The 57,058-nt window shown below is 64.1% G+C and carries 44 protein-coding genes; 16 read left to right on the forward strand and 28 right to left on the reverse strand.

Features of this window, described 5'->3' with window-relative positions:
• Positions 1-259: 259 nt before the first annotated feature.
• From VGH98_23550 to VGH98_23565, 4 genes are all read right to left on the reverse strand, one after another.
• Entirely contained in the window at positions 260-616 is a 357-nt protein-coding gene (locus VGH98_23550; GenBank protein ID HEY2378975.1) for a plastocyanin/azurin family copper-binding protein, read from the reverse strand.
• A gap of 129 nt (positions 617-745) precedes the next feature.
• The gene (locus VGH98_23555) at positions 746-1,495 is read right to left on the reverse strand and encodes a PQQ-dependent sugar dehydrogenase (GenBank protein HEY2378976.1); all 750 of its coding nucleotides are present in this window, start codon (positions 1,493-1,495) and stop codon (positions 746-748) included.
• 271 nt (positions 1,496-1,766) lie between these two features.
• Positions 1,767-1,904 (reverse strand): hypothetical protein, encoded by a 138-nt coding sequence (locus tag VGH98_23560; protein ID HEY2378977.1) that lies wholly within the window; start codon positions 1,902-1,904, stop codon positions 1,767-1,769.
• 218 nt (positions 1,905-2,122) lie between these two features.
• The gene (locus VGH98_23565; protein HEY2378978.1) at positions 2,123-3,109 is read right to left on the reverse strand and encodes an alpha/beta hydrolase; all 987 of its coding nucleotides are present in this window, start codon (positions 3,107-3,109) and stop codon (positions 2,123-2,125) included.
• 159 nt (positions 3,110-3,268) lie between these two features.
• On the opposite strand from VGH98_23565, the gene VGH98_23570 reads away from it, so the two are divergent.
• On the forward strand, positions 3,269-4,075 hold the full coding sequence (locus VGH98_23570; protein HEY2378979.1) for a LuxR C-terminal-related transcriptional regulator: 807 nt from the start codon (positions 3,269-3,271) through the stop codon (positions 4,073-4,075).
• 56 nt (positions 4,076-4,131) lie between these two features.
• Here the strand turns inward: VGH98_23570 and VGH98_23575 are convergent, their stop codons facing one another.
• Positions 4,132-4,536 (reverse strand): response regulator, encoded by a 405-nt coding sequence (locus tag VGH98_23575; protein ID HEY2378980.1) that lies wholly within the window; start codon positions 4,534-4,536, stop codon positions 4,132-4,134.
• A gap of 272 nt (positions 4,537-4,808) precedes the next feature.
• Here VGH98_23575 and VGH98_23580 point away from each other — a divergent pair, with 272 nt between their 5' ends.
• The 3 genes from VGH98_23580 to VGH98_23590 all read left to right on the forward strand — a co-directional run bounded on the left by VGH98_23580 (position 4,809) and on the right by VGH98_23590 (position 8,315).
• A complete protein-coding gene (locus tag VGH98_23580) occupies positions 4,809-6,569 on the forward strand; it encodes a chloride channel protein (GenBank protein HEY2378981.1) in 1,761 nt (586 codons plus the stop codon).
• Positions 6,570-6,798: 229 nt separating this feature from the next.
• On the forward strand, positions 6,799-7,086 hold the full coding sequence (locus VGH98_23585) for a lysozyme inhibitor LprI family protein (GenBank protein ID HEY2378982.1): 288 nt from the start codon (positions 6,799-6,801) through the stop codon (positions 7,084-7,086).
• Positions 7,083-8,315 carry an MFS transporter gene (locus VGH98_23590; GenBank protein ID HEY2378983.1) on the forward strand — a complete coding sequence of 411 codons (1,233 nt, stop codon included), beginning with the start codon at positions 7,083-7,085 and terminating at the stop codon, positions 8,313-8,315. Before VGH98_23585 ends, VGH98_23590 begins: the two co-directional genes overlap by 4 nt.
• A gap of 875 nt (positions 8,316-9,190) precedes the next feature.
• On the opposite strand, the gene VGH98_23595 is transcribed toward VGH98_23590, so the two are convergent.
• Positions 9,191-10,519: a peroxidase family protein gene (locus VGH98_23595; protein HEY2378984.1), complete on the reverse strand. Its 1,329-nt coding sequence runs from the start codon at positions 10,517-10,519 to the stop codon at positions 9,191-9,193.
• A gap of 240 nt (positions 10,520-10,759) precedes the next feature.
• Between VGH98_23595 and VGH98_23600 the strand changes: the two genes are divergently transcribed.
• Positions 10,760-10,930, forward strand: coding sequence for a hypothetical protein (locus VGH98_23600; GenBank protein HEY2378985.1), 171 nt, complete (start codon positions 10,760-10,762; stop codon positions 10,928-10,930).
• A 137-nt stretch (positions 10,931-11,067) separates the two neighbouring features.
• Here the strand turns inward: VGH98_23600 and VGH98_23605 are convergent, their stop codons facing one another.
• Genes VGH98_23605 through VGH98_23615 form a run of 3 tightly spaced genes read right to left on the reverse strand, consistent with a single transcriptional unit; the run spans position 11,068 to position 16,942 of the window.
• Positions 11,068-12,534, reverse strand: a complete 1,467-nt coding sequence (locus tag VGH98_23605; protein ID HEY2378986.1) for an efflux transporter outer membrane subunit — start codon at positions 12,532-12,534, stop codon at positions 11,068-11,070.
• Positions 12,527-15,736: an efflux RND transporter permease subunit gene (locus tag VGH98_23610; protein HEY2378987.1), complete on the reverse strand. Its 3,210-nt coding sequence runs from the start codon at positions 15,734-15,736 to the stop codon at positions 12,527-12,529. Before VGH98_23610 ends, VGH98_23605 begins: the two co-directional genes overlap by 8 nt.
• Positions 15,737-15,760: 24 nt before the next feature.
• Entirely contained in the window at positions 15,761-16,942 is a 1,182-nt protein-coding gene (locus VGH98_23615) for an efflux RND transporter periplasmic adaptor subunit (GenBank protein ID HEY2378988.1), read from the reverse strand.
• Between the two features lie 244 nt (positions 16,943-17,186).
• Here VGH98_23615 and VGH98_23620 point away from each other — a divergent pair, with 244 nt between their 5' ends.
• Positions 17,187-17,786 (forward strand): helix-turn-helix domain-containing protein, encoded by a 600-nt coding sequence (locus VGH98_23620; protein ID HEY2378989.1) that lies wholly within the window; start codon positions 17,187-17,189, stop codon positions 17,784-17,786.
• A 735-nt stretch (positions 17,787-18,521) separates the two neighbouring features.
• On the opposite strand, the gene VGH98_23625 is transcribed toward VGH98_23620, so the two are convergent.
• Positions 18,522-18,746, reverse strand: coding sequence for a DUF1569 domain-containing protein (locus VGH98_23625; GenBank protein ID HEY2378990.1), 225 nt, complete (start codon positions 18,744-18,746; stop codon positions 18,522-18,524).
• 129 nt (positions 18,747-18,875) lie between these two features.
• Here VGH98_23625 and VGH98_23630 point away from each other — a divergent pair, with 129 nt between their 5' ends.
• Positions 18,876-19,520: a hypothetical protein gene (locus tag VGH98_23630; protein HEY2378991.1), complete on the forward strand. Its 645-nt coding sequence runs from the start codon at positions 18,876-18,878 to the stop codon at positions 19,518-19,520.
• Positions 19,521-19,631: 111 nt separating this feature from the next.
• Here the strand turns inward: VGH98_23630 and VGH98_23635 are convergent, their stop codons facing one another.
• A complete protein-coding gene (locus tag VGH98_23635) occupies positions 19,632-20,594 on the reverse strand; it encodes a YncE family protein (protein HEY2378992.1) in 963 nt (320 codons plus the stop codon).
• Between the two features lie 444 nt (positions 20,595-21,038).
• Here VGH98_23635 and VGH98_23640 point away from each other — a divergent pair, with 444 nt between their 5' ends.
• Positions 21,039-21,959, forward strand: coding sequence for a hypothetical protein (locus tag VGH98_23640; GenBank protein HEY2378993.1), 921 nt, complete (start codon positions 21,039-21,041; stop codon positions 21,957-21,959).
• 77 nt (positions 21,960-22,036) lie between these two features.
• Here the strand turns inward: VGH98_23640 and VGH98_23645 are convergent, their stop codons facing one another.
• Positions 22,037-22,609, reverse strand: coding sequence for an SRPBCC domain-containing protein (locus tag VGH98_23645; protein ID HEY2378994.1), 573 nt, complete (start codon positions 22,607-22,609; stop codon positions 22,037-22,039).
• Positions 22,610-22,643: 34 nt separating this feature from the next.
• Positions 22,644-23,630, reverse strand: coding sequence for a hypothetical protein (locus VGH98_23650; protein HEY2378995.1), 987 nt, complete (start codon positions 23,628-23,630; stop codon positions 22,644-22,646).
• A 348-nt stretch (positions 23,631-23,978) separates the two neighbouring features.
• Between VGH98_23650 and VGH98_23655 the strand changes: the two genes are divergently transcribed.
• The 5 genes from VGH98_23655 (at position 23,979) to VGH98_23675 (ending at position 30,469) form a co-directional block, all read left to right on the forward strand.
• Positions 23,979-24,248 carry a hypothetical protein gene (locus VGH98_23655; GenBank protein ID HEY2378996.1) on the forward strand — a complete coding sequence of 90 codons (270 nt, stop codon included), beginning with the start codon at positions 23,979-23,981 and terminating at the stop codon, positions 24,246-24,248.
• A gap of 113 nt (positions 24,249-24,361) precedes the next feature.
• Positions 24,362-24,691, forward strand: a complete 330-nt coding sequence (locus VGH98_23660) for a PadR family transcriptional regulator (GenBank protein ID HEY2378997.1) — start codon at positions 24,362-24,364, stop codon at positions 24,689-24,691.
• Entirely contained in the window at positions 24,688-27,288 is a 2,601-nt protein-coding gene (locus tag VGH98_23665) for an ABC transporter permease (GenBank protein ID HEY2378998.1), read from the forward strand. The genes VGH98_23660 and VGH98_23665 overlap by 4 nt, the downstream gene beginning before the upstream one ends.
• Before the next feature lie 95 nt (positions 27,289-27,383).
• Positions 27,384-27,725, forward strand: a complete 342-nt coding sequence (locus VGH98_23670; protein ID HEY2378999.1) for a PadR family transcriptional regulator — start codon at positions 27,384-27,386, stop codon at positions 27,723-27,725.
• A 2-nt stretch (positions 27,726-27,727) separates the two neighbouring features.
• Positions 27,728-30,469 carry an ADOP family duplicated permease gene (locus VGH98_23675; protein ID HEY2379000.1) on the forward strand — a complete coding sequence of 914 codons (2,742 nt, stop codon included), beginning with the start codon at positions 27,728-27,730 and terminating at the stop codon, positions 30,467-30,469.
• 29 nt (positions 30,470-30,498) lie between these two features.
• Here VGH98_23675 and VGH98_23680 read toward each other — a convergent pair whose 3' ends face one another.
• Both VGH98_23680 and VGH98_23685 read right to left on the reverse strand, forming a co-directional pair.
• Positions 30,499-32,649, reverse strand: a complete 2,151-nt coding sequence (locus VGH98_23680; protein HEY2379001.1) for a molybdopterin cofactor-binding domain-containing protein — start codon at positions 32,647-32,649, stop codon at positions 30,499-30,501.
• Positions 32,646-33,137, reverse strand: a complete 492-nt coding sequence (locus VGH98_23685) for a (2Fe-2S)-binding protein (GenBank protein HEY2379002.1) — start codon at positions 33,135-33,137, stop codon at positions 32,646-32,648. The genes VGH98_23680 and VGH98_23685 overlap by 4 nt, the downstream gene beginning before the upstream one ends.
• 214 nt (positions 33,138-33,351) lie before the next feature.
• On the opposite strand from VGH98_23685, the gene VGH98_23690 reads away from it, so the two are divergent.
• Genes VGH98_23690 through VGH98_23700 form a run of 3 tightly spaced genes read left to right on the forward strand, consistent with a single transcriptional unit; the run spans position 33,352 to position 36,291 of the window.
• Positions 33,352-34,686, forward strand: a complete 1,335-nt coding sequence (locus tag VGH98_23690; GenBank protein ID HEY2379003.1) for a cytochrome ubiquinol oxidase subunit I — start codon at positions 33,352-33,354, stop codon at positions 34,684-34,686.
• Positions 34,687-34,688: 2 nt separating this feature from the next.
• The gene (locus VGH98_23695) at positions 34,689-35,717 is read left to right on the forward strand and encodes a cytochrome d ubiquinol oxidase subunit II (GenBank protein ID HEY2379004.1); all 1,029 of its coding nucleotides are present in this window, start codon (positions 34,689-34,691) and stop codon (positions 35,715-35,717) included.
• A 37-nt stretch (positions 35,718-35,754) separates the two neighbouring features.
• Positions 35,755-36,291, forward strand: coding sequence for a DNA starvation/stationary phase protection protein (locus VGH98_23700; protein HEY2379005.1), 537 nt, complete (start codon positions 35,755-35,757; stop codon positions 36,289-36,291).
• Between the two features lie 63 nt (positions 36,292-36,354).
• On the opposite strand, the gene VGH98_23705 is transcribed toward VGH98_23700, so the two are convergent.
• From VGH98_23705 to VGH98_23765, 13 genes are all read right to left on the reverse strand, one after another.
• Positions 36,355-37,356 carry an NADP-dependent oxidoreductase gene (locus VGH98_23705; GenBank protein ID HEY2379006.1) on the reverse strand — a complete coding sequence of 334 codons (1,002 nt, stop codon included), beginning with the start codon at positions 37,354-37,356 and terminating at the stop codon, positions 36,355-36,357.
• Between the two features lie 201 nt (positions 37,357-37,557).
• Positions 37,558-38,994 carry a methyl-accepting chemotaxis protein gene (locus VGH98_23710; GenBank protein HEY2379007.1) on the reverse strand — a complete coding sequence of 479 codons (1,437 nt, stop codon included), beginning with the start codon at positions 38,992-38,994 and terminating at the stop codon, positions 37,558-37,560.
• On the reverse strand, positions 38,991-39,419 hold the full coding sequence (locus tag VGH98_23715; GenBank protein HEY2379008.1) for a DUF4383 domain-containing protein: 429 nt from the start codon (positions 39,417-39,419) through the stop codon (positions 38,991-38,993). Before VGH98_23715 ends, VGH98_23710 begins: the two co-directional genes overlap by 4 nt.
• A 392-nt stretch (positions 39,420-39,811) precedes the next feature.
• The gene (locus VGH98_23720) at positions 39,812-41,188 is read right to left on the reverse strand and encodes an FAD-binding oxidoreductase (GenBank protein ID HEY2379009.1); all 1,377 of its coding nucleotides are present in this window, start codon (positions 41,186-41,188) and stop codon (positions 39,812-39,814) included.
• 173 nt (positions 41,189-41,361) lie between these two features.
• On the reverse strand, positions 41,362-42,501 hold the full coding sequence (locus VGH98_23725; protein ID HEY2379010.1) for a TPM domain-containing protein: 1,140 nt from the start codon (positions 42,499-42,501) through the stop codon (positions 41,362-41,364).
• Complete coding sequence (locus VGH98_23730) at positions 42,498-44,198, reverse strand: SulP family inorganic anion transporter (protein ID HEY2379011.1); 1,701 nt, start codon at positions 44,196-44,198, stop codon at positions 42,498-42,500. Before VGH98_23730 ends, VGH98_23725 begins: the two co-directional genes overlap by 4 nt.
• A 171-nt stretch (positions 44,199-44,369) precedes the next feature.
• Positions 44,370-45,035, reverse strand: a complete 666-nt coding sequence (locus tag VGH98_23735) for a DUF4386 domain-containing protein (GenBank protein HEY2379012.1) — start codon at positions 45,033-45,035, stop codon at positions 44,370-44,372.
• A gap of 50 nt (positions 45,036-45,085) precedes the next feature.
• A complete protein-coding gene (locus VGH98_23740; GenBank protein ID HEY2379013.1) occupies positions 45,086-45,709 on the reverse strand; it encodes a class I SAM-dependent methyltransferase in 624 nt (207 codons plus the stop codon).
• 12 nt (positions 45,710-45,721) lie between these two features.
• Positions 45,722-48,100, reverse strand: a complete 2,379-nt coding sequence (locus tag VGH98_23745) for a protein kinase (protein HEY2379014.1) — start codon at positions 48,098-48,100, stop codon at positions 45,722-45,724.
• Between the two features lie 251 nt (positions 48,101-48,351).
• Positions 48,352-49,644 carry an SGNH/GDSL hydrolase family protein gene (locus VGH98_23750; protein ID HEY2379015.1) on the reverse strand — a complete coding sequence of 431 codons (1,293 nt, stop codon included), beginning with the start codon at positions 49,642-49,644 and terminating at the stop codon, positions 48,352-48,354.
• 713 nt (positions 49,645-50,357) lie between these two features.
• Positions 50,358-51,824: a M20/M25/M40 family metallo-hydrolase gene (locus VGH98_23755; GenBank protein ID HEY2379016.1), complete on the reverse strand. Its 1,467-nt coding sequence runs from the start codon at positions 51,822-51,824 to the stop codon at positions 50,358-50,360.
• Positions 51,825-52,208: 384 nt separating this feature from the next.
• A complete protein-coding gene (locus VGH98_23760) occupies positions 52,209-54,935 on the reverse strand; it encodes an ABC transporter permease (GenBank protein HEY2379017.1) in 2,727 nt (908 codons plus the stop codon).
• Positions 54,936-55,013: 78 nt separating this feature from the next.
• Positions 55,014-56,702 carry a hypothetical protein gene (locus tag VGH98_23765; protein HEY2379018.1) on the reverse strand — a complete coding sequence of 563 codons (1,689 nt, stop codon included), beginning with the start codon at positions 56,700-56,702 and terminating at the stop codon, positions 55,014-55,016.
• Between the last annotated feature and the right edge of the window lie 356 nt (positions 56,703-57,058).

Raw genomic sequence — 57,058 nt, forward strand, 5'->3', positions numbered from 1 at the left:
ATCGCAGCGGACGATCTCGTCCGCCAAGCAACCATCAGGGCTGATTGCACGGGAAAAAACGCCCACGCAATCCGCACGGACGAAGTCCGCCCTTGACAATCGCTCTCATAGAACCGCTGACACGGCCCTGAAACCGCTGACCGGCTCCGTGTGCAGAGACAGCTCCGCGCCCAGTGATGTTCTGAATTTGTGAATGCGTCAGGAGGTTCCCTGACGGTTGGAGGCTTCTCGAGGCATTAGCGGGCGAGCTCCGTCTGTCTCACTTCACCGTGACTGTACCGCTCATCGCTGCCCCGTGGATGGTGCAGTGGTACGAATAGGTCCCCGCAGCGCTGAAGTGCCTCGAGTACGTTCCCGTCGCTTGCGTCGGCGAGGCGATCCCGTCATCGAAGGTGACGTTGTGGCTGCTGCTCCCGGCCCACGTCCACGTGACTGCGCCGACGGCGACGGTCGTTGCGGCCGGGGAGAAATAATTATCGCTGACCGTCACATCGTTGCCCGTGCCAGACCCGTTTGTGCGCGAGCCGCCGGGGCCGGTGTTTCCTGAGCTACCGCTTCCGCAGCTCGCGTCGCCCAACAAAAACATCGCGCCAATGGCAATCGACAAAGAACGCACCGCAACGACCCCTGCGAGAGGATTCACTAACCTCTGCGGAACGCGCCAGGAGTCAACATGGCCCGATGCGTCATCACCTGCGCCGGAGGAGCGATGCGCTCCTCCGGCGGAGGCACGGCGTCGCCTCGATCAGTCGTCCTGGTCTCGCTGGCCCATGAAGACGATGCGGTAGATCCGCCCGCCCTGGTCGTCAGAGACGTAGAGTGATCCGTCGGGTCCTTGTGTCACGCCGACAGGCCGATGCTTCGCGGTGGCCGGAAGCGGACCGGTCGAACCCGCAAAGCCGTCGGCGAACGTCTCGGCGGGCCACGACGCCGTGCCGGTACGCGCAAACGGGACGAACTGCACCTGGCAGCCCTCGTTAGGCGGCGGTGCTCGATTGAAACCGCCGTCGAACGCGATGAATGCACCACCGCGATAGCGCGCCGGGAACTGATCACCGGTGTAGAAGAGCATACCATCCGGTGACCAGTGCGCGCCGAACGTCGCGAGTGGCTGATTATAACTTGCGCAATCGATTCCCTGGGGACCACGCACGCGCTGTCCGTCGCCGCCATATTCGGGCGCCAGCACTTTCTTGTGCTCGGTAATGGCGTCGAAGTAACAGTACGGCCAGCCATTGTTGCTGCCTCGTGTCACGCGCGCCATCTCCTCCGCCGGGAGGTTTGCCCCCTGATCTTGCGTGTAGAACTGGGGCCAGTTCTCGAAGAGCATGTCCCTGCCCTGCTGCACGGTGTAGAGCTCACCATTGGAGGGGCCGATCGCCAGCGCGACCAGATTACGATATCCGGTCGGTAGTGCGTTCCAGACGACTCCGTCTGATTCGTGCCGCGCGCGTCGAAGAGCCAGACGCTCGCGCGAATCGGCAGTTCCGGACACGGAAACACACCGGGCGATTGGAGCGCACGGTTCGCGACCTGGCAGGAGTTCGAGGCCGAGCCGATGTTGAGGAAGAGCTGTCGGTGGTCTCGTAGAACGATCGTCTTGCTGATGTGGTCACCCGTGTTCGGCAGACCCATCGCGACGACCTCGGGATTGTCGATTGGCGTTAGGCGGCCCGCCGGCAATTGGAAGCGCAGCACGCGATCGTTCGCGCCGAAGAAGAGACGGCCGTTGTCCCAGGCGATGCCGCTCCCGCCCAGCCCGGGACTCAATTGCGATTGTTCGTCCGCGTGACCATCGCCGTCGCGGCCGGTACGCTCGACGGCCCGGTTGGCCGCTCGGTGCACGCTCCAATCAGAGCGAGCAGAATGAGGGTGACGCGAATCACGTACGAGTGCGACTGCATGATTTCCTCCCAGCAGACTCGTGAGCCGCGGCCGCCTTGCGAGCGGGCATGCTTCCCTGCGGCCCTTCCGCAGCGGAGGAATGCGCGGCGGCCCACGAATCCAGGGACGAGCGATTTGATTCACCTATCGTGACGCTGACACGAGACGTTGCAAGCTCGGGCGTGCGACGCGTCCAACGTCGTTAGGCAAGAGGCAACCGCGAGCGAAGAAGTGCACGCTATTTCCGAGTGCGTCGCGTGCCGCGCACAAACTCGGCAAGGTCGCGGTCGAGCCGCTGTGGAGCATCGAGCTGCACCGCGTGACCGACGCCGTCGTACACGAGCAGCTTCGCACCAGGGACTGTCGCGGCGATGTGGCTCGCCGCGCTGACCCGCACCACACGGTCGGCACTACCGTGAATGACGAGCGTGGGCACGCGGATGGCCGCGAGCACGTCGTCGTTGTCGAGCACGCGATTGAACATCGCGGCCCGAACCGCCGGCGGCACCATCATCGCGCTTCCGTACGATCGCTCCCACAACTCGCCGCGCAGCGGATTGGCGAACAGCCGGGTGAGCGCGCGTGTCCCGTCGATACTCTTTTGCACGTCTGGGGAGAGTGCGTCTCCGAACACCGCCAGCACGTCGTCGGTGAGATAACCCGTCGCTTCCGGTGTGCCGTTCTTCGTGACGGCAGCGAGGAACACAACTCCGCCGATCGCCGCGTCGCCGTAGCGACGGAGGTAGTCCGAGATCACGTAGCCGCCGTACGACCAGCCGACCAGTACGGGACGTTCGAGGTGCCTTTCGCGAATCAGCGCGTCCAAGTCATCCGCCCACAGCGTTCCATCGGTATACTTGGCGGCTTCCAGGGGCTTGTCGGACGCGCCATGCCCCCGAAGATCGTACATCACCAGTCGAAACTCCGTGGCCAGCGGACCGGCGAGCTGACGCTCCCATGACAAGTAACTTCCGGTGAAGCCGTGGATGAACACGATGGATGGTCCGCCGGCGTTGCCTCCCTCGTAGAAGCTGAGATTCAGTCCACCTCCGCCGGCGATCGTCCCGGATATCAGCGCCGGCAGCAACGGAAGCTCGGCGTCGGCGGATGCGGACGGCGGTCCGTCGGCCACAGTGTCGACCAGCTCACCGTCGCGACACGCGAACGAGAAGAGCAGCGGGATCAGGAAATGGTGGTAGCGGGTCCGCGAGCGGCGGCTGTTCATAATCACCTCTGAGGTTCGAGAGGCGCGATCGAGTGGCGCCTTGCCGCGGAATGTCGAACGGCTCACGGCGGATCGAATCGGATGAATCATCCGATGCGTGGCGTCGGCGATGAGGCTATACTCTCACCGCACAGATCGCCCGGATGTGGTGTCGCACCCATGGACCTCGCGCTGCGGCAGGTGGATCTCGCGCGACTCGAGCACGCGCTGACGACGATCCTGTCACCGCTGGCGCACGAGCGCTGCGACGACTGGCGACTCGCCGTCGAGTCGTCGGTCGCTGAGTTGCTCGACGGCGATCACGTCGTCTTTGGCATCCCTCGCGCCGGGCTCGCGATGCATGTCCACTCGACGAACGTGGCGGCGCGGCCGCAGCTCGCGATCCAGACTCTCTTCGGACAGCTACCGGACCTGCCGGCGGATCCGTGGCTACAGGAGGCCGAGCGCGAGCGGCTGCGCTCAGGTGCCGAGGTGTGGAGCAGGCTGCGTGCGTTCTGGCGGGCCGCCGCCGGCCGGCCGGCGGCATTGAAGGGCTCGCCCTTCCTCGGCGAAGTCCTCACTCCCGGTCGCATCCAAGACAGCGAGAACATCGATTGGTCCGTAGCTGGTGGGCACGTCGCGTTGTGCGTCTCGTACAGCAACGCGGAGTCGTCAGTGCGGTCGCGGCGCTCGAGCCCGAGAGGAACGGCGGGCGCGTTGCTCCGCCTGCTGCTTCCCGCGCTCAAGGCCGGAGTGAGCATGCGGCTCGCGCAGGATCAGGAGGTCGCGTCGGCGCCGAGCCTCGCGCGTCTCGGTCTCACCCGGCGCGAGGCGCAGGTGGCGCGCCTTCTCGCGCGGCGCGCCACGAACCGGGAGATCGCCGAGCAGCTTGGGATGAGTCCGCACACGGTGCGGCATCACGTGGAGAATGTCTTCGCGAAGCTCGGTGTGCATTCGCGCCGAGCTATCACATTCCTGTCATCCTGACCGCGCGAAGGATTTACTTGAGCTTGTTATTGGCAGGCTTGACAACGAACTCGCCGTCAGTTCCCCAGTAGCGGCTTCACGAGAGCAAGGAGAGCGTCGATCTCGAACGGCTTTCTGAGACGGCCGTGCGCGACGCAACAGCCGTCGAGCGACGCCAGCAGGTCTTCATGCGCCGTGATGAAAATCGTCGGGGGCAGCGGCGGACGCTCGCGCTCGAGGTAGTGCGTCAGTTCATGACCTCGCATTCCCGGCAATTGCATGTCGAGCACGAGGCAGCATGGCGCGGTCGGTATGGCGCGATTGAGAAACGCCTCCGCTGACGCGAAAATCTCGGCGCGGATTCCCTCGAACCGAAACGCGCGAGCGAGGGACGATCGCATCGACTCGTGGTCGTCGATGATCGCCACCCATTCGTCCGTCGCTGGCCCGAGCGACGCTTGCGCACTGATTGGTATCGGCACCGCCTGCCCTCGTTGGCGCGGCACAACATGGCTAGCCATGAAACGTACCCTCAGCGGTCAACCGGCTTTATTGGACCTTCGGCCAATGGCGGCGATGACCCGAGCAAGGTGCGCGTTGACCAAAAAACACTCAGGTGGACACTCCCGCCGACACGCTCGGGCGGCGCTTGGCATGGCCCAGAAAGATGCTGAATTGCATTGACGTCAACATACAGCGATCTTCCTATAGTCGTCACTAATCGCAGTCGGAGCCGCATGAGCATTGGGGTTTTGTGAGCACGACTACGAACGGTGGATCTGGAAGCGCGAACGGTGACGGCCACAGCGGCTCGCTCGCCCGTGTCCGCCAGCGCGCCTCGATGCTGTTGCGTTCGGAGCGCCGCCGCCTCCTCTTCGATACCGTGCTCCTCGGCGTCGCCGGTGTCGCCGCTGCACAACTGTTCAACTTCCTCCTGGGCCTGTCGCGCAGGCTCTTCCTGACGGCGATCGCGGGTTACCGTCCGCCAGGGCTACCGAGCGAAGGCGCATCCCCACTTGAAGTGATCGGTCCGCACGGGCTGTGGCTCGTACCCGTCGCCATAACGATCGGCGGACTGCTGGTGGGTATCCTCACAACCTGGCTCGCGCCCGAAGCGGAAGGCCACGGCACGGACGCAGTGGTGCGCGCCTTTCACCACTCTGGTGGAGCACTTCGCACGCGCGTCGCTCCGGTGAAGCTGCTCGCTTCAGCCCTGACGATTGGCTCTGGCGGCGCAGCGGGACGCGAAGGGCCCATCGCGCTGATCGCCGCCGCCATTGGGTCGTGGTACGCGACGATTACGAACCGCGGCGACGCGGAACGACGACTCCTTCTGCTCGTCGGCGCCGCGGCCGGACTCTCTGCGATTTTTCGCTCGCCGATTGGTGCGGCGTTGTTCGTGATCGAGGTGCTGTACGCAGACATGGAATTCGAGGCGAGCGCGCTCCTGTACGCGACGCTGGCAGCCATTATCGCGTACGCAATCAACGGACTGTTCGTCGGCTGGGGCGCGCTGTTCCGCGTTCCGCCCATCACTACGTTTTCATCACCACTGTCATATGGGTGGTATGCGCTGCTCGGCGTGGCCGCCGGGCTCTTCGCCACGGCTCTCCCGGTCGTCTTCTACCGCACGCGCGATGCGTTCCGCCGGCTTCCTGTTCCGCCTTTCCTCAAGCCCGCGATCGGTGCCCTTCTGACTGGGCTGCTCATTCTTGCCTTCCCGCAGGTGATCGCGGGTGGATACGGCTGGATTCAGCAAGCGATCGACGGCCACATGGCGTTAGGCACGATGGCCGCGCTCGCGGTGGCAGAAATCGTGGCGCTCAGCTTGACCGTGAGCTCGGGCGGCTCCGGCGGCGTCTTCGCACCCAGTCTGTTCATCGGCGCCATGCTCGGCGGGGCGTGCGCCGCTCTTGGTCACCAGCCTGTTGCGCCATTCGTCGTGGTCGGCATGGCGGCCGTCTTCGCCGGCGCGGCACACGTGCCGATCGCGACGATGATGATGGTGACGGAGATGACCGGCGGTTACACCCTGCTCGTGCCCGCCGCGCTCGCCGTGCTGTTGAGTTATCTCGTACAGACTCGTCTCTCGGGTCGCTTCAAGTATCGGAGCATCTACGAGGCCCAGGTGTCGTCGCGCGCCGATTCACCGGCCCACTATGCTCAGCATCTCGAGATCGCCTTGCGCATCCTCCGCGAAGAGCAGCTGTCGAATCTCAATCTCGGAGAATTGGATCTCGTGTCACTCGTACGGTCGGGAATCCGTGTCGAGCTGTCGAATGACCGGCGCCTTTTCGTCGGCACGCTCCGCGCCGAGAGTCCGTTCGTCGGCACGACCATTGGCACGAGCGGACGCAAGCTCGCGGGAAGCGACACGAACATCATCGGTGTTCTGCGCGGAGAGAAGATGCTTCCGCCGCGCGCCGATCTCGCGCTGGAAGCCGGCGATCGATTAATTCTCATTGGCGACGTGGCGAGCGTCGACCGGCTCCGCGACCAGTTCGATCCTTGGTAAGTCGTTCGCGCCAACACGTACACCCTACGCCATGCGACACCTCACGCGCTCGCTTCTCCCTATTTGTTCGCTCGCGATTTTGGCGGCCAGCGCACCAGTCCCGAAGGGCATGAACATGACTACGCTGAACGCGCGTCAGCCGCGTTGCAGCACGGCCATTGCATGTCAAAAGGCTGCGAACGCAGCCTTTGCTGCAGAGATGGCCAGAAGTGGTACCGAGTGCCGCGAAGTGTCGAATCAACGCGAAGAGACCGCGTGCGTGGGCGCCGCCCTGGACACGACCGAGCGGAATTTCGGCGCGTTCTACGGCGCTCTCGAGAACTTTGTCGGCGGCGATGCAGTGCGTGGCGCGCAGACGATGTGGTTGGATTACCGAAAGAAGCAATGTGAGGGGATTTTCAATTTCTTCCGTCGCGGCACCATCGCGCCGTCGGCACGGATCCGATGCGAAATCGCATTGACGCGCAGCCGGATGCGAGATCTCGACGCACTATTCGACGTCCAACTGCATCATTGACTGACCGCTCGCGATCCGCACCCGCGGTGCGCGTCGGCGCGTCCGCCGCGTTCGCGTTCGTGTTCACGATGGGTATCGTGAACCTCTTCGGTGACACGACCTATGAAGGCGGCGCAAGCATCAATGGTCAGTTCCTCAGCACGCTCGGCGCGAGTGCTGCCGCGATCAGCATCATCGCTGGTGCGGGCGAGTTTCTCGGCTACAGTCTGCGATCTGTCGCGGGTTGGACCGCAGACAAGACCGGAAAATACTGGCCCATCACCTTCATTGGATTTGCGATCAATCTGTTCGCCGTTCCGGCGATGGCGCTCGCGGGAAATTGGCAGGTGGCCGCGCTGCTCATACTCGCGGAGCGCACTGGACGCGCGATTCGCAAGCCAACCGTCGAAGCGATGCTGTCGTACTCGACGGGACAGCTGGGCACGGGGTGGGTGTATGCGCTGAATACCACACTCGATGAAACCGGCGCGACGATCGGCCCGCTGCTCATTGCATTTGCACTCTATCGACATGCCAGCTATCGCGCCGGCTTCTCGCTTCTTCTCATCTCGGCGGCGCTGGCATTTGTCGCGCTGATCGTGGCGCGAATTCTCTTTCCCGTTCCTGCGAGGCTCGAGCAAGGCGAACCGGCGGCCAAGGCCCAACAATTCACACCGGCGTTCTGGCTCTACATGGTAGCCGCCGCGTGCTTCGGTGCCGGTTTAATGAGTTTTGAATTCATCTCGTTCCATCTCGCGAGTCATCACACCGCGACGCTGCAGTGGATTCCAATCTTCCTGGGCATCTCGACCGGCTTCGGGGTGCTCGCGAATCTGGCGCTCGGTCGACTGTACGATCGCGCCGGAATCAGCACGGTCGTTGGCGCGGTATTGGTGAGCGCGCTCTTTTCACCCTTCGTCTTTCTCGGCGGCTTCGGTGTGGCGCTCTTCGGGATGCTGCTCTGGGGCGTCGGTTATGCGACTCAGGACACTTTGTTCAAGGCCATCGTTGCCGATCGCCTGCCCGAAGGGCGGCGCAACTTCGCGTTCGGCATCTTCTACACAGGGTATGGTGGCGGATGGCTCATTGGGAGCGTCGCTACCGGTTTGCTCTATCAGGTCTCGGTCGGGGCCGTCATCGCGTTCTCGATGGCAGTGCAACTCGGCTCGATTCCCGTCTTCCTCTTCGCGCGGCGCAAGGAGTCACGGGCTACTGCGCGCGCCGGAGGTCGAACGCGGAGGCGCGTCTAGCACCCCGGATAGGGGACGTGCTCGCCTACCGCGATTCGCACCCTCGTAATCGTACGTGCGCCGGCGGCCCGAGTAGTGTGACCGCGACGGTCTTCTCCACGTAGTCCGTCGCGTGCGCGCCAACCGACCAATTGTGGCCGTCCGCGCTGACCTCCGCGTTGACGAAAAACCGATCGAAGATGCCAAAGCGCTCGGCCAGTCCGGGGCGATCTCCGCCGCGCGTGCGAGCACGTCCTCTGCCGCCGGGAAATCACGAAGGTCGCTGACGCGCGTGTCCGACAACATCGGCGCGCGCGTGCCCTAGGCTTCGTTGGAGGTCCTCCATCGAGACGCTGAATGAGGTGCGCCATGTTGATCAGACACTCAAGCCACGGAATTCACGTTCGCCCATCTCGGTCTGGTTTCGTCGCGGGCGTCGTCCTGCTCGCACTGAGCGCGGCCTGCCGAAGCAGCAACGTCGACACCCGGGATTCGCGACGCAGCGCGAATCCTGAAGAGGGTGCCGTCGGTATCCGAGTTCCTCGGAGGGTCGCGCAGCCCGCAATTCTCCTGCCGTCCTCTTGGTCTACGTCAGCCTGTGCCTGATTTTCATCCGTGCGATCGGAAACGCTCACGGAGGGATGAGGCGCTGCTCAAGTCTCACCAGTGAAGCCATTCGTCGGTGTCGGACCATGCGCACGAGAAGGTACTGGATTTCCCGACACCCTGTCCAACGCCCTCGCCACCGAGCCGGCCTGCCGCGAGCCTAACGAATTTAGCAGCCTGATATGGCGGCTGTCGCTGCGCACCGTCTTGTGGCCGCGGATTTGCGTTGTTCGCGTCACTCCGGTCGAACGTAGTCGAGATGGCAAACCCCATACCGCCCGGGTGGCCACCTAGACGCCAGCTATTGATTGCGTGAGGAGCTCGACGAGCGTCGCGATTGGTCGCCAATCGTTAGGTGCGAATCGCACGGAGGTTGGATCGCGATCGAGCAGTCCGACGAGCACCTCGCCGACGATGCGGCCACCGACGGGGCCGAGGCCATTTCCGGAGCTTTTCACGTCGGCCTCGCGCAGGATGTAATACCAGAGCGGTGTCTCCCCTCTCCAGCCCGCGTTCGCCGCTCCGATCTCGTCGCCGGAGAGCGGCGTCTCGCCGAGCCGGCGCGCGACGGCCTCTCCCGATGGAAGTCCCACGCCCTGCCCTCGCTGCAGATCACGCACCGCGAGCGAGTGATACTCCTCCACTTCACACTCGCCGGTGAGCGCAACCGGCAGCTCGATCAAGGCTCGCACCAATCGGCCGTCGATGCGCTTCGCGCGCTGTGCGGTGCTCTTCCCTCGCTCGTCGAAGAAACAGCTCCAGTCGACATTTCGCTCGGGCGGCACGGGGCGGAAGCCAATCAAATCCGGAAAGATGGCGAACGACTCGCCTCGCGCGTTGAGCACGTAGCGATGCCGAATCTGCGAATGGCCGTAGCGATACGCGGCGTCGGCGAATTCCAATGGTATGAAGATCTCCGGCCCGGGACGGAAATACCGACAGCCCTCGCGGAGGAGCTCGTCCGTCATGCGTTGACCGATGAGCGAAGGCAGAAACTCGTCCACGATCGCCGTCTGATAGTGCCATCGCAGCTCGCGCGCCGCATTCGAGAAGAGGTCCGGCTCCGCGATGCCGGCCGAGCGTGCCCGGTCGACGAACGCGTTGTGCGCGCGCACGAAGGCGAGGTGCATCTGCGATATGAGCAGATGTGAATCATCGCGCGGATCGCCGATGATCGCCGTGCCCTCGACGTTGCGAAGAACGTCTCCGCCGTCCGGACTCGTCAGCAGCTTGGCGGGATCGTTTCGCTGGTACAGAAATGGATGCCCTACCGGACCGTCGCCATACAAACATTGGAGATCGAGCCGGGGCGACCGCGCGTTGTGGAGCTGTGAAGGGTCGACCTGCGGTTTTGGTGCCGACCGATCCGCGGTGATGTCGTGGGCGACGAACTGCCCGAACAGCGGCCAGCCTGCGGCGACGCGCCCGAGTGATTCCGCCGCATCGCCAGTATCGCCACAGTCGCAGAGTCCGCCAGCCCTCCCGAGTGCGAACAGAAACTCCTGATCGGCGGAGAACGACCGCAGGTCGGGAAAGAGCCTTCCGTACGACGCGGGCACCAGTGGCGCGTCGATCTTTGCTCGCGCGCGCATCGGAGCAAGGCAGTGTGTGTGCTGCATGACTGGTATTTACGGGTCGCGGTGATGCTCGTCTATGGGACCGTCATACCCGTTAGGTTGGATTTCTCTCTTTACACCGAGGAATGACACTGTCCGTCGCGTCGTCAGCGTGGGGGTTGTTCGCGGCGCTGGTAGTCGCGATGCTCGCGGTCGATCTCGCGTCGGACGCGCGCGAGCGTCGCCTCGAGCTGCGATTTGCGCGCCTGCTTAACAAAACTGCTCACCCCAATCCAGCAGGAGATGATTCAGCGTCTGCGTATCTCGGGACATACGGCGCTGGCCGACGAAGCACTCGAATCGTGGCTCGTCGGACGGCCACTCGACGGCGTCTACCTCGGTGGGGATCAGGATCGCCGCGCCGATTTCGATCGCGTCAACAAGCAGGCGGCAACACAATCGCCATCCAAATAGGCGGATGGCGATTGTGGGTTCTTCCGGGCATTCAGGAGAGAACACGATCGGATTCGCTTAGTTTGCGTGATTCGCGTCTCAAGAACCCTGGACTCTCCTGGCGTCGCAGGCATGGAGATCTGTCGGGGCACCAGAGTTCACTGCGACGGCCAAGTCCCTCCGATTGCCTTATAGACGGCGACGAGTGCGGTCGCGGCCGACGTCTGGCCTAACGCGAGCTGATTCTCGGCGTCGAGCAGGGTGCGCTCCGCGTCGAGCACCTGGAGAAAGTCCGTGAGTCCCGCCTCGAACCGTTGCTCTGCCAACGCTGACGCGCGCTGACTCGAACGCACGGCTTCGCCGAGAATTGCGAGTCGCGCATGGGCGCGATCGTAGCTCACGAGCGCAACCTGCGTCTCTTCGAGCGCGCGCAGCACCGTGGCGTTGTAATCCGCCTGCGCTTCACTCGCTCGCGATCGAGCGAGATCGACGCGCTGTTTCACACGGCCGAGATCGAACAGCGGGAACGAGATGAACGGCCCGACGAGCAGCCGGGATGTTCCCGTGCGGCTGAGCGAATCGAACGACGTCGCCGTGTATCCAAGGCGAGCGCCTAACGAAATACGCGGCAAGTAGTCCGCCTTGGCCGCGCCGACGAGGAGCTGCTCGGCCGCTGCCGCGCGCTCGGCCCGTCGCACGTCGGGTCGACGACGGATCAGATTGGACGGCAACCCAATCTCCAGCGTATCTGGAAGCTGTGGTCGGTCTCCGTCCTTGAGTAACGCGGGCGGCAGGGCATCCGGAGTCCGACCCAGCAATACCGCGATTCGGTTGCGACCGCGCGCAATCTCGGTCTCGAGACCAGGCATCGTTGCGAGCGTGAGGTAAAGAATCGAACGCGCCCGCTCGGTATCGAAGGCCGTCCCTCGGCCGCCGGCGAGCCGGTCCTGCGTGAGCGAGACGGTGCGCCGCTGATTCTCGGCGTTCCGCTGCGCGACGCCAAGCTGTTGCTCCGCACCACGCAACTCGAAGTAAGTGCGCGCGACCTCGGCCGCAACGCTCACTTGCACGTCGCGCAGCGCATACTCCGCCGACGCCGCGAAGGCACCCTGGGCCGCGACCGTTCGACCGACGCGACCGTAGAGATCGACCTCCCACGACGCATCGAAGCCAGCATCCCAGAGCTGCTCGGGCGGAAGCTGTCGGCCAAAACCGGGGAGTTGCGCGATCGATGCTTGCTGTCGAATCGAGCTGCCGCTCGCGGTTATGGTCGGCGCCAGGTCGAACGCCGCCAATCGGCGGGCCGCGCGCGCACCCGTTAGGCGCGACGCAGCGATCCGGACGTCGGTGTTGGCTCTGAGAGCCTCGTCGATGAGATCGGAGAGCACATGATCGTTCAGCGTTTGCCAGAACGGGGCAACGGGCAAAGCCGCGTCATAGTGCACCGATCGATTGAGTGCGACCGCACTCGATTCGGGCGGACAACTGTCCGCGCGCAACCCGCTCGCGACGGCAGCCGTGCCGATCGAATACTCTGGCGCGACGCGGGTCGTCGGCGCCTGGTACGCCGGCGCACCCACGCAAGCACCCACGAATGTCAGAAGTAGAATGCCGAGATTACGCATGGGCGGTTTCCTCCCCGCGCTGCCACGTGTGAATTGGTTGTACCTCGATGGGAGGCGTCACGGCGCGACGAGCGTCGCGCGCTGCAATGCCGCGAACGAGCACGTAGAAGAGCGGCGTGAAGATGAGTCCGAAGAAGGTCACGCCGAGCATTCCGGAGAAGACCGCGATCCCCATGACGTGACGCATCTCCGCGCCGGCGCCGCGCGCGATCACCAGCGGCACCACACCCATGATGAAGGCGAACGACGTCATGAGAATGGGACGCAAGCGAATGCGTGCGGCCTCGAGTGCGGCGGCAAATCGACTGCGACCCTCCTCCTCCAGATCGCGCGCAAACTCGACGATCAGAATTGCGTTCTTGCAGGCGAGGCCGACGAGCACGAGGAGACCGATCTGTGTGAAGACATTGTTGTCACCCCTCGTGATCCACACACCAGCGATCGCCGACAAGAGGCACATCGGAACGATAAGAATGATCACGACGGGAAGCGACCAACTCTCGTATTGGGCGGCCAATACCAGAAACACGAGCAGCAGGCAGAGCGGGAACACGAAGACCGCGGTATTGCCGGCGAGCTTCTGCTGATACGTGAGCTCCGTCCATTCATAGCTCAAGCCGTTAGGCAGCGTCTCGCTGGCAAGGTTTTCCATCGTCTGCACCGCCTCGCCGGAACTGATGCCGGGTGCCGGGCTGCCATTGATGTCGGCCGTGGTGTAGCCGTTGTAATGCGTGACCTGATCGGGACCGTAGGACTGCTTCACTCGCAGCACGGAGCCGAGCGGCACCATCTCGCCGTGGGCGTTCTGGACCTTGAGCTGCGTGATGTTGTCGGCCCCCGAGCGGAACGGCGCGTCGGCCTGCGCGATCACCTGATACGTTCGGCCGAATTTGTTGAAGTCATTCACGTACTCGGAGCCGAGATAGATCTGCAGCGTCTGGAAGAGATCATTCAGCCCGATATCGAGCTGCTTTACTTTGTCGCGATCGACATCGGCAAAGAGCTGCGGGACATTCACCTGAAAACCCGAGAACTCGCCGGTGAGCGTCGGCGTCTGGTATGCGCGACCGAGCAGCGACTGCGTCGCCGCATAGAGCGCGGAATCGCCCAGCCCGACGCGATCCTCCACCTGCAGCTTGAACCCACCCACTGCCCCAAGCCCATTGACCGCAGGTGGAGGAAAGACAGCGACGAACGCCTCTTGAATGCCGGCGAATTTCTGATTGAGCGACTGAACGATCGCCGCGGCGCTCTGGCTCGCCTGCTTGCGTTCCTCGAACGGTTTCAGTCCGAGAAAGATCGTTCCCGCGTTCGGTTTGTTCGCGAATCCGTTGATGGAAAGTCCCGGGAACGCGACCGCGTGCTCGACACCGTCCTGCTTGAGCGCGATCTCGGACATCCGCCGAATTACCGCCTCCGTCCGATCGAGCGACGCCGCGTCTGGCAATTGGGCGATGGCGACCAGATAGCGTTTGTCCTGGCTCGGCACGAACCCCGCCGGCACACGCGAGAAGCCGACGACGCCGAGCATAACGAGGCCGGCGTAGACGGCGACTGCGACCACGGCACGCCGGCTGACTCGCGTCACCAATCGTCCATAGCCGCCTGACGCACGCGCGAACGTGCGGTTGAACGGACCGAAGAGCCAGCCGAGCAGCCGATTCATCACGCGCGTCGGTGCGTCCTCGGGCGCGCCGCGCGGCCGCAACAAGACCGCGGCGAGCGCAGGCGAGAGCGTCAGCGAATTGAACGCGGAGATCAGCGTCGAGAACGCGATCGTGAGCGCGAACTGTCGATAGAACTGGCCGGTGAGACCGCTGATGAACGCCACGGGCACGAACACCGCGCAGAGCACGAGCGCGATGGCGATGATCGGCCCGCTGACTTCCTCCATCGCCCGATGGCTTGCCTCGAGAGGCGAGAGACCTTCCTCGATATGTCGTTCGACGTTCTCGACGACGACGATCGCGTCGTCGACGACGATGCCGATCGCCAACACGAGCCCGAATAACGAAAGCGTATTGATCGAGAAGCCCGCGGCGAGCATGACCGCGAAGGTTCCGACGATCGAGATCGGGACGGCCGCAAGCGGGATGATCGAAGCCCGCCACGTCTGCAGGAACAGCACGACGACGATGACGACCATCAACGTCGCCTCGAGCAGCGTCTGGATGACTTCGCGAATCGAATCGCGCACGAAGATCGTCGGGTCGTACACCGCCGACCAGTCGACGCCCTGCGGGAAGCGCGTTTTGAGCTCGCTCATCTTCGCGCGAATCGCGCTGGACAGTGCGAGCGCGTTCGAGCCCGGCGCCTGGAAGACCACGATCGCGACGGCGTTCTTGTTGTCGAGAAGCGCGCGTAACCCGAAGTCACCGGCGCCTAACTCGATACGGGCGACGTCGCGGAGCCGAGTGACTTCGCCACTTGCACCCGTTTTGATGATGATGTTCCCGAATTCCGTCTCGTCGACGAGACGCCCCTGCGCACGCACCGTGAGTTGATACGCAACAGGGGTTGGCATGGGTGGCGCGCCAACGACGCCCGCCGCCACCTGGAGATTCTGCTCGCGGATCGCCTGCACGACGTCACTCGCCGAAAGATCGTGTGCGGCGACCTTGTTGGGGTCGAGCCACACCCGCATGGCATAGTCGCCGGCACCGAAGACGATTACCTGCCCTGCACCAGGGATCCGCGCCAATTCATTGCGCACGTTCAGCAATGCGTAGTTGCGCAAATACACCGGGTCGTAGCGTCCCTCGGGTGAAGTCAGGTGCACGACCATCGTGATGTCGGGCGATCGCTTCTCCGTGACTACCCCCAACGCGCGTACTTCTTCGGGCAGGCGCGCGAGTGCTTGACTCACGCGATTCTGGACCTGCACTTGCGCGAGATCGACGGGCGTGCCGATCTCGAATGTCACTGTCAGGTTGAGGACGCCGTCGGCCGTCGCCGACGACGACATATAGAGCATATGCTCAACACCGTTGATCGCGTCCTCGAGTGGTGTCCCCACCGTTTGGGCGAGGACTGTCGGGTTGGCGCCGGGATATACGGCGCGCACGCTGATGGTCGGCGGCGTGACCTCGGGGTATTCGCTGACCGGCAACCCGCGGATTGCCAGGAGGCCGCTGGCGAGAATCACCAGTGAGAGCACGATCGCGAAGATCGGTCGATCGATGAAGAAACGTGAGAAACGCACGAGATGTCTCCGAGCTGAGCAGGTCTATCGAGCGGCTGGCGAGACGGCAGCGACATCGGTGGTCATCGCCGTCGGTTGGGCGACCACTTTCATTCCGGGACGGACGCGCATGAGGCCATTCACGACGACGCGCTCGCCAGGCTCGAGCCCGGACTCGACGACGCGAAGTCCATCGACGAGGCGTCCGATCGCGATCGGCCGGTACGCGAGCGTGTTGTCCTCTTTCAAGACGAGCACGAACTTCCGATCCTGATCGGTCCCGATCGCTCGATCCTGTATCAACGTCGCGGCGTGGCGTTCCCCTGCGACGAGCCGGACGCGAGCAAACAGTCCAGGTGTGAAGGCGAGTGAGGTGTTAGGCATCCGCGCTCGCACACGAATCGTTCCCACGGTGCGGTCGACGCGGTTGTCGATGAAGTCGAGCGTTCCCTGATGCGGAAATCCCGCTTCCCCGGCGAGACCAACGTAGACGGGCTCGCCGATGGGCCGCGTGCCGCCTGAGGCGCCGCGGTCGCCGCCGCGCAGGTACTTGAGATACGCCTGCTCGTCGCAGTCGAAGTACACATACATCGGGTCCAGCGAAACGATCGTCGTGAGCAGTGTGGACGCGGGAGGTCCAGCCTGGACGAGGTTCCCGGTGGTGATCTCGGCGCGACTCACGCGGCCGGTGATAGGTGCGCGGACGACCGTCCACTCGAGATTGAGCCGCGCCACACGAACCGCTGCATCTGCGGCGCGAACAGCCGCGTCGCTCTGGGCGCGCTCGCTCGTGCGAGCATCGAGCTCTTCGCGCGAGATCGCTTGCGTGGCGACGAGTCGTTGCGCGCGCTCGAGCTCCATGTCGGCGAGCTGCTTCCGCGTGCGCGCTTGTTCGAGCATTGCGTCGGCGCGCGCCATGTCGGCGTCGTAAGGGCGTGCGTCGATCGTGAACAGGATGTCGCCCTGATGAACGATGGCGCCCTCGGCAAATGAGACGCGCTCGACGAAGCCGCTGACGCGCGGCCGGACCTCGACGCTGTTCACGGCGTCGAAGTGTCCGGTGAACTCCTCCTCGTCGGCGACCGGGCGGGTGAGCGCGGGAGCGACCGTGACCTGCGGTGGCGGGGGCGCGGATTCGGCCCTCTTGCATCCGCTCGCCGTCGCGGCGGCGAGGAGCGCCGTCGCCCAGAATGTCAGGCGCCCGACGGTAAAGCCAGTAGTATTCATTGCGGCACGACTCCCTCGGAATTGGGTCAGTCCAGCGATTCCCGGCACGACCGCGTAGGTCTGGTGTATATGTTACTGACCGGTCACACCCCCAGATGTTACCGACCAGTAACACTGTCGTCAAGTGGGGATTGCGTTCGCGAGCGGCGAGCGCTCTGATATAGTCGGATGAGACCGTGACAAATCGACACGCGACGCACGGCGCCCCCACGGGCGCGATGCTTGATAGGATCGAGGATTAGATATGACTGCGAAGCGGCAGGCTGAGCCTCTACTTCCGCCGCGCGAACGAATCGTCGCCGCGGCCGCGGACCTGTTTCTCAAACAGGGGATCCGCGGCGTGGGTGTCGAAGCCATCGCGGAGGCCGCGGGCACGAACAAGATGACGCTCTACCGACACTTCGCGTCGAAAGACGAGCTGATCGCGGAGTGGGCGCGCGGAATCGTTGCTCAGAAAGAAGCGCTCTGGGATACCTTGAGCGCGAAGTACCCGGATGATCCGCAGCAGCAGTTGATCGAGTGGAGCGAGCGCGTCGCGTCGAAGCTCGCGGAGATGGAGCGCCGTGGCTCGATGCTGGCCAACGCACTGGCGGAGCTACCGGAGAAGGACCACCCGGCGCGCCGCGTGATTCAGGCGCACAAACTCCGCGAGCACAAACACATTCAGCGGCTTTGCAAGGACGCCGGCTTTCAAGATGCGGATCTCGCCGCCAATCTTTTCTTCCTGCTCCTCGAGGGCGCGCAAAACTGCGTCCAGTGCACGGGCATGAAGCGAGTCGGCGAGGACCTCGTGCGACTCGTCCAGCGGATGGTGGAGAATACGCAACAGGCGCGTCGTCTTTGACTCGGTACATTCGTGTCGTCGTGCGCAAAAACCTCCGTGCTCGTGATCGCATCGGTTGAACGAGTGGTGGCGATCGAGCGCGCTGGGGAAGCGTCGTCATTGTCGTGGGATTGAAGTGAGAAATGAGTGGACGAATGGTCAGGTCAGCGGAACAGGCGGAGGAATCACCGGAACGGGGGAAAGTATCGCCGGCACAGGCGGAGGAATCACCGGGCCGGTGCATCGGGCGGAGGAGCGCGCCGTAAAATCGGCGATGGATGGTGCTCAACGACCGATCGCCATCGAAAAATGAGAGGAACAAGACGATGCGCGAGCGGACACACTGAATCGCTAACGGGAAAAAGCGCGTAGCTGACGGAACAACCCCAACGCTCACCGGAACGCGCGTCGGTGTCGTGGGCCGCGGCGTTCGATGACGGGAACGGCCGTGCGTGTTAGCGGCCGTAAATGTTTCGTTCGCGGAACGGCGGTGAGTGTCAGCGGACCGCCTGTGACTGCGAGTGGAACGCGCGGTGGTGGAACCGGAAAATGTTTTCGATCAGCGGAACCGATTTTCCGCCAGCGGACCAACCGTGTGTGCTACCGGACCACGCGCGACGCTGAGCGGGCACGCGTTCGCACGAGTAGACCTCCCGTGAGTGCCACGGGAACGCCCGTGCTTTTAGGTCAACGCAGCGGATCGTCCGCGGAACGCGTGTCGAACGGCCCTACCCCTACCCATATCCCCTGGCCACTTCACAACCCGAACTGGCGCAGGTGATGGTCGATGTGGCGGTATGCCCAACGGCACCATTCCGCCTCGTTGAGCGAGCCAAACAAGTAGTGTTTGGAAAGTCGCCCCTTCCCTACTGCTACGAGAAAGCGCTCGGTTGCTGTCTCGAGCAATGCGATGTCTGCCGCGAAGTGTGGGCTCGGTGGTGTGCCGCCGATGAGCTGATCTGCTTCCGGTCGTGTTTTCATACCGTGAGGCCAGGGCAACGGTGCGTATAACGCGGTCCACTTGAGCAAAGTCCTATCGACGAGCGTCGGAGCAGGCATCGTACTCCGGACCGTCCGATCTCCGAAAAGGTTGCGGAAGGCGTCTGTCAGGTGACAGACCATCTGACGCGCCGTCATTCGCCCCCACCGGCCGGGCATATCGGGATCCAGGCGGTGCAGGCGTTGGAGTATTCTTTCGCGATCACGTCGCCGGCTCAGTGTTCTCATGGCCGGCCGGATCCGCAAAAGTCATTCGCGCTCCGCTTGGCGGATTGGCACTCTCGAGGCATTCGTGGTACACTGGGCACCATGTCGATAGCGTGGCAACCGTATCGCGAACCCCTTTCGGCGACACTCGCTCGCACCCTCGCGATCGCTCTCCTCCTCGGCGCCGTACTCACTCGCTTCTGGGGCGGTGGCGTCGGCCGCTGGCCGATGGCCACCCTGTTGATGGTGTGGCCATCGTTAGGTGGTCACTATGTGGAGCTGTGGTTTCTCAATTGGCTGCGGCCTCGACTTTCCAGCGTGCGCAACATCCAGGTGGGAGCACGCATCGCCGTGTGGTTCGCAGGCGGCATCGTGCTGGCACTCGGCATGACCCTGACCGGCAACGCCGCTGGCTATTCTCTTCCCGCGTTCCGGTTGAGCTGGTGGGTCGCAGGTCTCGCTGGGCTTGGCTTCATCGCCGTCGAGCTCGTGGCGCAGCTCGCGTTATTATTTCGCGGTCGACCGAGTTTTTACGACGGACGCGGCTGACGGGCGGTTACCCCGGCGCGCCGGGCTACAATTTGGCTCGGCGGAGCAGTTGGGCGTTGATGGCGACAATCACCGTGATCGCCGACATCAGTGCCGCGCCGTGTACTCCGATCATGGAGTGAGTACCCGAAGCACCGGGTGGCCGTCGATGTTCTCGAGAGGGAGATAGACGCGATGCGTTCGCGGATCGACGGCAACCGTGTGCGCATGAGCCGCTCTGATCTCGCCCACGGGATGCAGGGTTGCGCCGTCGGCGACGAAGCTGCTCAGAACACCGCCCTCGGATGCGATGTAGAGTCGTCGCCACGCAGGGTCCCAGGCCAGCACATCGGGATCGTCGCCGACGGTGTGTGACGACAGCACCTTCATCGTATGTAGGTCCACGACAAGGAGCTTTCCGTTGCCCTCACACGAGACGAACGCCAGTCGCCCTGGTTCGTCGATCGCGAAGCCATGCGGATGATCGGAGCCTGGTAGATCGTATCGAGCCACGATCTTGTCGGTCGCCGGATCGATGGCGACGAGCTGATTGCGTGTTTGTACGGCAACGAGAATGCAGTGCGACACCGAGTCGTAATGGGTGTTCCCTGCTTCGCCGCCCAGATCGATCGTCGCGATCTTCTTGTTGGTCCGCGCGTCGATCACGACGTCCGCGCCCCCCGACTCGTCGGACACGAATACCTTGTGTTCTGCCGGCGCGTAGGCGATGCCGTCGGGAAAGCGGATCCCACCAATGTGTGCGACGACCTTGAGCGTTTGATCATCGATCGCGACCACTTCGTGATTGCCGGCCGCCGAGGCGTATACGGTATTGTGCTCCGCTACGACCCAGATTCCTGTCACGCGAGGAGTACCGTTCACCTCGGCGACCACGCGTGACGAGTCGAGATCGAACACGACGACGCGGCCCGCGTTCATGTGACTCATGTAGAGGCGGCCTTTCGCCGGATCGACACTCTGATAGTCGAAACGATTGGCCGGCCCGGGAAGCGGAATATCTCGCAGGACGCGCAGCGGTCCGCGCGCCGCGCCGGCGACGGCCACGGCGGACGCGGACCAGCCAGCAGGGGTCATCGAGTTGGCTAATGCCACACAGGTCCTGGCTTGACCGCTGACGTCAGAGGGGACTGTCCACGCGAGAGCCGTAGAGGCGATCACGAGTCGTCGAATACAGAGTCTCCCGTCGACTCGACGCCATGTGAAATTTTCGTCTCGTTTCATTGTCGTTATGCGTCGTTACGGTTGGTTGGTGAGGCACCTCCCGGGAGCCCCAGCCAATCTTGTGCGTTGCCCCACGTTACGAAGTCGTGAATCGCGGCGTCAGAGTACTCGCGGGTCCTCGTGGAGCGGTCATTTTTGACCTCTCCCGTGGGTCACGCGTCATAGGATCGAAGAGCACCCCCCCGTCACCACACCACAGTACAAGGTGAGCTCTGACCTTGCCGATCACGCAGGCCCCAGAGTGAGAGGAGAACAATGCGAATTGAATTTTCGAGCAGCTGCGCCATCGGACTGGCTATGGCTCTCCTCCTGGGAGCGGCCCCGACGGCGCGAGCGCAACAGCAGGATCCGCCGCGAAAGACGACGTCGTCGCGCCGGATTCCCGTGACCAAGGACCGGCCGGCGCGCCCTGCACCGGCGGCGGCGCCCGTCGCCACGCAGCGCGTGAATCAGGATTCCATCGCGGCCGCCGAGCGCGCCCGGCAGGACTCCATTGCCTCCGCGGAGCGCGCCCGGCAGGACGAGCGCGCCCGGCAGGAGCAGATGCGCAATGACTCCATCAAAGTCGCCGAGCAACAGCGTCAGGATTCCATCGCGGCCGCGGACGCGGCCCGGCAGGACTCCATCGCTCGAGCTCACGACAAAACGCAATCGCGAGAGGCCCTCCGGTTGGCCCGTCGCAATAACAGCGGCTTCTACATGGCGATCGCCGGCGGCAGCACGATGCCGATGGGCGACCTCAAGACAAATCCCGCCAGCAGCTACAACATGGGCTGGAACGTCACGGTCCCCTTCGGCTGGGACTTCAACAGCTTCCCCCTCGGGATCCGCTTCGACCTGGCGATGGACAACCTGCTGGGCAAGGCGAACTTGATGGATGCATTCGGCAACCCGATGAAGAACGTCGTTATCTACTCGGGGAGCGGCGGCCTGAAGCTGAATGTGCCGCTGTTCCGGACGGCGAGTCGCTTCTACCTCATCGGCGGCGCCGGCGCACATCGTATCACCGGATACGCGACGGCCACGGATAGCGTCCAGACAATCAAGGATGCCAAGACCGACATCGGCTGGTACGGCGGCGCTGGCTTCAACTTCCGCTTCGGCAAGACGGCGCTCTTTGTCGAGTCGCGCTACATCAACGTGAACGCGAAGCAGCCGGCCGGCTTCGCGTACGAGAAAGCGAACTACCTCCCGATCATCCTCGGCTTCCAGTTCTAGTCGAGCGAATCAGCATCGTTTCGAGCACGGCGCCGCCTCGCAATCCGCGAGGCGGCGCCGTGCTCGTTAGGCTGGTTTCATTGACGTGTCTCCGACGATCGTGCCGGCATTCTCGAACGACTGCCTTGTATGAACTTCTTACGTCCACCGGTGAGATCGATCGCAACGGACATTGCATCGAAGAAGATTGTCGTCGCGCTGGCATGGCCGGCGTACCGGTCGAGGGCGGCCTTCCACGCCAGTTTGTAGCCGCCATGTGTTCGCCGCGCCTCGGAGCTCATTTTCTCCCAGCCGGTCGACAACAGCTCGACGCGCGTGCTAGTGCCGTCGGGTACAAATGATACCTCGACATACTGCGCATCCGATGCGTCGCGAGACGAATGGAACGTGAACGCCACTCGCGTCGGCGGTTCCAGCAGCTTGACGGTTCCCCAGAGGAAACGCGTTCCGTCGTGATGTTCCTCGTAAATACTTCCACCGGTCCGACATTCGAAAACGACTCGGCGTACGCGGCGCCCGCCAATCGAGAGCGCGACACGAGGCCACCACTTCGCAAAGTCTGCGGTGAACCGCTGGTACGCCGCTTCCGGACTCCAGGACACGACAACGGATCGACGAATGGGCGCAACCGCATCTGTCTCCTCTGTCATCTGCGTCGGCCTCTTGTCCGAGTGTGGCGTGCCGTTAGGCGCTGGCGGTGAGCCACTGAATGATGCTTGTCATGGCCTCTCTGTCCAGCGTTGCGTCAGGAGCGTTGTAGCTTGTAAGCGCCTGGGCGGCGTTCAGCTCCGACCGCGGTCGCGACTCGTGCTTCAGCACGTGATTCGCATCGTCGGGGAAGAGAACGCTGACGAGCGCACGTCCAGCCGCGGCGCGCTGCAGTGGTTCGCCATCGGCGCGCCAGTCGACCTGGATGTCTTTCTTCCCGATCACGATGAGCGTGGGCACGTCGATCTGCGCGAGGAGCGGCGCGCCGTCGCTCATCCAGAGCTCGCGCGCGAAGGGCAGATTCGCCGGTGCGGCGAGACCGTCCAGCAGCGCCCGAAAGCCCGCGGGAAGTGACGGATCGGGAGCAATCGGCTCGCCCGCAAGAAAACGAGCGATGGCCGCATCGTAGAGCGCCATCACCGCGTCGCCATTCGGGAGACTGGCGGCTTGTGCAGCAAGCTGTGATCGTGCGACAGCGCCGACACTCCGACCAGGTGGCGAGATCAGTACGAGGCCGGCAAAGGGAATCTCGGGGGCGTGGAGCTGGTAGTTGAGCGCGTGAAGCGTACCCTCGCTGTTCGCGACGGCGAAGATTCTGTCTGCGCGAACGAACGACCGATCGGCGAGGGCACGAACTGCTCCCGCGAGCTCGTCGACGTGACCCTGCATGCTCACCTTGCCGATCATGCGCTGGACATTCTCCCGCGCCTGCGGCCCCGAGGCCCGCTTGTCGTAGCGCAGCGAGGCGAATCCGGCGCGCGAGAGCTCGTCGGCAATGAGTCGTGCACTGCCGTTGGTTCCTGGAAGGAGTGGCGAGTTCCAGTCGCGGTCCGTCGGGCCGCTCCCTGCCACAAATACTATCCCACAGAATGGCCCGTTGCCTAACGGGCGTAATAAAGAACCACGCACTGTCATCGAGTCGATCTGCCACTCGACGTCGGAGGCTTCACTCTGATGGGTCATCGCGAGCATAGGCGTCAGAATCTGCCACGAACAATCTTCGGCCGTTAGATACACGGTCCTTCCGCTCCTATAAAACCGCTCGATAGCGCTCCCACTGACCGCGCAGTGCCGTAAGAAACGCGATGAATGCTGGGTCAGCGCGGATGTTATCGAGATTCGGATCTCGGGCGAAGGAGGGATAGCATGGCCAGCCGTCATCGGGCCGCGCGCTCCAGCCAATGAATGGCATCATGCGGCGCAAGTTGAGTGACGTGCCGAAGGATCCTGGCAGCAAGTGTCTTTTGGTCGGTCCCCGACGCGTACACCTCCCGGGCCGGACTCGCTGTCGCGTTTTGGCCGAACCTTGGAATGTCCGCGAATCTGGGTGCACGGATCGACGGCCAACCGGTGCGGGACCTGATCGGTGGCGGCGATGCCGGTTTTCGTCGCCCAGGTTTTTCGGTCGCACTCGATCCGGGAATAGCGATCACCCTCGGACCTAACGAGGTAACAGTGAATGCGCCCATTCGAGTGGCCGCCAACCGCATGGCGAGCATATATGATCTGTCGACGGGTAAACCCGGTGGAGGCGATTTCGCGTCGTCGCTGATTTTCGTCGGGTATTCCGTGCGGAACTGATGCGCGTTGGCGCCTAGCCCCGCTCGGCGACGCGCTCGATGGCTCACGCAGCACCCTTGGTGTTGACGTTCGACACCAAGGCGACCATGGTTATGGTGTCGACAATCGACACCATGACCACACGCCTCGACCTGCTCCAGGGAACGCTCGATCTCCTCATCCTTCGCACGCTCGCGGCCGGCCCGCGCCACGGGTGGGCCGTCTCCGAGCGCATTCAGGAGACGTCGCGCGACGTGCTCCGCGTGAATCAAGGCTCACTGTACCCCGCCCTGCATCGACTCGAGCAACAAGGATGGATCTCGTCGGACTGGGGGGTCTCGGAGCTTGGCCGTCGCGCGAGGTTCTACCAACTCACGCCCGCTGGACGCAAGCAGTTGCGTGACGAGTCAGAACAATGGGCGCAATTCTCGGCAGCGGTCGGCCGCGTGCTACGATTCGCATGACGAAACGCTCATCGCTCTCGTCGCGCTTTCGCGGCGTCGTGCGCCGTCGAAGAGTTGAAGCCGAGCTGGCCGAGGAGCTGGACTTTCACCTCCAGATGCAGGCGAGAAAGCATCGCCAGATGGGAGTCGGCGACGACGAAGCCCTCCGCTTGGCGCGACTCGAGTTCGGGAACATCGAATTGGTCAAAGAGGACGCTCGCGACGTGCGCGGAGCGCGCCCGATCGAAGACCTCTTCGCTGACGTGCGGTATGGATGGCGTGGACTCTGGCGCGCTCCCGTCTTCTCTCTCTGCGTCGTTCTCACCAACGGACTCGGCGTCGGACTGATCACGAGCGTGTTCACGATCTTCGATGCATACGTCCTCCGTCCGTTCGACATACGCGATCCGTACTCACTCTATTCGGTCCAGTGGCTCGATCGATCCGGCCACGTGCACGATTTCACCGCGCGTAACGCGGTCGCATTGCGTACGTCGTCGGCTGCCATTGCCGATGTCACGGGTTATAGGACGTTCTCCGCACGGCTCAACATGGTGCCGGTCGCGGGTGATGCCGTCACCGCGAACTACTTCGGCGTCACCGGCGTGCGAGCGGCGATTGGACGGACCCTTCGCGCCGATGACGATTACGCGCCGGTGGTTATCCTGAGTCACGCCCTCTGGCAAAGGAGCTTCGGGTCGGACTCGAGCATCATCGGGACGTCGCTGCCGATTCGTGGCGCGAGCTTTCGCGTTGTCGGAGTGGCGCAGGAGGGTTTCGCCGGCTTCTTCAAGAAGCCGCGGGATTTCTGGATACCAGTCGGCGCAATGCCCCGTACCGATTCAACTCGGAGCGCCGCCGACAATCCACTATCGATCATCGTTAGGCTACGGCCCGGGGTGGCGAGCGCCCGAGCGCAGGCGTTCATCACCGCAGTACTGCAATCGACAACCGCTTCGCTACCAGACAGCAGTCGCGTGCTGCGGGCATTGCTCATGTCCCGCGCGACGCCGGTTGCTTCATCCCGCAGCGCGTTACTCGCTTTCGCGCCGCTCTTCGTGGCCTTCGCGCTCGTCCTCGCCCTCGCGTGCGCAAACGTCGCGAGCATGCTGCTCGCTCGCGGCATGACGCGTCAACGCGAGCTCGGAACGCGACTGGCGCTCGGTGCAACTCGCGCGCGGATCGTTAGGCAGCTGGTGACGGAATGCGTCGTCCTGGCGATGCCCGCCGTCGCCCAGGGGTTCGGAATGGCGTGGCTGGTCGTCCGTTTGGGGGTCGTTGCGCTTTTTGCGACCCTGCCACCGGACCTCACGGCGTTCGTCCGTCTCGTGCCGATCCATCCGGACGCTCGCGTGCTCGTCTTCGCCATGGTCACCTCGACCGCGTCAGCGTTTCTCTTCGGTGTCACGCCCGCGCTGGAGGCGACACGGATTGCCGTCGTCGACGCCATTCGCGGCAACCTTGGCGGCCAGTCGCCGAGCCGTGTACGCGGGCGGCTCGTGATCGCGGAAGTGATCGTCGCCACGCTTCTTCTCAGCATCGCCGGTGTGCTGCTGCGAGAGGCGGCGCGCCTGGGACGCATGGACACTGGACTGCACACTCGTGAGGTCGTCTCGGTCGAGGTGCAGGATCGGGCGCGGCTACCCGTACTTGGCGCGCTGCGACAGAGTCCGTCCGTCGACGCAATCTCGACCGCGGTCTCCCTTCCGCTCGACATGCGGTACTCGACGGCTATCGCGATTGCCGGCGACTCGACGCGTGTGCCGATGTTATACAATCGTGTGTCGGCGTCGTACTTCGATTTGCTGAAGATCGATCTCGTCGGCGGGCGAACGTTCACGCCCGATGAGGAGCAGGAGTCCAGCGGAACGGTGATCGTGAGCGAGACGGCGGCCCATCGACTCTGGCCGGGCGCCAGCCCGGTTGGCCGCCTCGTTAGGCTCGAGCTGCCGGGGCCGGGCGATCCACTCGCCCGCACGCAAAACGCGCGTGTCGTTGGGGTCGTGCGCGATGTCGTCGTGAACTCGCTCGACGAGGGCCGCAATCGCCCCATATTCTACCTTCCGCAATCGTTGGAGATGTCAGCTTGCTGCTTTCTCGTCCGCGTGCGTGGCAACCCGGTCGCGACCAAACGGAATCTCGAGGCGGAGCTGGAGAAGCGGCTACCAGGAGCGGTCGACCGCATCGATGTGCTCGACACGTTCGTTGCCGGGGCCTTGTATCCGTACCGAGTGGCCTACTGGGTTGCACTCGGTCTTGGGCTTCTCGCGCTTGGCCTCACGGTGATCGGCGTCTATGGTGTCGTCGCTTATATGGTGAGCCATCGTGCTCGCGAGCTCGGCGTGCGGATCGCCCTCGGTGCAACGGCCAGAGACGTCCTCGGGCTCGTTCTCTTGCAGTCCGTGCGACAGACCGCCGCCGGCGCCGCAATTGGCGCGGCCGTCGCGCTTGGCGTCGTCCAGATTCTGAGTGCAAATATCGAGAGCATGCCACGATTCGACGGCATCGCGTTTCTCGGCGCGATCGGCGCAGTGCTGGTGGCCTGTGTCGCGGCAGTGTTCCTGCCGGCACGCGCGGCACTGCGCGTGGACCCCAGCATCGTGTTGCGACAGGACTAGGCCCCGTTCGGGTCGCGAGCGCTTGACCGGCTCCGCACCGTCGCTCATCTTTAAGACTCTCCATAAAGACTCTTTAGGTAACCGCCTGCCCATCGATGAGCGAATCCCTCGCCGTCACCAAGGGAACGTTGGACGTCATCGTCCTTCGCGCGCTCGCGTGGCGCGAGATGCACGGCTTCGAGATCGTCAGCTGGATCGAGGACTCGACCAGGGAAACACTCGATCTCACCGACGCCGCCGTGTACCAGGCGCTCTACCGAATGGAGAAGCGCGGACTCGTCAAGGCGGTGTGGGGCGTGACCGAGAACAACCGCCGCGCCAGGTACTACCGGTTGACGAAGCCCGGCAATGCCCATCTGCATAACGAGACGCGGCGTTGGCTCGAGTACTCTTCGCTCATCACTGGATTGCTCACCGCTCCCATCGCCGCGAGATAGCGATGACGCCTCGTCCGGAGCGTGAACGAAAGGTCGACCTCGCGCTCGAGCGAAAGGTCGACATTCAACGGGCCGTCGACGAGGAGATCGCGCTCCATCTCGAGTTGCGCATTCAGGATTTGCTCGCGCGCGGACACTCGCTCGAGGAGGCGCGCGCCATTGCGCTCCAGCGCTTTGGTCCGCTCGAAGAAACGCGCACGCAGCTCGCCACTACTGCATCCATACGGGTTCGACACATGCGCCTCACCGACGAGCTCGACGCCCTCCGACAGGACGTCGCCTACAGCATTCGCCAACTGCGGCGCGCTCCGGCATTCGCGTCCGCCGTGATCATTGCGCTGGGTCTCGGCGTTGGCGCAAACGCGACGATGTTCGGCGCGATCGATCAACTGTTGCTGCGGCCGCCGGCGCACGTTGCCGAACCCTCGCGTTTGATGACGGTCGCCTTTCGCGATGTTCGACGTGACGCCTCGCATCTCCAAAGCGTGCTCTCGTTCCCGATCTTCCGAGACCTCGCAAGTGAGAACAGCGTCTTCGCGACGGTCGGTATCTATCGCCCTGTCTCGATCGATTTGGAAAGTGGGCCGGAGGCGAAGTCGCTCCCAGCGATCCTCGCGAACGCGGATTACTTCCGCGCGCTTGGCGTACGGCCGCTCGCCGGACGGTTTTTCAGCGATGACGAAGCCGGCAATCGCCCGGGCGGTCCGGTGGCGGTCCTCGGTTATGAATTCTGGCAGCGCACCTACGGCGGCGACATCGCAGTGATCGGAAGGACCATCCAACTGGCTGATGCACCGCACACAGTCATCGGCATCGCGCCGGAGGGGTTCAATGGTTTAGGGCTTACTCGAGTGGACGTGTGGCTCCCGCTGACGGACGGTCTCCCGCCGGCGGCAATTGCCGTCCTGGCCGAGCAACGGCAGAGCTACTCGTATTCCATCGTCGCGCGACTTGTCCCTGGCGTCGGCATCGGCCGCGCCGCGGAGGTTGCCACGACGGCACTGACCAGAGGTGCCGTCGCTTCCGGGACGAGCGAGGCCGAGTTGCGCGCGCTCGGCCGTCGCGTCGAGTTGACGAGCGTTCTCCCACGCGATGCGCGCGCCGATGAACCCGAAGCGCGCGTCGCCGAGCTCCTCGGTGGCGTGTCGCTGTTCGTGCTCCTCCTTGCGTGCGCGAACGTCATGAACCTTCAGCTCGCGCGTGGCATCCGGCTTCGCCGCGAGATTGCCGTGCGCATCGCCCTCGGTGTCAGTGCCGGACGACTCATTCGCCAGCTGGCCCTCGATTGCCTGTTGCTGGCCATGGCTGGCGGCGTCACCGGTTTGATCATCGCGCGTTTCGGTGGTCGCTTCGTGCGCGACACGCTTCTTGGCGGCTCGCTCGGATCGATTGCGCCGAGCGATTCGCGAGTTCTCATCTTCTCGTTGATCGTCGCGCTGGTCGCCGGGCTCGCCACCGGTCTCATACCCGCGTTGGCGATGCTGCACCCAAATCTGGTGCTTTCCCTGAGGGAGGGCTCGCGAAGCAGCGACTCCAGGCGGACGAGTCGCGTGCGGTCCGCATTGCTCGGAGTGCAGGCAGCGCTGACGATGGTACTGCTGGTTGGGACGGGTCTGTTCGTGCTCAGCCTTCGCCGCATCGAGGCAGTGCCTCTCGGCTTCGATCCTTCGCACTCGGGCGTTGCGCGACTCAATCTGAGCGGACGACGCATGCCTCCGCTCGCCAATCAGACATCGGAGGAGAGAGCACAGTCGCGCCTGACGTTTCGCCGACTCGAGGAAGTCGCTCGCGAAACTCCCGGTGTCACTGCGGCAGCCGTCGCGCTGACTGCGCCATTCGAAGGTAGTTACGGCGCGGGCGTCACAATTCCGGGCCGTGATTCGGTTCCGGTGACGCGCGACGGGGGACCGTACTTCAATGCCATCTCGTCCGATTACTTCGCGGCCATCGGTTCCCGGCTCATCGCGGGCCGAGCCTTTACGACTGCCGATCAAACCACGGCGCCCCGCGTGGTGATCGTGAATGAAACCGCGGCGCGATTATGGTGGCCCAGCGAGAACGCGCTCGACAAATGCGTCCGCATCGGCGATGTCACGCAACCATGTGCGCAAGTCGTCGGCATCGCACAGAACACGCATCGGCGGCAGATCGTCGAGGATGATTTCGTCCAGTTCTTCGTGCCGATCGATCAAGCGGATCCGCTCACGCCCGGTGTGGTCCTCTTCCGCACGGCGGGAAGCTCGGAGCGCGCGATTCCGGTCGTGCAGCGCCGCTTGCAGAACGCGGTCGCCGGTCTTCCGTACGTCGCCGTGCGTCCACTCGATGCGCTGGTGATGCCGCGCATGCGCTCGTGGAAGCTCGGCGCGGCGATGTTCGGAGTCTTTGGTGGACTTGCGCTCGTGCTGGCGACGATCGGCTTGTACAGCGTGCTCGCCTACGATGTCGCGCGACGACGCTATGAGCTCGCGCTACGACGTGCGCTCGGTGCGCCGGCGCGAAGCCTGACGACGATGGTCGTTACGCGGGGCATCGGAGCCGTCGGCATCGGCGCGCTCGCCGGTGCCGTGCTGGCACTCGGCTCGCAGCGAATCATCGAGCCAATGCTCTTCCAGACGTCGTCGCGAGATCCCGTCGTGTACGGTTGCGTCGCTCTCTTGATTGCCGTCATCAGCCTGGCCGCGACAGCCTTACCAGGACTTCGCGCGGCGCAAGTCAATCCTGGAATTTCACTGCGCGGCGATTGAGTAGATCCTCACAGAACGGTGCGCTGAGTTCACGACCACTTCAAACTGACGTCGGCGATCGGTAACGTGCGAACCCTCTTGCCGGTCGCGGCGAAGATGGCGTTGCAGACCGCCGGCGCCGCGGCCGGAAGACCGGGCTCGCCCAACCCCGTAGGCGGCGCGGAGGACTTGATGAACTCCACGTCGACGATCGCAGGCGAGTGATTCATCCGCAGCATCCGGTACTCACCGAAATTGCTCTGCGCAGCGGCGCCGCGCTCGATCGTGAGTTTCTGAAACCACGCCGCGCTGATGCCGTCGAGCATCGCGCCCTGCACCTGGCTCTCCGCTGCGCTGAGATTGATGATCGTGCCGGCATCGACGACGGCGGTCAGCTTCTTGATCGCGACCTCGCCTTCGCCGCTCACCGTGACGTCGGCGACAATCGCGACGTAGGCGTTGTTGGTATGCGTGATCGCGAAGCCCTGCCCTTCGCCACGCAGACGCGACTTGCCCCAACCCGCCTTCTCGGTCGCGCGCTTGAGCACCGTCGTCATCTTCGCGGCGTCGAATCCCCGGCCGGCTCCGGCCGGAACCGCGCCTAACAAGTCGAGCGTGAACGCGAGCGGATCGCGGCCAGCCGCGTGGGCTAGCTCGTCGACGAAACATTGTGTCGCCCACGTGTTGCCGTTGTCGCCGGGCGCACGCCAGTAACCCGTTGGAATGCCCGCCGGCAATTTGCTCGACTTCACTTCCGAGCCCGGGAATGCGATGAACGGGAAGCCGCCAGCCGACATGTCGCCGGGACCGCCCTGCATCTTCACGAACGCATCGTGCAGCGCCACTACTTTGCCGGAAGCGTCGAGGCCCGCGGTGAAATAGTGCCAGCCGTTCGAGCGGTAATTGTCGTGCGCGAAGTCGTCCTCGCGCCGCCACACGAGCTTCACCGGCGTTCCCTCGAGTTTCTTCGCGATGGCAGCCGCCTCGATCGAAAACTCGTTGCTGCCGCGCCGGCCGAAGCCACCGCCGAGTCGCGTGATGTGCACGACCACGTCCTTCGGCGCGAGGCCGAGGCCGCGCGTGACGAGACTCTGCCCGCTCGCAGGAATCTGCGTCGGCGTCCACATCTCCATCACGCCATTCTTGAAGAGCGCCGTGCAGTTCTGCGGCTCGAGCGTCGCGTGTGCGAGGAAGGGATAGTGGTAGATCGCCTCCACCACTTTCGTACCTGCCGCAAGTGGGGCGGGCGGTGTGGCCCGCGCGAGGTGCTCCGCCTGCTTCGCCATCTCCGCGCTGTTTTGACTTGCGACGGCGCCCTCGTCCCACTTCACCGTTAGGCCCTTGGCGGCGCTGAATGCGTTCCACGTCGAATCGGCGATGATGGCAACGCCCGATGTCAGTCCCTCGATGCCGTCGAGCACGAAGGCGTCGCGCACACCGGGGCGTTTCTTCACTTCGTCGATGTTGGCGCTCACGACTTTGCCGCCGAACACGGGGCATTTCGTGTATGTCGCGTACACCATCCCGGGCAGGCGCACATCGAGGCCGAAGAGCGGCGCGCCCCGCACGATCTTCTGGTTGTCGACGCCGGGCACGCGTGTGCCGATCAGCTTGAAGTCCTTGGGGTCCTTGAGCGGAGCGTTCGCGGGCGGCGTTAGGCTTGCGGCCTTCGTCGCGAGCTCGCCGTAGGTCGCTCGGCGCTTCGAGGCAGCGTGAATGACGGCGCCTTTTTGAGTTTCGCACTCGCCACCCGAGACGCCCCACGTCTGCGCGGCAGCCTCGATGAGCATCGCGCGCGCCGTCGCGCCGGCGCGACGCAGCGCTGTGAAATTCCCGGTCGTCGAGCCGCTCCCGACCGAGAACTGCCGGCCATAGGCAGGATTCAAGTCACCTTGCACGACGGTCACCTGCTCCCACGCGACGTCGAGCTCCTCGGCAACGATCATCGGAAGCGACGTCTTGATGCCCTGCCCCATCTCGGAATTCGGTGCGATGATCGACACCGCGCCGCTCGGCGCGATGCTGATAAAGGCGTTCGGTGCGAACGTGTCGGCACTGCCGGTCAGCGTCTTCGCGAATGCGGACGAAGTTCCAAAACGCAGATACGTGCCGACGAGAAGGCCGCCACCGGCGAGCGCGCCGGCCTTGATGAACGCGCGACGATCCACGACCGGCGAGGAAGGATTGACGGAGCGTTTCATGTCCGGCCTCCATTCGCCGGCGTGCCACTGCCGGCGAGTTCGGCGGCCCGCTTGATGCCGGCGCGGATGCGGACGTAGGACGCGCAGCGACACAAGTTGCCGGCCATCGTGCGGTCGATTTCGGCGTCGTTCGGGCGCGGGCTGCGTTTGAGCAACGCTGCCGCCGTCATGATCTGTCCCGCCTGGCAATACCCGCACTGCGGCACGTCGAGCTCAGACCAAGCTTGCTGCAGCGGATGCGCTCCAGCGGGGTCGAGGCCCTCGATCGTGGTGATCTCCGCGCGTCCGACGCTGGAGACTGGCGTCTGGCACGCACGCGTGGGCGTGCCGTTGAGATGGACGGTGCACGCCCCGCACGCGCCGATGCCGCAGCCGTATTTCGTGCCGACGAGGCCCAGGGAATCGCGCAGCACCCACAACAGCGGAGTATCCGGCGTCACGTCCACCGAGTGAGACTGGCCATTCACGCTGACGGTGTATTTGCTCATAAGCGCGGAGGTAACAGGTCTGATTCCCCGAAGCTCGAGGCAATCCCCGGGTGCTTAACGAGGCGAACGAGCTTCCTCGCGGCGGCACGATGGAGGTGCCGAGTCATCCTTATACTACAGGCCGTGGAGACCATGTCAAAAAGAAGATGGCCCGTCCGTGTCGGCGGGCCAGTCCTTCGCGCCACCGTACAGCACTGACCGGATTTTCATGGGCATGTCCAACTTGCTCGCGGCGCGATCTCAGATGGCGGTGTCACTCGCCTTTCACATTGTATTTGCGGAGGTTGGAATCGCACTGCCGCTCATGATGACGATTGCCGAGTGGCGGTGGCTGCGAAGCGGTAAGACGGTATACCTGGAGATCGCGAAGCGTTGGGCAAAGGGCACCGCGATCCTGTTTGCCGTTGGCGCCGTGTCAGGGACGGTACTGTCGTTCGAGTTGGGCTTACTCTGGCCCAGCTTCATGCGCTTCGCCGGCGCGATCATCGGCATGCCGTTCTCGCTCGAGGGATTCGCCTTCTTCACCGAGGCGATCTTTATCGGCGTGTACCTGTACGGCTGGGACCGGATTCCGGCTCGCGCACACCTGGCCGCTGGAGCGCTGGTCGCTCTCAGCGGGACACTTTCTGGAATCTTCGTCGTGACCGCGAACGCATGGATGAATGCGCCCACCGGCTTTCGTGTCGTCAATGGTCAACCGGTTGAGGTGAATCCGATCGCGGCGATGATGAACCCTGCGGCGTTCTCACAAACACTGCACATGATCATCGCGGCGTACGCTGCAACGGCTTTGGCGGTCGCCGGAATTCACGCTTACGTCTTGTTGCGTCGACGCGAAGCGTCGCTGAGCGAGCCACTTGGGAACTTCCACCGTGCGGCGCTGGTGGTTTCGCTCACGGTCGGGATTCCCGCGGCGATCGTCCAGCCAATCTCGGGGGACATCAGCGCCCGCTTTGTCGCGCGACACCAACCAGCGAAGCTCGCGGCAATGGAGGGCCAGTTCGAGACGGAACAGGGCGCTCCGCTCCGCCTCGGTGGATGGCCGGACGTGTCGAAGGAGACGACACGGTTCGCAATAGAAATCCCGCGCGGCCTTTCGCTGTTGGCGTACCACGATCCAAGTGCAACCGTGCGCGGCCTGAAGGATTTCCCGCGCGACGTCTGGCCGCCCGTTCCGATCGTGCACTTTGGATTTCAGATCATGGTTGCTCTCGGGACAACGATGGCAATCGTCGCGCTGTGGGCAGGGTCGGTCGCTGTGCGTCGACGCCGGCTGCAATACGATGCGAGCGATAGGTGGCTCTTGCTCGCCCTGGTCATCGTCGCGCCCTTTGGTTTCCTCGCGACCGAAGCAGGGTGGTTTGTCACCGAAGTGGGGCGCCAGCCATGGATCGTGTATGGCGTGCTCAAAACGAGCGATGCAGTGACGCCTATGCCCGGCCTCATTGTTCCGTTCCTGCTCGTGACTCTGCTCTACTGCAGTCTTGGTGTAGCGGTCATCTGGCTCTTGCGGCGACAAATCGTTCCGACGACACACCCCGGCCGCTGAAAATGCGTGGAGCAACCTTAGTCAGCTTGCCGGCCTTCATGGCAGGTGTGATCGCGGCGTCGCTCAACATTTACGCCCTATCCGCCGGCGCCGACTTCGGCGGGGGAATCTGGGATCTGCTCGCGACCGGTCCACGACGCGACAAGCAGCGCACTCTCATCGCTGATGCCATCGGTCCGATCTGGGAAGCGAATCATGTCTGGATGATCCTCGTGGTCGTCCTGCTCTTCACGGCCTTTCCGCCTGCATTCGCGCTTCTCATGACCATTCTCCATGTGCCGATTACACTGATGCTGTTCGGCATCGTGCTGCGCGGTTCGTCATTCACCTTCCGGAGCTACGATAGTCGGCGCGACGTTGTGCAGCGGCGCTGGGGGCGCATTTTCGCGATCGCGAGCACGGCAACCCCCCTCCTTCTCGGTTGTATCATCGGCACGATCGCCACTGGCGTGCTGCGCTCGACCCAGGTCGAGCTCGATGCGGCATATGTCCAGGTCTACGTGCGCCCCTGGCTCCGTCCTTTCCCTGTTGGCGTCGGCGTTCTGGCGCTCGCGTTGTTCTCATTTCTTGCGGCGGTGTATTTGACGGTCGAAGCAAAGGAGGACGCGCTGCGCGAGGACTTCCGAACGCGTGCGCTCCTCGCCTCGGTCGCCGTCGCGGCTATTGCGCTGCTCGACCTTGTACTCGCGAGGTCGAGTGCGCCACTGGTGTGGTCGGAGCTTACCGAAGGCAGCGTTGCGACGCTGCTTCGCGCCGGTGCCGCCCTCGCCGCGTTAGGCGCGATGGTTGGGCTGTGGCGGCGGAACTATGCAGCGGCACGCATCGCTGCGATTATCGAAGTCTCGTTCGTCGTCTGGGGATGGGCTCTCGGTCAATTCCCCTATCTCGTCCCGCCGGACGTAACGATCGACGGCGCCGCTGCGCCAAGCTTGACGCTGAGGTTGCTCGCCATCGCGCTGTTTGTGGGGCTTGTTCTCCTTGCACCATCTCTTCGCTATCTCTACAGGGTCTTCAAGAAGACAGCCGGCTGAAACTGCAGTGACATCCGCACCTAACGAGGACCGCAACATGGAAACAGCCACCGAAGCCCGAGCCCGGCGCGACTACCGTGCCAGCCCCCTGGCAACGCCAACCGATCTGAAACCGGCGGCGACGCAAGACATCACTGCGGCGCTGAACGTGATTCTCGCTGACGTATTCGCGCTCTATGTCAAGACGAAGAACTTCCACTGGCACATGAGCGGTGCCCACTTTCGCGACTATCACCTGCTCTTCGACGAACAGGCTGACCAGATCTTCGCGATGACCGACCCCGTGGCAGAGCGCGTGCGTAAGGTTGGCGGCCTGACCATCCGATCAATCGGGGAGATCGGGCGCCTGCAGCGCATCATGGACAACGACGCCGAGTATGTCTCGGCGCTCGACATGCTCGCGGAGCTCCGCGACGACAACAAGACGCTTCTCGGCGCGTTGCGCTCGGCACACGACGTCTGCGATGAGCATGGCGACGTCGCGACCACGAGCCTCATCGAGGTGTGGATCGACGAGACCGAGCGGCGCCTCTGGTTCCTCTTCGAGGCCGCGGAGCGCGATAGAACGGAATGACGGTTGGAGGACGTCGGGCGCGCGCTCTTAGCGGTCCGTGGCTCGGCGACGTGCGTCGAGACGTCACACCACCTTGATGACTACTTTTCCGGTCGCCCGACCGGACTCAGAGTACGCGAGTGCGTCACGCACTTGCTCGAGCGGAAACACCTTGTCCACCAGCGGCTTGATTATGCCCCGTTCCACGAGGCGTGTGATTTCGCCCAGCTGTGCGCCGTCGGCGCGCATGAAAAGATACTCATAGCGCCCATTGTGGCGCCGCGCTGCGGCAGTCGCCTTTCGAGACATCACGCGGATCGCCAGAACGATGATCGGGTTCAGTCCCCAGCTCCGCGCAAACGCGGCTGACGGCGTATTGCCAATGCTCACAACGACGCCGCCGGGTTTCACACACTCAAAACTCCGCACGAGCGTGTCACCGCCCGCGCTGTCCAGCACCACGTCGCAGTCTTTGGCGACGTCTTCGAAGCGTTCGCTGCGGTAATCAATCGCGACGTCCGCGCCCAGGCGCCTCACGAGTTCCGCATTGCGTTGCCCTACTGTGGTGAAAACCGTTGCGCCCAGGTGGCGGGCCAACTGGATCGCCACGCTGCCGACGCCACCGCTACCCGCGTGAATCAACACCCGCTGGTTCGCGCGCAACTTTCCAATTTCCACCAATGCCTGCCACGCCGTCAGCGCGACCAACGGAAGTGACGCGGCTTCTTCAAACGTTTCGTTCGTTGGCTTGAGGGCGGCAACGCCTTCGCGGACAACGGCAAATTCAGCAAACGCTCCAATGCGATTCTTGTCCAGACGCGCATAGATCGCGTCGCCTTTCTTGAAGCGCGTCACCTGTGCGCCTACGTCGGAAACGACGCCTGCAAGATCATTACCCAGCACCAGCGGGAACCGATATTTGAGCAGCAGTTTCAACGCTCCTTTGCGCGTTTTGATATCCAGCGGATTCACGCTGGCGGCGTGCACTTGGACTAACAGATCCATTGGGCCTGTAACGGGAATGGCGATGTCCTTCACCTGCACAAGCTCATTACGCCCGTAGCGGTCGATCAGTGCGGCCTTCATGGATTTGTGTGCGATCGGGGATTCCCGGACAATACTTCCACGCTTTCGCCGACGGAAAGCGAATGGCCGCCCGGAGAGGTTCTCATATATATCGCGGAGTTCGGGTACACGCGCTTATCGCGGTCCGATGCTGCCCCCGAACATCTCCCGCCCTCGCGCATGACGGCAGTGAGCAACCACCAGCGCCATACGCAACGCTCGTTAGGTGCCACTCCGGAACGCGGAGACGAGCTGGCGGAGCGCCTCGGCCTGGGCCGCCAGTTGCTGCGACGTGGCAGCTAGCTCCTCGGCCGAGCGCGCGTTGTCGCGCGCGCTGGCCTCCACATCGCTCACGGCCCGGCATACCTCGCCGAGGTCCGCGGTCTGCTCGCCCGACGCGGCCACGGTGCGCTCCACCATCTGCGACGTCTGGCGGATGGAGGGGCCGAGCCGCTCGAGGACCTTCCCGGCGTTGCTCGTGACGAGGCCCCCGGACTGGGCGAAGCCGATGACCTCGTGGAGCACGTTCTGTGTGTGCGTGGCGAGGCGGCGCACCTCCTCGGCCACGACGGCGAAACCGCGCCCCGCGTCGCCGGCGCGGGCGGCCTCGATGCTGGCGTTGAGCGCCAGCAGGTGGGTCCAGTCCGAGAGCTTGTCGATGTCGGCCGCCTTTGTGGCGATCCGCTCGAGGACGTCGACTGCCTCGCGCATGGCCTTGCCCGCCGCGTCGGCGTTCTTGGCACTCTCGGCGGCGAGGGCCTCCATCGCCCTGCTGTCCTCCACTGTGCCTGCGATGTATTCCTGCACCTGCTCGACGATGGTCGTCGTCTCGCTCACCGCCGACGCGGCGGAGCCGGTGCTGTCGGAGAGCTTCTGGGCCGACGCGGAGACCGCGCCCGACGCCTTTGCTACGATGTCCGCGGTGGACTGCAGCTCGCGCATGAGTTGCGACAAGGCGTCGCTCATGGCGCCGAACGCGAGGGCGAAGCTGTCGCGGTCGGAGCGCGGCGATACGCGACTCGTTAGGTCACCGGCTGCGATACGATCCGCCACCGCGGCCATGTCGCCGAGATAACGCACCATCTCGGTGAAGGCGTTGCCGAACCGGTCGCGCGACGAGCGCGGTGACACGCGGACGGCGAGGTCCCCACTGGCGATCGCGCCGGCGTGGAGCGCCATCTCGTCCATGTAGGACGACAGCCGCGCCATCGCTCGCAGGAGTTGACCGATCTCGTCGTCGCCAGCGTCAGGGATGGCCAGCCCGCCTTCGCCGTGCGCGAGTTGGTCGGCCATGAGAGCGGCGGTCCGTATGGGCTCGGTGATGGACCGGCTCATGGCGTTGGCGAGCATGGCCAGCGCGCCCACGGCGCCAAGCGTGATGAGCGCGGTGAGGAGCCAGGACGCACGCTGGAGCATGCGCACGCGCTCGAGCGCCGCCGGGCCGTCGAGGTGCGCCATGCGCGCCTCGGTCACGAGACCGAAAGTGACCGTGAGCGCGAGGAGAAGCAGCAGCGCCGCCGCCGCCACGGTCGGGAGGAGACGGAGCTTCTGCTGGACGTTCGACTTGTGGAGGAAGCGCTGGAGCGCTTCGGGCAGGGGCGGCGGCTCCGCGCGAACGGAGCCGGCCGCGTCTGCCTCCAGGTCGACTACAGCCGTCACGCCGCCCGGCGAGGCTGCGCAGCGGGCTGCGGAGCGGCAGCGGGAGCGAACCACATGGCCCAGAAGCCGGCGCCCGCGAGGCCTACGGCAAGCACGAGATGGAGCACCACGTCGTAGCCGCCGATGGGCACGATGCCGAGCAGCACGGGCGTGAACATGCCGCAGATGGCGAGGACGAGGTAGGCGGCGCCGCTGCCGAGGGCGTAGGCGACGGAGCGACCTGCGCTGCGGCCCGCCCACACGCCCCAGGCGCCAAAGAGTATGTGCACGGCATTATGCAGCGCGTTCACGGGGAAGAAACCGAGGAGCATGCCCGTGGACATGTTCATCATCGTGTGTCCGGCGGCGCCGGCGGCGAAGCCGAACGCGCCCACGACGAGAAAGAGTATTCCGGACACGGTAGCCACTCGCTGAATCGACGGCATCGTGAGTCTCCGGTTGATGGGAGGGTGTGAGGATCGAGTCGCCCGCCGAAGCGGGCGCGCAGGGGAGTTTGAAGAACGACTGGCTCCCTGCGGCCGGAGTCACGCAAAGAGGAGCGTCGCGCTGCGAAGCGGCGGCGGAACATACCCTCCCGAAAGCGCGCGAGCTTGAGACTCGAGAGGTGAGTTATGAGATCCGGCCTACTCCGTGAGGCGTTGCGGGCATCTCACCCGCCATCAGCGGGTGAGATGCCGGCGTGCCACATCGAAAGGGCCGGATCTCATAACTCACCTCTCGCTTCTGGAGCTCGGTCTCGACGCGACTGGTCCCGAAATTATCGCGAAGAACCCGGATTTTATACCAGATTCACGATGCTCGGGAAAGCGCCGGCGTGCTACTGCTCTAGCCTCACCGGCTCCGTGCGCGGCTGTAGTTGCGGCGCATAACGAGGCAGGCCCGCCGCGTCGCCGACGTCCGCGACGGCAATATTCTGGTTGCGCCGAAAACGGTTGCCGGGGTCATACTTCGCCTTCACCTCACGCAGCCGCGCATAGTTGCCGCCATAGGCTTCAGCCACGCGGTTGCCCTCATCCTCGTTGAGCGCATTGACATAGACCAGCGCAGCTGACCATGGCTGCATCGCTTGGTAGAATGAACGCGTCCAGCCAATCTGGCGCGCATCATCACTCGCGTCATTCCACAAACTGAGCACGACCAAATCGATGGCCTGGCCCCGACTCGGGAACGATGTCGCCGCTGGCGACACGCGGGCTACGGCACCGTGTGCATGCTCGAGCAACATGACCGTGCGCGGCGACGGGCATGACTCGGCGAACTTCACGAACGTATCGATCGCCGCGTCCGGCAAGTCACGAAGGTACCCGGATTTCCAATAGCTTCGCAGGCCGTGGGGCACCGCGGCGTCGAGCATCTGCTGCATCGCGACGTACGGCATCCGCGCGACAAGATCGGCGACGGGAGGGCCGAAGGCCTGTAATGGCGCGAGTAGCCGCTCGCCTTCCTCCAAATCAGCCCCGGTCCACGCCGGAACGATGGCAATCATCGGAACGCCTTCCGGACTCGTTAGTGCCGCGGCATAAACCACCAACTCGTCAGGCAACTCGCTGACGAACTCGCGAAAGAACGTCAGTACTTCACGCGCTCGTGTCAGCGGATGAAGCAGCATCCCGGAGATCACCGTCCCCACGGGATGGAGCCGATACGTGATGGAGGTGACGACACCGAAGTTGCCGCCGCCGCCCTTGAGCGCCCAAAAAAGATCGGCGTGCTCCTCGGCGCTGACGGTGATCAACTCCCCATCCGCTGTGACGACGTCATAGGCAAGCGTGTTGTCACACGAGAGGCCGCACCGTCCAAGGAGCCAGCCGATACCGCCGCCGAGCGTGAGACCGGCGATCCCCGTGGTCGAGACGAGGCCGCCCGTTGTCGCGAGACCGTGGGCCTGCGTCGCGCGATCGAACTCCGCCCACGTTAGGCCAGTCTCCGCGATCGCAGTGCGTGCGACTGGATCGACGGTGATGCGCTTCATCGGCGAGAGGTCGATCACGAGTCCATCGTCGAGCATCGCCAATCCGGCGACACCGTGGCCCCCGGCGCGCACCGCCGGATAAAGATCTTCTCGAGCAGCGAAGCGCACGGCCGCGACTACATCTTCGACGCTGGTGCAGCGCGCAATCGCCGCCGGGCGGCGGTCGATCATTCCATTCCAGATGCGGCGGGCGTCGTCGTAGCCGGCGGAACTCGGAGTCAAGAGCTCCCCTCTGAATTCCCGTCTGAGAGGTTCAGTGTTCATGGTTCCCCTCCGCAGCTATGCGAGTGGCGTGTCGACGATTTCGGTGGCATCGACAATACCGCATCCGGATGACGCGTGCAACAAGGTTCGGCACCACTTTAGTAGACACTGATGGCTGATGCCGCGTGGCGTCAGTAGCTCCTTCCCGCTCCGCCACCGCCCGCCGAGCCACCACCGAAGCTCGAGCCGCCACCGCCTCCACCGCCACCGCCGCCGCCACCAGAGCTGCCCGAGTCGTTTGACGACGACGTGGTCACGACGATCTGCGAGATGACTTCGCGCCGCACGTCCTTGAAGCCACAGCTCTCACATTCGCGGTAAATGGCGCGCAGCCCGTCGGAGACAGTCGTTGCGACTTGGAGCGTGACCGAACGCGTCTCGCACGTCCGCCGCCGGCATTTCGGGCACTCCTTGTACTTGCTGAACCACTTCGGGTATGGGATCACGAGGCGCTGCTCGCATTGTGGACAGACCCACACGTCGTAGTCGACGCTGCCGAGCCGTTCCTCGAGACCTTCTTCGCGCGTGAGCATCGCGTCGTCCTCGGCTTCGCTCAAGAGGCGCATCTTCCCATGACCGGCGGGGCAGCGACGCGGTCGCCGACGACGCCACAGTGGAAGGAACCCCATGCCGGCACCCACGAGCACGAGCATCCCGAGCGGCACGAGTAACCAGGATTTGTTTCCACGCGACTCTTTGACGGCACTCGTTGCCCGCCCCGGCGCGATCGCTTCGGGACGCCACGCCGTCTCCTCTCGCGCTGCGTCGGCGAGCTTCTGCACCCCCTGCAGCATGCCGCCGTCGAAGTTGCCGGCGCGAAAAGACGGGAGCACCCAGTTGTCGAGGATGCGTCCAGTGCGCGCGTCGGGGAGTACGCCTTCGAGACCGTAGCCGACGCTCACGTAGGTCTTCCGAAGCGGCGGTGACCAGAGGAAAACGATGCCGTTGTCCCGCTGCCGCTTTCCGACGCCCCAGCGGCGGTGGAGGAGGAGCGCTGCGTCCGCGGGATCGAGTCCGTCGAGCGAATCGAGGACAACGACGGCCATCTCGATCGACTTCTCGCGCTCGAGTTTGTCGATGATCCCGTCGATCGACTGCACGGTCGAGTTGGCGAGATGGTGCGCGGGATCCGCGACCCACGTGCCGTTCGTCTCGCGCGGGTTCTTCACCCACGACAACCGCCTGTCCTTCCCAGTGCTCGAAGGCACCTGCACGAGGAGGAGAGTCGCCGCAAGCGCGGTGGGAAGTCTCAGAAGAGGAAAGCGCATCATGCGACAGCAGGCCGCTTGCCGGTCGTGCCGAGGAGTTTGCGGAGCTCGAGCTCCTCGTTTGCGCGCTCGAGCGCTGCATCGAGCGTCGGTAGAATGTGCTCTTCTCCGATCTCGTCGATCAGCACCGAGCGCTGAAGCGCCTGCAAAGGCTGCGGCTGTACTTCACAGAGCAGCACCATCGTACCATCGCCGCGGCTGCGGTGCACGACATCCTTGAGGGCGTGCAATCCCGTTGCATCGATCGCCGGAACGCGACGCATACGAAGGATCAGGACTTTGGGCTTTCCGGCAACAAGAGCAAGCGTATCTTTGAATGTCTCGGCGGCGCCAAAGAAGAACGGACCGTTGATCTCGTAAATGTCGATGCCCCGTGGCGCGACGGGCGTTGAGAGCTCGTCGCCTGCTCCGTCCTCGAGCATTTCATTCGGCACGAGGCTGACGCTCGCCAGACTCGCCATGCGGCGCATGAAGAGAAACGCCGCGAGCACCATTCCGACCTCGATCGCGACAGTAAGATCGACGAAGATCGTGAGCGCGAATGTGCTGAGCAGCACGACGACGTCGCTTCGCGGGGACGTCAGTTCGGCGCGGAAGACGCGCCACTCGCTCATCTGATATGCGACGACGAGTAGAATTCCCGCCAGCGTCGCCATGGGAATGAGCGCCGCCCAGCGGCCGAAGAAGAGCGTGATCAGCAGGACCGTAATCGCATGCGTCATCCCGGCGACCGGAGTGCGGCCTCCATTCTTGATGTTGGTCGCCGTGCGAGCGATCGCTCCCGTTGCTGGAATCCCGCCAAAGAGTGGCGACACGATGTTCGCGACGCCTTGCGCCACCAGCTCCATGTTGGACCGATGCTGCCCACCGATCATTCCGTCGGAGACGACGGCCGAGAGGAGCGATTCGATCGCGCCGAGGAGCGCGATCGTGAACGCGGGCCTAACGAGTCGGACTGCATCCGCATAGCCGAGGTGCGGTACGACCGGCCGCGGTAGACTGGCGGCAAGCGATCCGAAGCGACTTCCGATGGTTTCGACGTTCAGATGCATCAACTGCACGATCGCTGTCGTGGCGAGCAACGCGACGAGTGGACCAGGAATGCGACGACTCACGCGTGGCCACAACGCGATGATGACGATCGACGCGATGCAAACTCCCGTCGCCGCGCCGTTGATCGTTCCAAAGTGCTGCGCAAACGTTCGAAAGCGTTCGACGAAGTCGGCGGGGACGGCGCCCATGCGGAGGCCGAAGGCATCCTTGATTTCACCGCTCGCGATGATGACCGCGATACCGGAAGTGAAGCCGGTGATCAGCGGGTGAGGTATGAAGCGAATGGCGGCGCCGAGTCGGGCGAGGCCGAAGCCGATGAGCAGCACGCCAGCCATCAGCGTGGCGATCGTTAGGCCTTCGAGGCCATACTGTTGCACGATCCCGTACACGATCACGACAAACGCGCCGGTCGGCCCGCCGATCTGAACGCGTGAGCCGCCCAGCGCCGAGATGACGAATCCGGCGACGATTGCGGTGTAGAGTCCGCGATTCGGTGTTACGCCGCTCGCGATCGCAAACGCAATCGACAGCGGAAGGGCCACGACACCCACGATGACCCCGGCAGTGAGATCGCGGACGAACTGTTCGCGGGAGTATTGCCTGAGGGTTGTGGCCAGCTTCGGAACAAACGCGTGGACTGGCGGCACGAAGGTGTCGTAGCGACGAAGTCGATTGTGGGATCTGCGGGCCGGCTGGGTAAGAGTGCCGGCGCCGAAAGTTAGTCGGCCATCGAGCCGCGCCCCGTCAGCGAAACCCCTACATGGGCGTCGTCGAATACCCGACCAGCTGCACGAACGCATTCCCGCCTAACGCGTTCCTCACAGGCCGCCCGTGATCGGCGAGGGTTTGCAGCCCCAGAAGGTCAGGTAGATGCCTAACGAAAACTCCCATACGGCGATTGGCAGCGCCGCAATTGCTGCGACCGGGCCTACCGATCCAATGAGCCCGGCCAGAACGGCGAACCACGCCACGGCGAGCAGACCCGCTCCGATGAATCCCAGCACCGGAAGCCACCGCGGCACCAGGCGCGACTGATACAGCAGGGAACCCAGCAACACACCGTTCACGGCCGGGATGAAGCTCTGGGCGAAGTGGAAGGTCCACTGGTACTGGGCCGCGAGGCCCTGGGCTGTGAACAGTGCACCGGTTCCCGCCCCCGCCCGGCGCAAGCTCACGATCGACATGAGGCTGACGATGCCGACATAGATCGTGGCGGCTTCCAGCGTGCGTGAGGCGACGAATCCCACCGCGCGTGCCTCACCCTGCCGCTTGACGATCGGGTAGAGCGCCACGGCAGTTCCGATACCGGCGAGGGCCACAACCATTTCGAGCAGGACACCGAGAATCACCGGAGCATCCGGGCCTGCGCCCACCACGAAGTCTGGACCCCGCACGGAACGGTAAAGACCGAGGGTGGGGATCGACACAAAGGTGAGCAGATAGAAGATGCCAGCGGCCAACGAGTACTTCCGCAGCGAGTTCATACCGACTCCTCCTGGCATCGCAGATCGAGCGTCTCGGACTGTCTCCACGTTCAAGAGGCGGCAGGCGTTCGGACGACCCACGTCGTCATGCATCGCAGGTTCTGCACGACGCTCGTCTTGAGTGGGTCCAACAGTTCACCGCCAAGGCGCGCGGTCGCATCCATGAGAATCTGCTCATCAACGAGAAAGCGCTGCGAGCCGTCCGACAGCTCGAACCGGCGCCCGCCGAGGTGACGGAATCGCCCTTCCATTCCGATCGTCGAAGCAAGCCGACAGAAGAGCATTCCACCCGGACGCAGGACACGCCACATCTCGTGCAGCATCGCCACGAAGTGCTCCTCGTCTCGCGCGAAATGGAGCACGGCACTGCTCAGGACGACGTCGGCGACGGCGTCGGGAAACGATGTCGCTTCGACGGCCTCGACGCGAAAATTCTCCGACGCCAACCCTGGCGCGAGCTCGCTGGCGAGGCGTCGCACTTTGTCGATCATCGCGGGATTCTCGTCCACTCCCAGCACATGGCATCCACTGCGCAAAAGGTACACGAGGTTCCGACCCGCGCCGCATCCGGCATCCAACACCGTCATCTCCGGCGTGATGCGACCACGCAGGAGTTGATCGAAGACATATATGTCGATTTCCCCGAACTGCTCGGCGAGGGAGTTGCGCGGCATCTACGCGACCTCCTACTTCGCGGGCCGGCCGCCGCTGGGCGACGTGAAAAGACTCACATCGAGACCGTAACCACGGACGACGGCCGCGAATCGCGGGGACTGGCGAACCGGATCGTACAGGCGATCCGAGAACGAATCCCACTTCGGCGTAATCTCCCGCGCACGCAACGCCGCTTCCAGCTCGCTCAGCGCACGAGTCGTGTCGCCCATCCCGATCGTCGCCCACATCGAAGCGCTATGAATCAACCAGGTGTCTCTCGGGAGACGATCGAGGTCGCGGAGGATGGCGCGCGCGGCGAGCGTATCGCCCGCCGCGCCGAGCGAGTACGCCGCCTGCCCGCGCCAGGGCGGCGGCGCTTCGATCCCCGAAGCGAGCGATCGCGCGAGCGACGCGTTTCCTGCCGCGACAGCGTCCATCGCGCCGATCGTGCGCGCGAGCACCAAGCCTGGATCGACCTCGCGCGCATGACGGTTGACCGTGAGAGCGGTATCCATCTGCCCCGACAACGAGAGCGTGTGCCCGAGCCACACGAACGCCGTGCCATTCAACGGATCCAACGCGACGGCGCGCCGTAACTCGGCGGTCGCGTCGAGGATGCGACCACGGTGCATCAAGTGACGTCCGTACTGCATGTGCGCATCGGACGACATCGAGTCGAAGCGCACTGCCGCCAGGTATTGTTGTTCTGCCTCCTGCCACCGAAAGGCGTGATCGAGCGCGAGCGCGAGCCCGACGTGCGCGTCGACGGCCGTGGAATCGAGAGCCAGCGCGTTGTGCGCCGCGTCAGTCGCTTCATGCTCGATCGCGGAGACGGGCGTCGGGGTGAAGTACGGCAATAGCTCGAGCGCTTCGCTCAACATGCCGTACGCGCGGGCGAACGTGCGGTCCTTCGCGATGGCGTCTCGAAAGTATGCGACGGACCGCGCGACGCCGGGCCCTCGATGCTCGAGGAGATACAGGCCGCGAAGATACGAGTTGTACGCGTCGAAGTTGGTGGTGCCCGCGACGCTCGGCGCGCTTGCCGGCGCCGAGCTGCCGCTCGTGAGCGCGGGGCGAAGCTCGTCGACAATCGATGCGCTGATCGCGTCCTGCACCGAGAAGACGTCTTTCGCATCGCGCTCGTACTTGCTACTCCACAACGCCACGCCGTCCGCCGTACGCGTGAGCTGGCAGGTGATCCGCAAGCGTTCTCCGACGTGTTGAATCGCCGCCTCGAGCACCGCCTCGACGCCAAGCTCCTTCCCGACAGATCGAACGTCGACCTTCATGCCTTTGTACGTGAAGGCCAGGCTGTGCGACGTGACGCGAAGGCCCGGCACTCTACTCAACGCGCTCGTGAGGTCGATGGCCATGCCATCCGAGAAGTACTCGGCCGCCGAGTCGCCACCGATGTTGGCGAATGGCAGGACGGCCAGGCTGCGCGGCGTTGCTTTGCCACCAACGACTCGACCCCGTGTGACAAATGCCGCGATCACGGCAACGATTATGAGAACGCTAACGCCTATTTCTAGAAGGCGTCGGCTCGGCCCGCGCGGGCCGTGGGGAGCGGCCAGCGCATCCAGCTCCTCGAGAATCGTCCGTGCACTCGCCGGACGGTCATCGGGACTCTTGTGCAAGCACCGCGCGACGAGGGCCGAGAGCCGCGCCGGCACGGCAGCTCTCAGCGCGTCGACGCGGCGCGGCTCCTCCTGCACGTGCGCCACGAGCAGCTGCTGTGGTGACATGCCCGAGAATGGCGGCGTACCAGTCAGCAGCTCGAAGGCGAGACATCCGAACGAGTACACATCGGCACGGTGATCCAGATTTGGGTCGCCGAGCGCCTGCTCCGGCGCGATGTAGGCGGGCGTCCCGATCATGACGCCGACCGCAGTCAGCGTCTCGCTTGTGTCATGCGTGCGCGACGCCGAGATGGCCTTCGCAATGCCGAAGTCAGTGACGACCGCCGCGTCACCGGAGAGCAGAACGTTCTCAGGCTTGATGTCGCGGTGAACCACACCGCGTTCGTGCGCGTAATCGAGCGCGCGCGCCACGTCACGGAGAATGTTGATGACGGCGGCGATTGGTAACGGACCGCCTGCCGCGAGGCGATGGCGCAGCGACTCTCCGTCGACGAACGGCATCGTGTAATACGGAACGCCGCCCGAGTCGCCCGCACTGAGCACGGGGACGATGTTCGCCTGCTGGAGCTGCGCCGCGAGCCGTATCTCGCGCGCAAATCGCTCGGCGGAGAGCTCGCCGGCGAACTGCGGTGAGAGAACTTTAATGACGACCTTGCGACCGAGGGAACGCTCGTGCGCGAGGAAGACGAGCGACATCCCGCCGCCCCCGAGCTCTCGCTCGAGGGTGTACGTGTCACCGAGAATTCGCTGGATTTGCTCGCTGAGTGGCACCCTGTCCCACGCGGTAAACCGTCGGCGCCATTCTACGAGAAATCAGTCGGCGTCGCCATCACCGTTCGTCCCTCGTCAGGGTGCCTGCAATGCCCTCTAGTCTAACCTTCGCGAGAACGTCGCATTCGCGTGATTGAAAACGCAAGGCGAAGCACGCGTGAGCCTGCCGTGCCGCGGTGGGCCAAAGTAAAACGTCGTGGACATTGGCCCACGACGTTTTACCTGCGGGAGTGCCGGAGCCCTGCAGGGCGTCAACGACTCGCGATGAGCGCGGCTTCGTCAGCCAGAATATGGTGATTGTACCGAGCGTCCAGCGCCTGTGCCGCCGCTTCCGCAAGCACACGCGCCCCAGCCGCATTCGGATGAACACCGTCGAGACTGATAAGCGAACCGTACGGCTGCAAGGTTGTCATCATTGCGAGGACGTTGAATGGGGGTCTGATGTCCGAGCGGCCGTAAAGCGCCTGCAGCGCGAAGTACGCAAAGCCTCGTCGCTCCGCCTCCTGTTGAATATGGACGTTCATCCGCGCCAGAAGCGAGTTGACAGCGGCCGCCTCGGTCGGCGTAAGGATGTTGTCTTCGGTAGTAGCAGTGCCGCCCGCGCAGCTCAACGGATACGTGCCAAGATTGTGAGCCTTGAAGAACGCCCCGGTCGCCGCAGCCTTTGGTACCACAATCGGTACAAAGAGCAGATTCGCGCTGCCCATGCAGTCTCCGAGGACGTTCACATTGAACGCGGCAGCAAAGGCGCCACGCTGCGACCATATCTCATCCCCCGTGCGGAAAGCGGGGAAGCTCGCGACGTCGTCGATGAGGCCGACTACGACGGCTTCCTTTGCGGTCGCCTGCACCTGATCCAGGACCTGGTCATAAAGCGGCGCCCAAAGGGCGAACGGAAACATCGAGACGCCTTCGATTGCGACACCATTTCGCGCATTGAGAACTTCGTTACCACCCAACTCCACCGAGACGAGCTTCGGATTCTGCGCGACCATCGATGACACCTGCGTCATCCCTGACTCGAGAACGCGGGAAATCAGCTGCCTATTGGAGTCATCCGTGGAGTTTTCGGGCGTCGTGAAGAGCGCGTCACGCGTAAGGGCAGCGTTGATCGCAAGATTTTGAACGGGCTTTACGACGTCATTCTGAAGCGGCGAGCAGCTGAGGTGTGACGGGTCATCTCCCGCGCCTTCGCCACTCAGCCGCACGCCCGATGCAAGGGGAGCAACGAGTGGAGACCGGCACCCTGTTCCGTCGATGTACGGCTGGGTGATCGAGCGATGCGCCATGGCGGCAAGTTGCGCTGGCCAGGATGTCGCCTGCGTAGCTGCGACGACTCCATCGGACTGCCACCCCATGCTCAGGCTCGTCCCAATGGCCACATAACGATTGAACACGCCGCGCCCCTCGGATTCATCGAGGTTGGCGGCGGTCGCGGGATTGAGCGCCGTTATCGAGGCCCGAGCCGGGTTCGTGGCGTCGGTACAGGCGGCGGCGCTGAGTGCGAGGATGCTGCAGAATGTGAGGGCGGAGCGGCGGCGCATCGTAGCCTCCAAGCGGTGTCGGATACGGTCGACGTGCTTAACGAGGCGCCGAATATGTGCGTACGCCATAACGAATCCATACGCAAGATGACGTAGTGGTGGCATGATCGGCGATCGCTGGGTGGCGGGCCGACCACCGGCCACTGAGTCGTTAAGCGTTATGCGTGGGCCTGCTCGATCCGACGCGGATCGAGTAGTCCAACCAAAACGTTGCGGGCTGAATCGATTCCTGACAGCCACGAGTCGGTCAACCCGTTCGCTGACACGCTTTTGCATACGCGCAGGGCTCCAGCGGCATCGACTCACGATTGCCTTGGGGACGCACCACACGCGCCGATGCCACAGCCGTATTTCGTGCCGACGAGGCCCAGGAAATCGCGAGTACCCACAGCACGGAGTATCCGGCGTCACGTCCACCGAGTGGGACTGGCGATTCGAAAGGGCGACAAACTACTGAGTTGCCGGCCACGAGCGCTCAGCTTCCCGCTCACAGCTGGCCGCTCGACACTGACAGCTCGGCTGCTCAACGATGTTCTCGCCGCGCCCTTCTCGACGCGCCCTTCTCGACGCGCCCTTCTCGACGCGCCCTTCTCGACGCGCCTCTCTGCCCTCTGCCCTCTACCCTCTACCCTCTACCCTCTGCCCTCTGCCCTCTACCCTCTACCCTCTACCCTCTGCCCTCTACCCTCTACCCTCCCTCCACCCTCTACCCTCTACGGCGTCGCGGTCACTCGCGGGAACTCTCCCTCCCGCATCGCGGCATCGTAGGCAAACGTCGCGAGCACGACGGACGCCTGCTTCAACGCCTCCGGGTCCACCCGCTCGAACGTGTCCATATTGGTGTGGTGGATGCGCGTGTCGTACTCGGTGTAGTCCTGGATCGTGTTGAAGCCGGGGAGGCCCAGGGCGATGAACGACAGGTGATCGGTGCTTCCAATTTTCTCCATCACGTTCCGCCGGGCACCGAGATCGCGGAGTGGCGCGAGCCATTCGTCGAAGATCGTCTTCGCGGCGGCATTTCCTTCCATGTACCAGCCATAGATCCGTCCCGTGCCCGGATCATTATTGAGATAGAGGGAGAACTTCTCACGCGCCTTGGCGTTGACGTCGCCGGCATAATGGCGCTGTGCATACGCGCGCGAGCCGAGGAGTCCCTCCTCTTCACCGCCCCAGATGGCGGCCCGGATGGTGCGACGCGGCCTGACACCGGTTGCCTTCAGAATCCGCATCGTCTCGATCAACTCGGCGACCGCGTCGGCGTTGTCGGCGGCGCCCTGAGCAGAGTGCCACGAGTCGATGTGTGCGCCTAACAACACGACCTCGTCGCCGAGCCTGGGATCGGTTCCCGGAATCTCGGCGATCACGTTGTACGCGTTGGTATCAGCGGTCTCGTAGCGTGCCCGCAAGGAGACACGCAGCCTCACCGATGAGGAGTCGTGAATCAAGCGCACGAGCAGGTTGTACTGTTCTGATGAGACGATCAGCGACGGCACCGAGTTCTCAGGCGAACTGGCGCGATTGCCGAGGACGAACATCGTTCCCTCGTCACCTTCGGTGGGTCGCAGCACGGCCGCGGCTCCAAGCTCGCGCAGAGTGGCGAACATCGTCTGTCGCGGCAGCGGCCCGGTTGCGTTGACGGGCCGCGGCTGGCCGATTGGAACGGGGGCGTCGTGCTCCGTCGGCTGCATTCGATCGCGGGTGATGAAGACCTCCTGCGGCTTCGTCGCGAGAATGATCGCGCCGCGGATTGCGGCCGCGTGTGCGCGCACCGAGTCCACGTTCGCCAGGTCGCCGATGTACACCGGCTTACCCTCGACAGTGCCGTTCGTCGATGGCGACCAGGCCTCGGCATACGCGATGAGCGGCATGTAGCGTGGCGCCGTCAACTCGGCGGTCTGCCCCTCGAGCGTCCAGCCGCGTCCGAAGGGCCAGGACTCGAGGTGCACGTTCGAGAGCCCGTAGTCACGAAGCTTCTGCGCGGCCCAGTCGACGGACTGCTTGAACGCCGGCGAGCTCGTTAGGCGCGGACCGATGACTGTCGTGAGATGGTCGAACAGCTCGAGTGCGTGCGAGCGGTTCATTCCTTCGTCGCGGATTCGTGCGAGGTTGACGGAATCCTGCGCGCGTGCGGAGGCTATGGCCGCGAACGCCAGCAGTGCGGCGATGCTGTAGGATCGCATGGCGCCAGTGTACGGCCTTCCTGCCACCCGTGCAACCGCGCGGGACTGGCGGGACGACATCGGCGGCCTGCCGCGACCATCGCGCGACAGACGCAACGCGAGCGTAAGGCGGCCAAACGCATGTTGCTCGAGTCGAACCTGAGATTCACCTTCCCAATGGCGAAAAACCGCGTTAAGGGCGCGGCGTTGAGCTTGCTGAGTTGGTGGGTGATGCACTTGCTCGACATCAAATGGTCTCGCGATCGCGACCACGCGGCCGCTGGCCAGCGATGTTGCCGCTCGACTGCCGCTGAGCCGCGTCGCCGACGGCTATCGGCTGCTCGACTCCTTCCCACACGGCAAGGTTCTGATCTTGCCGCAGCTTGAACGCGCTCGTTAGGCCAGCTACTCTAACCGCAGGGCTTCCAACGGCCCGACCTTCGCCGCTCGTCTCGCCGGCAAATAGCTCGCGACGACGGCCGTCGCCACCAGCACGACGATCGCGATGCTGAGCGACGGCAAGTCGATCGTGCCAACGCCAAAGAGCTGCGCTCGAATCAATCGCGTTGCCGCAAGCCCCGCCGGCACGCCGATTATGACTCCTATAATGGCGACGCGCACCGCCTCGCCGAGAACCATGCTCGTCACATTGCCCGGCTCCGCGCCGAGCGCGGCGCGTAGTCCGAACTCGCTGGTGCGCTGGCTGGTCGAATACGCCGTGACGCCGTACAGACCGAGTGCCGCGAGCACCAACGTGACGAGACAGAAGAACATCGTCACTTGCTCGAGCAGCACGTCCTCCGAAACAGTGCCGCGCACGAGATCGTTCACCGGGTCGACGAAGACCGGCAGCTTGGGGTCGACGTCTTCGACGGCCCGACGAATTGGTCCTACGAACCGAGACGGATTCCCGCGAACGTGCACCGAGAGTTTGGCTTGCCCAGTCTCGCCCATGGTCGGATCGCTGAACGCGATGTACATCTGGCGATGTGGCTTCTCGCGGACGTCGGCGCTCTGAAAATCCCGCACGACCCCGACGATGGTGTACGCGACACTGTCGGCCGTCACCGTACCGCCGAGTGGATCGCGAGCAGCGAAATACCGCTTCGCCATCGTCTCATTGATCACCGTGGCGGGCGGTCCGGCCTCGAGATCGCGCGGCTCGATGTCGCGGCCGCGCAGCAAGCGCGCGCCGATGGAATGGATAAAGTTCGGGCCGACGCGGTCGAGCCAGATCAGGCGCTCGGAATCCGCTTGCGGAATGAAACCAGCCACATCGACGTTACGGGTGGACGCACCCCCACTGAACAATCCGTGATCGGCGAACGCGACCGCATCCACACCGGGTAATCGGCCGACGCGGTCCGCGAGGTCGCGCCGCAATTGCCCCAGGCGCGCTCCGACGTACTGCGTCCGCGCCGTCCGCACGCGCACTGCTACCAGGTGATCGCGATCCACTCCGATGTCACTGTGCAGGAGTTGCTGCATGCTGCGCGCGAGCAAACCGCCCCCGATGAGCAGCAGCATCGACAGCGCGATCTGCGCCACGACGAGCGCGCGCCCGAACGGAATGCGGCCGACGCGCGCCGCGCCCATCAGACTGCGTCCCTGCGAGCGCAACGACGTCGCGAGATCGACACGCGTCGCGCGGAAGGCAGGCAAAAGCCCGAACAGCAGAACACACGCAAGTGTCACCGCCGCCGTGAACGCGAGCACGCGCGCATCGGGCGTCGTATCGATGGCGATCGGGCTCGACGCGCTCACGGTCGCGAGCAGCACACGCGTGCCCCAGGTCGCCGCGAACACCCCGAGCACGCTCGACACGATCGCGAGCGCAGTGCCCTCGATGAGCATTTGCTGAATCAACCGCCCGCGGCCGGCGCCGAGCGTCATGCGCACCGTCATCTCACGACCGCGCGCGACGGTGCGCGCGAGCATCAGGCTCGACACGTTCGCGCAGACGACGAGAATGACCAAACCAACCGCCGCCATCAGCACCCACAGCGCCTTTCCATACTCGGCGCGCCGTTCCGAGAACCCGCGGGCGCCCGACAGGACGCGAATGGGCGTGTCCTTCAGATTCTGCTCGAACTCGGCCAGGTCGCGTCCGGAGATGTGTTCGCGAATCGCATTCGCCTCCACCGCGCTGACCTCGTGGCGTGCCTGCTCGAGCGTGACGTCCGGCTTGAGCCGTCCCATCATCATGAGCCAGCACCATCCGCGATCGTCGAGCAACCGCATTCGCGGCTGAATCGCCGGCTGCATCATCATCGGCAGCCAGAAGTCCATCGGCTCGCCGACAATATCGCCGCCGAAGCCCGGCGGGGTGACGCCGACGATCGTGATCGCGACGTCGTTCACGCGCATGGCGCTGCCGATCGCGGCGAACGACCCCGAGAAGCGACGCTGCCAATAGTCGTACGTGAGGACCGCGACCGGATCTTCCCCCGGCGCCTCGTCTTCCGCCGCGGTGAAGGTGCGGCCCGCGTACGCGGCCACGCCGAGCACGCTAAAGAAATTTCCGGTCACGAATCGCGCGTGCGGTTGCTCGGCGGTTGCGTCGGTGCCCGCGCCCACCTGCACGTCGATCGGACCGGACCCTCCGTTCGCGTACATGTCGCTGAACACGGTGTTGCGTGCGCGCACGTCCCGATAGAGCAGGAACGAGACGAAGTCGGTAATCGGGGGGGAGGCGGTCCCGTTCGAATTCACCTGGGCAGGATCAGTGACGATCACGAGCTGCTCGGGATGCGCCACCGGAAGAGGACGCAGCAGCAGCGCGTCGACGAGCGTGAAAATCGCCGTATTCGCGCCGATGCCGAGTGCGAGCGTGCCGACGACCGTGAGCGTGTAGGCGGGCCGGCTCTTGAGCGATCGAATCGCATAGCGCAGATCGCGCACGATGGACTCGAGCCGCTCGATCCCGCGCATATCGCGGCTCACTTCCTTCATCTGCTCCACGCCGCCGAACTCGAGGCGCGCGCGACGCAGCGCCGCCTCACGCGGCATGCCTTGCTGCTCGTACTTCTCAGCCTCGCGCTCGATGTGGAAGCGCAGCTCGTCGTCCAGCTCTCGCTCGACGGAGGCGCGTGAGAACAATGCGCGCAGGCGATACCGGATATCGCTCAGCAACGGTTCCTCCTCTTGCACTTCTACAGGTCTGTGGCAGTATGCAACCGCTCCTGTAGAAGCGCAATGGGTCCGCCGCGATCAGGACGTCGTCATTCGACTGCGTCGAAAGCGATCCATCATTCTCACCAGCTCGGCGTTCGTGAATGGTTGCCAGCCGTGCGGCTTCATCGGACGTCCGTACTCGAAAGTGAAGTTCGCTTTCGGGTTGTCGAGCTTTGCCGTCTCCTGCTCCATCAAATAGACGCCGAGGTTCAGGTAGTAGTTGTCCATGTCGCCGACGTAGACGTGCATCTTGCCGGCGAGCGACGGTCCGATCCGCGCCCAGTTCTGGCGAAGATTCCACGTGAGATCGTCCCCATGGCCGCGCCAATATGCGGCGACGTCCTTGTCGATCACTCCCGTCAGCCGATTCCAAAGGCGCCGCGGATAGCCGTCGGTGCCGACGGGTCCGTAGGCCGCGTCCCACGCGTCGTACTGCTGTCCGCTCCGCGCCTTATCGCCGAGGACCGCTTCGAGGCGGCTCATGAGACGGAACGAAAGCAAGTCCTGGCCTTCAGTGGTGCGGCTCATCGAACGTTCCGGCACCGGTGCTTGCGCATTGTTCGGGAAGAACGCGTTGGAGTCGGAGTAGATGTCGACCGTTTGATTGCGTCGGAAATCGACCGGATCCGGATAGAGACACCACGCTCCGCCGAAAAAGTCGGGGCGTTGAATCTGGAGCGCCGCGCACTCCCAGCCTCCTGTCGATCCGCCCGTGAGGAAGCGCGCGTTGGCTTCGCGAATGAGATGAAAGCGGCGCTCGAGCTCCGGCACGAGCTCGGTGAGCAGCGCGTCCTGATACGGACCGTTGTTCAGCGAGTTCACGGCATACGAATCGTCGTAATATGGCGTGGGATGCTGCCAGGTGATCGCGACGTAGCGCGGGAAGTCGTCACTCATCCACGCTTTAGCGAACTCTAAACCGCTCTCGCGAGCCGATCCCGGCGTCGGGTCCCACACACTCGCTTCGTTACTCGGTCGCCCCGCACCACGACGAGTATCCTGAGCGGGACTTTCGGTGAAGCCGAACGGCGCGCCAAGGCCGAAATGCCCCTGGCTGTAGACCGCGGGGTAGCGTTGACTCGAAGTTGAATCGAAGTCCTTCGGCAGCAGCACGGTCGCGCCGATGTAGACCGGCGCTCCCCAGAACTTCGAGAGCAGCTCGCTCTTCATCTTCACGCGCTTGACCCATCGCGTATCTGCGGGTGACGTAACGGCTGGTAATATCTTCGTCAACGCGAGACGGACCGTCGTCCGCGCCGACGGATCGAAGTGCACTTTGACGACGTCACTCACCAGGTTGCCTGGCGACGTCGACCAGTGCTGCCCTTCCCACTGGTCGGCGTGCACCCAGATCGTGTGACCGTCGGCGCGGTGGTACTGCGTGTACACGTTGAGCAACGCCTGCACGTAGTAGTCGCCTGCGGGCATGTGTCCCAGATCGTCGAACGGAAAGCCGAGAACCTTCGCGCCAACCGTCTCTGTCGTGCCGGGGTTCCATGCGCTCACGTCCACGCCATAGAACGGCACGCTGCCGCCGTAGCTGCCGGCGAGAAAGCGCGGTTCGCGATCACTGGCGCGTGCGAAGATGACGAAGAGCCGGCCGGTCATGGGCACGCTGCTCGCCGACGGCGCGAGGCTCACGATGGCCTGCTGCGCGGCAGCGGGCGTCGCAGCCGCGAGGCACGCGATCAGCGTCGATGCGAGGAAGAGGGGCGGACGGGGCATCATCACTCCATACAGGGTTAGTTCAATTCTAGTGGCGATGCGGTAGGCGTCGAGAAGGGCACGTCGGGAAGAGGGCGCGTCGAAAACGGCGCGTCGAAAACGGCGCGTCGAATAGGGCGACAAACTACTGAGCTGCCAGCCCCTAGCTGTCAGCGCTCAGCTGTCTCCTCACAGCTGGCCGCTTCGAGACTGACGGCTGGTTGGTCAACGGTCTACTCGCCGCGCCCTCTTCGACGCGCCCTCTTCGACGCGCCCTCTTCGACGCGCCCTCTTCGCCGCGCCCTCTTCGCCGCGCCCTCTTCGCCGCGCCCTCTTCGCCGCGCCCTCTTCGCCGCGCCCTCTTCGCCGCGCCCTCT

It is taken from the genome of Gemmatimonadaceae bacterium, from assembly GCA_036496605.1.
In the GTDB taxonomy this organism is placed as follows: Bacteria; Gemmatimonadota; Gemmatimonadetes; order Gemmatimonadales; family Gemmatimonadaceae; genus AG2.

What these genes read in the sequence shown, in the direction of transcription:
- VGH98_23620 (HEY2378989.1), top strand. Translation starts at nt 17,187, where the DNA reads ATGACTGCGAAGCGGCAGGCTGAGCCTCTACTTCCGCCGCGCGAACGA.
- VGH98_23735 (HEY2379012.1), bottom strand. Translation starts at nt 45,035, where the DNA reads ATGAACTCGCTGCGGAAGTACTCGTTGGCCGCTGGCATCTTCTATCTG.
- VGH98_23705 (HEY2379006.1), bottom strand. Translation starts at nt 37,356, where the DNA reads ATGAAGGCCGCACTGATCGACCGCTACGGGCGTAATGAGCTTGTGCAG.
- VGH98_23655 (HEY2378996.1), top strand. Translation starts at nt 23,979, where the DNA reads ATGTCCGCGAATCTGGGTGCACGGATCGACGGCCAACCGGTGCGGGAC.
- VGH98_23750 (HEY2379015.1), bottom strand. Translation starts at nt 49,644, where the DNA reads ATGCGCCGCCGCTCCGCCCTCACATTCTGCAGCATCCTCGCACTCAGC.
- VGH98_23635 (HEY2378992.1), bottom strand. Translation starts at nt 20,594, where the DNA reads ATGACCCCTGCTGGCTGGTCCGCGTCCGCCGTGGCCGTCGCCGGCGCG.
- VGH98_23715 (HEY2379008.1), bottom strand. Translation starts at nt 39,419, where the DNA reads ATGCCGTCGATTCAGCGAGTGGCTACCGTGTCCGGAATACTCTTTCTC.
- VGH98_23675 (HEY2379000.1), top strand. Translation starts at nt 27,728, where the DNA reads ATGACGCCTCGTCCGGAGCGTGAACGAAAGGTCGACCTCGCGCTCGAG.
- VGH98_23700 (HEY2379005.1), top strand. Translation starts at nt 35,755, where the DNA reads ATGGAAACAGCCACCGAAGCCCGAGCCCGGCGCGACTACCGTGCCAGC.
- VGH98_23665 (HEY2378998.1), top strand. Translation starts at nt 24,688, where the DNA reads ATGACGAAACGCTCATCGCTCTCGTCGCGCTTTCGCGGCGTCGTGCGC.
- VGH98_23595 (HEY2378984.1), bottom strand. Translation starts at nt 10,519, where the DNA reads ATGCAGCACACACACTGCCTTGCTCCGATGCGCGCGCGAGCAAAGATC.
- VGH98_23725 (HEY2379010.1), bottom strand. Translation starts at nt 42,501, where the DNA reads ATGATGCGCTTTCCTCTTCTGAGACTTCCCACCGCGCTTGCGGCGACT.
- VGH98_23640 (HEY2378993.1), top strand. Translation starts at nt 21,039, where the DNA reads ATGGCTCTCCTCCTGGGAGCGGCCCCGACGGCGCGAGCGCAACAGCAG.
- VGH98_23605 (HEY2378986.1), bottom strand. Translation starts at nt 12,534, where the DNA reads ATGCGTAATCTCGGCATTCTACTTCTGACATTCGTGGGTGCTTGCGTG.
- VGH98_23650 (HEY2378995.1), bottom strand. Translation starts at nt 23,630, where the DNA reads ATGACCCATCAGAGTGAAGCCTCCGACGTCGAGTGGCAGATCGACTCG.
- VGH98_23625 (HEY2378990.1), bottom strand. Translation starts at nt 18,746, where the DNA reads ATGAAAACACGACCGGAAGCAGATCAGCTCATCGGCGGCACACCACCG.
- VGH98_23680 (HEY2379001.1), bottom strand. Translation starts at nt 32,649, where the DNA reads ATGAAACGCTCCGTCAATCCTTCCTCGCCGGTCGTGGATCGTCGCGCG.
- VGH98_23690 (HEY2379003.1), top strand. Translation starts at nt 33,352, where the DNA reads ATGTCCAACTTGCTCGCGGCGCGATCTCAGATGGCGGTGTCACTCGCC.
- VGH98_23670 (HEY2378999.1), top strand. Translation starts at nt 27,384, where the DNA reads ATGAGCGAATCCCTCGCCGTCACCAAGGGAACGTTGGACGTCATCGTC.
- VGH98_23645 (HEY2378994.1), bottom strand. Translation starts at nt 22,609, where the DNA reads ATGACAGAGGAGACAGATGCGGTTGCGCCCATTCGTCGATCCGTTGTC.
- VGH98_23560 (HEY2378977.1), bottom strand. Translation starts at nt 1,904, where the DNA reads ATGCAGTCGCACTCGTACGTGATTCGCGTCACCCTCATTCTGCTCGCT.
- VGH98_23565 (HEY2378978.1), bottom strand. Translation starts at nt 3,109, where the DNA reads ATGAACAGCCGCCGCTCGCGGACCCGCTACCACCATTTCCTGATCCCG.
- VGH98_23765 (HEY2379018.1), bottom strand. Translation starts at nt 56,702, where the DNA reads ATGCCCCGTCCGCCCCTCTTCCTCGCATCGACGCTGATCGCGTGCCTC.
- VGH98_23660 (HEY2378997.1), top strand. Translation starts at nt 24,362, where the DNA reads ATGACCACACGCCTCGACCTGCTCCAGGGAACGCTCGATCTCCTCATC.
- VGH98_23755 (HEY2379016.1), bottom strand. Translation starts at nt 51,824, where the DNA reads ATGCGATCCTACAGCATCGCCGCACTGCTGGCGTTCGCGGCCATAGCC.
- VGH98_23695 (HEY2379004.1), top strand. Translation starts at nt 34,689, where the DNA reads ATGCGTGGAGCAACCTTAGTCAGCTTGCCGGCCTTCATGGCAGGTGTG.
- VGH98_23570 (HEY2378979.1), top strand. Translation starts at nt 3,269, where the DNA reads ATGGACCTCGCGCTGCGGCAGGTGGATCTCGCGCGACTCGAGCACGCG.
- VGH98_23615 (HEY2378988.1), bottom strand. Translation starts at nt 16,942, where the DNA reads ATGAATACTACTGGCTTTACCGTCGGGCGCCTGACATTCTGGGCGACG.
- VGH98_23600 (HEY2378985.1), top strand. Translation starts at nt 10,760, where the DNA reads ATGATTCAGCGTCTGCGTATCTCGGGACATACGGCGCTGGCCGACGAA.
- VGH98_23685 (HEY2379002.1), bottom strand. Translation starts at nt 33,137, where the DNA reads ATGAGCAAATACACCGTCAGCGTGAATGGCCAGTCTCACTCGGTGGAC.
- VGH98_23740 (HEY2379013.1), bottom strand. Translation starts at nt 45,709, where the DNA reads ATGCCGCGCAACTCCCTCGCCGAGCAGTTCGGGGAAATCGACATATAT.